This window comes from Curtobacterium sp. NPDC090217, assembly GCF_044746705.1.
Taxonomy (GTDB): Bacteria; Actinomycetota; Actinomycetes; order Actinomycetales; family Microbacteriaceae; genus Curtobacterium.
Genome location: NZ_JBIVCR010000001.1, coordinates 1,398,532 through 1,454,080 on the forward strand (window position 1 = coordinate 1,398,532; position 55,549 = coordinate 1,454,080).

General features: G+C 71.8%; 56 protein-coding genes (2 of these 56 running past the window's edge). 31 read left to right on the forward strand and 25 right to left on the reverse strand.

Going from position 1 to position 55,549, the window contains the following annotated elements:
• Window positions 1-178, forward strand: partial view of a DUF6518 family protein gene (locus tag ACIPJ2_RS06880; protein WP_402728145.1) — the final stretch only. It extends 473 nt beyond the left edge of the window; the window shows 178 of its 651 coding nt (coding positions 474-651); its start codon lies off the left edge, out of view; the stop codon is at window positions 176-178.
• Between the two features lie 66 nt (window positions 179-244).
• Complete coding sequence (locus ACIPJ2_RS06885; RefSeq protein WP_402728146.1) at window positions 245-3,400, forward strand: efflux RND transporter permease subunit; 3,156 nt, start codon at window positions 245-247, stop codon at window positions 3,398-3,400.
• Here ACIPJ2_RS06885 and ACIPJ2_RS06890 read toward each other — a convergent pair.
• Together ACIPJ2_RS06890 and ACIPJ2_RS06895 are read right to left on the reverse strand one after the other, a co-directional pair.
• Window positions 3,397-3,648 carry a hypothetical protein gene (locus ACIPJ2_RS06890; protein WP_402728147.1) on the reverse strand — a complete coding sequence of 84 codons (252 nt, stop codon included), beginning with the start codon at window positions 3,646-3,648 and terminating at the stop codon, window positions 3,397-3,399. The two genes, ACIPJ2_RS06885 and ACIPJ2_RS06890, sit on opposite strands and share 4 nt — an antisense overlap.
• Before the next feature lie 246 nt (window positions 3,649-3,894).
• Window positions 3,895-4,914, reverse strand: a complete 1,020-nt coding sequence (locus tag ACIPJ2_RS06895) for an alpha/beta hydrolase (RefSeq protein ID WP_402728148.1) — start codon at window positions 4,912-4,914, stop codon at window positions 3,895-3,897.
• A gap of 92 nt (window positions 4,915-5,006) precedes the next feature.
• On the opposite strand from ACIPJ2_RS06895, the gene ACIPJ2_RS06900 reads away from it, so the two are divergent.
• Window positions 5,007-5,861, forward strand: coding sequence for a polyphosphate kinase 2 family protein (locus ACIPJ2_RS06900; protein WP_402728149.1), 855 nt, complete (start codon window positions 5,007-5,009; stop codon window positions 5,859-5,861).
• Window positions 5,862-6,125: 264 nt separating this feature from the next.
• A complete protein-coding gene (locus ACIPJ2_RS06905) occupies window positions 6,126-8,207 on the forward strand; it encodes a DEAD/DEAH box helicase (RefSeq protein ID WP_402728150.1) in 2,082 nt (693 codons plus the stop codon).
• A 132-nt stretch (window positions 8,208-8,339) separates the two neighbouring features.
• Here ACIPJ2_RS06905 and ACIPJ2_RS06910 read toward each other — a convergent pair whose 3' ends face one another.
• The 3 genes from ACIPJ2_RS06910 to ACIPJ2_RS06920 are packed head-to-tail and all read right to left on the reverse strand — an operon-like array spanning window position 8,340 to window position 9,950.
• Window positions 8,340-8,849, reverse strand: coding sequence for a DUF664 domain-containing protein (locus tag ACIPJ2_RS06910; RefSeq protein ID WP_281266933.1), 510 nt, complete (start codon window positions 8,847-8,849; stop codon window positions 8,340-8,342).
• A 10-nt stretch (window positions 8,850-8,859) separates the two neighbouring features.
• Window positions 8,860-9,354, reverse strand: a complete 495-nt coding sequence (locus tag ACIPJ2_RS06915; protein WP_402728151.1) for a MarR family winged helix-turn-helix transcriptional regulator — start codon at window positions 9,352-9,354, stop codon at window positions 8,860-8,862.
• Entirely contained in the window at window positions 9,351-9,950 is a 600-nt protein-coding gene (locus ACIPJ2_RS06920) for a MarR family winged helix-turn-helix transcriptional regulator (RefSeq protein WP_402728152.1), read from the reverse strand. Before ACIPJ2_RS06920 ends, ACIPJ2_RS06915 begins: the two co-directional genes overlap by 4 nt.
• A gap of 253 nt (window positions 9,951-10,203) precedes the next feature.
• Between ACIPJ2_RS06920 and ACIPJ2_RS06925 the strand changes: the two genes are divergently transcribed.
• From ACIPJ2_RS06925 to ACIPJ2_RS06940, 4 genes are all read left to right on the forward strand, one after another.
• On the forward strand, window positions 10,204-10,803 hold the full coding sequence (locus tag ACIPJ2_RS06925; protein WP_281266936.1) for a hypothetical protein: 600 nt from the start codon (window positions 10,204-10,206) through the stop codon (window positions 10,801-10,803).
• 122 nt (window positions 10,804-10,925) lie between these two features.
• Entirely contained in the window at window positions 10,926-12,110 is a 1,185-nt protein-coding gene (locus ACIPJ2_RS06930; protein ID WP_402728153.1) for a S24/S26 family peptidase, read from the forward strand.
• A gap of 62 nt (window positions 12,111-12,172) precedes the next feature.
• Entirely contained in the window at window positions 12,173-13,357 is a 1,185-nt protein-coding gene (locus ACIPJ2_RS06935; protein WP_402728154.1) for an exonuclease SbcCD subunit D, read from the forward strand.
• Complete coding sequence (locus ACIPJ2_RS06940; protein ID WP_402728155.1) at window positions 13,357-16,341, forward strand: AAA family ATPase; 2,985 nt, start codon at window positions 13,357-13,359, stop codon at window positions 16,339-16,341. The genes ACIPJ2_RS06935 and ACIPJ2_RS06940 overlap by 1 nt, the downstream gene beginning before the upstream one ends.
• Before the next feature lie 49 nt (window positions 16,342-16,390).
• On the opposite strand, the gene ACIPJ2_RS06945 is transcribed toward ACIPJ2_RS06940, so the two are convergent.
• Both ACIPJ2_RS06945 and ACIPJ2_RS06950 read right to left on the reverse strand, forming a co-directional pair.
• On the reverse strand, window positions 16,391-16,573 hold the full coding sequence (locus ACIPJ2_RS06945) for a hypothetical protein (RefSeq protein ID WP_281266940.1): 183 nt from the start codon (window positions 16,571-16,573) through the stop codon (window positions 16,391-16,393).
• Entirely contained in the window at window positions 16,570-17,373 is an 804-nt protein-coding gene (locus tag ACIPJ2_RS06950) for a class E sortase (RefSeq protein WP_402728156.1), read from the reverse strand. Before ACIPJ2_RS06950 ends, ACIPJ2_RS06945 begins: the two co-directional genes overlap by 4 nt.
• A 112-nt stretch (window positions 17,374-17,485) precedes the next feature.
• On the opposite strand from ACIPJ2_RS06950, the gene ACIPJ2_RS06955 reads away from it, so the two are divergent.
• Window positions 17,486-17,920, forward strand: coding sequence for a GNAT family acetyltransferase (locus tag ACIPJ2_RS06955; protein ID WP_402728157.1), 435 nt, complete (start codon window positions 17,486-17,488; stop codon window positions 17,918-17,920).
• 186 nt (window positions 17,921-18,106) lie between these two features.
• On the opposite strand, the gene ACIPJ2_RS06960 is transcribed toward ACIPJ2_RS06955, so the two are convergent.
• Window positions 18,107-19,099, reverse strand: coding sequence for a hypothetical protein (locus tag ACIPJ2_RS06960; RefSeq protein WP_402728158.1), 993 nt, complete (start codon window positions 19,097-19,099; stop codon window positions 18,107-18,109).
• Between the two features lie 36 nt (window positions 19,100-19,135).
• On the opposite strand from ACIPJ2_RS06960, the gene ACIPJ2_RS06965 reads away from it, so the two are divergent.
• From ACIPJ2_RS06965 to ACIPJ2_RS06990, 6 genes are all read left to right on the forward strand, one after another.
• Window positions 19,136-20,254, forward strand: a complete 1,119-nt coding sequence (locus ACIPJ2_RS06965; protein ID WP_402728159.1) for a lysostaphin resistance A-like protein — start codon at window positions 19,136-19,138, stop codon at window positions 20,252-20,254.
• Between the two features lie 10 nt (window positions 20,255-20,264).
• A complete protein-coding gene (gene recQ, locus ACIPJ2_RS06970; protein WP_402728160.1) occupies window positions 20,265-22,121 on the forward strand; it encodes a DNA helicase RecQ in 1,857 nt (618 codons plus the stop codon).
• 82 nt (window positions 22,122-22,203) lie between these two features.
• Entirely contained in the window at window positions 22,204-22,947 is a 744-nt protein-coding gene (locus tag ACIPJ2_RS06975) for a lysophospholipid acyltransferase family protein (RefSeq protein WP_402728161.1), read from the forward strand.
• Between the two features lie 132 nt (window positions 22,948-23,079).
• Window positions 23,080-23,400 (forward strand): hypothetical protein, encoded by a 321-nt coding sequence (locus tag ACIPJ2_RS06980; protein ID WP_402728162.1) that lies wholly within the window; start codon window positions 23,080-23,082, stop codon window positions 23,398-23,400.
• 20 nt (window positions 23,401-23,420) lie between these two features.
• Window positions 23,421-24,542, forward strand: a complete 1,122-nt coding sequence (locus tag ACIPJ2_RS06985) for a peptidoglycan DD-metalloendopeptidase family protein (RefSeq protein ID WP_402728163.1) — start codon at window positions 23,421-23,423, stop codon at window positions 24,540-24,542.
• Window positions 24,543-24,644: 102 nt separating this feature from the next.
• On the forward strand, window positions 24,645-25,487 hold the full coding sequence (locus ACIPJ2_RS06990) for an NAD(P)-dependent oxidoreductase (RefSeq protein WP_402728164.1): 843 nt from the start codon (window positions 24,645-24,647) through the stop codon (window positions 25,485-25,487).
• Here ACIPJ2_RS06990 and ACIPJ2_RS06995 read toward each other — a convergent pair.
• Window positions 25,484-25,708 carry a hypothetical protein gene (locus tag ACIPJ2_RS06995; RefSeq protein WP_402728165.1) on the reverse strand — a complete coding sequence of 75 codons (225 nt, stop codon included), beginning with the start codon at window positions 25,706-25,708 and terminating at the stop codon, window positions 25,484-25,486. The genes ACIPJ2_RS06990 and ACIPJ2_RS06995 overlap by 4 nt on opposite strands.
• 9 nt (window positions 25,709-25,717) lie before the next feature.
• A complete protein-coding gene (locus tag ACIPJ2_RS07000; RefSeq protein WP_402728166.1) occupies window positions 25,718-26,227 on the reverse strand; it encodes a MarR family winged helix-turn-helix transcriptional regulator in 510 nt (169 codons plus the stop codon).
• 134 nt (window positions 26,228-26,361) lie between these two features.
• On the opposite strand from ACIPJ2_RS07000, the gene ACIPJ2_RS07005 reads away from it, so the two are divergent.
• The gene (locus ACIPJ2_RS07005; protein WP_402728167.1) at window positions 26,362-27,258 is read left to right on the forward strand and encodes an alpha-E domain-containing protein; all 897 of its coding nucleotides are present in this window, start codon (window positions 26,362-26,364) and stop codon (window positions 27,256-27,258) included.
• 70 nt (window positions 27,259-27,328) lie between these two features.
• Here ACIPJ2_RS07005 and ACIPJ2_RS07010 read toward each other — a convergent pair whose 3' ends face one another.
• Together ACIPJ2_RS07010 and ACIPJ2_RS07015 are read right to left on the reverse strand one after the other, a co-directional pair.
• On the reverse strand, window positions 27,329-28,666 hold the full coding sequence (locus ACIPJ2_RS07010) for an MFS transporter (RefSeq protein ID WP_402728168.1): 1,338 nt from the start codon (window positions 28,664-28,666) through the stop codon (window positions 27,329-27,331).
• 5 nt (window positions 28,667-28,671) lie between these two features.
• Window positions 28,672-29,115, reverse strand: a complete 444-nt coding sequence (locus ACIPJ2_RS07015; protein WP_281266953.1) for a MarR family winged helix-turn-helix transcriptional regulator — start codon at window positions 29,113-29,115, stop codon at window positions 28,672-28,674.
• 125 nt (window positions 29,116-29,240) lie between these two features.
• Here ACIPJ2_RS07015 and ACIPJ2_RS07020 point away from each other — a divergent pair, with 125 nt between their 5' ends.
• Complete coding sequence (locus ACIPJ2_RS07020) at window positions 29,241-29,993, forward strand: SDR family NAD(P)-dependent oxidoreductase (protein ID WP_281266954.1); 753 nt, start codon at window positions 29,241-29,243, stop codon at window positions 29,991-29,993.
• 145 nt (window positions 29,994-30,138) lie between these two features.
• Here the strand turns inward: ACIPJ2_RS07020 and ACIPJ2_RS07025 are convergent, their stop codons facing one another.
• The 3 genes from ACIPJ2_RS07025 to ACIPJ2_RS07035 are packed head-to-tail and all read right to left on the reverse strand — an operon-like array spanning window position 30,139 to window position 32,547.
• A complete protein-coding gene (locus ACIPJ2_RS07025) occupies window positions 30,139-31,062 on the reverse strand; it encodes an acetamidase/formamidase family protein (protein ID WP_402728169.1) in 924 nt (307 codons plus the stop codon).
• Between the two features lie 59 nt (window positions 31,063-31,121).
• Window positions 31,122-31,391: a hypothetical protein gene (locus ACIPJ2_RS07030; protein WP_402728170.1), complete on the reverse strand. Its 270-nt coding sequence runs from the start codon at window positions 31,389-31,391 to the stop codon at window positions 31,122-31,124.
• A gap of 13 nt (window positions 31,392-31,404) precedes the next feature.
• Window positions 31,405-32,547: an anion permease gene (locus tag ACIPJ2_RS07035; RefSeq protein WP_402728171.1), complete on the reverse strand. Its 1,143-nt coding sequence runs from the start codon at window positions 32,545-32,547 to the stop codon at window positions 31,405-31,407.
• A gap of 104 nt (window positions 32,548-32,651) precedes the next feature.
• Here ACIPJ2_RS07035 and ACIPJ2_RS07040 point away from each other — a divergent pair, with 104 nt between their 5' ends.
• From ACIPJ2_RS07040 to ACIPJ2_RS07050, 3 genes are all read left to right on the forward strand, one after another.
• Window positions 32,652-33,518 (forward strand): alpha/beta fold hydrolase, encoded by an 867-nt coding sequence (locus tag ACIPJ2_RS07040; protein WP_402728172.1) that lies wholly within the window; start codon window positions 32,652-32,654, stop codon window positions 33,516-33,518.
• A 26-nt stretch (window positions 33,519-33,544) separates the two neighbouring features.
• The gene (locus ACIPJ2_RS07045) at window positions 33,545-34,594 is read left to right on the forward strand and encodes a biotin/lipoate A/B protein ligase family protein (protein WP_402728173.1); all 1,050 of its coding nucleotides are present in this window, start codon (window positions 33,545-33,547) and stop codon (window positions 34,592-34,594) included.
• A gap of 144 nt (window positions 34,595-34,738) precedes the next feature.
• Complete coding sequence (locus tag ACIPJ2_RS07050; RefSeq protein ID WP_281266960.1) at window positions 34,739-35,071, forward strand: hypothetical protein; 333 nt, start codon at window positions 34,739-34,741, stop codon at window positions 35,069-35,071.
• A gap of 54 nt (window positions 35,072-35,125) precedes the next feature.
• Here ACIPJ2_RS07050 and ACIPJ2_RS07055 read toward each other — a convergent pair whose 3' ends face one another.
• Window positions 35,126-35,410 (reverse strand): GNAT family N-acetyltransferase, encoded by a 285-nt coding sequence (locus ACIPJ2_RS07055; protein WP_281266961.1) that lies wholly within the window; start codon window positions 35,408-35,410, stop codon window positions 35,126-35,128.
• Window positions 35,411-35,481: 71 nt separating this feature from the next.
• On the opposite strand from ACIPJ2_RS07055, the gene ACIPJ2_RS07060 reads away from it, so the two are divergent.
• The 3 genes from ACIPJ2_RS07060 (at window position 35,482) to ACIPJ2_RS07070 (ending at window position 39,076) form a co-directional block, all read left to right on the forward strand.
• Complete coding sequence (locus ACIPJ2_RS07060) at window positions 35,482-36,735, forward strand: hypothetical protein (protein ID WP_402728174.1); 1,254 nt, start codon at window positions 35,482-35,484, stop codon at window positions 36,733-36,735.
• Window positions 36,736-36,856: 121 nt separating this feature from the next.
• Window positions 36,857-38,173 carry a hypothetical protein gene (locus tag ACIPJ2_RS07065; RefSeq protein WP_402728175.1) on the forward strand — a complete coding sequence of 439 codons (1,317 nt, stop codon included), beginning with the start codon at window positions 36,857-36,859 and terminating at the stop codon, window positions 38,171-38,173.
• A 24-nt stretch (window positions 38,174-38,197) separates the two neighbouring features.
• Entirely contained in the window at window positions 38,198-39,076 is an 879-nt protein-coding gene (locus tag ACIPJ2_RS07070) for a DNA-methyltransferase (RefSeq protein ID WP_402728176.1), read from the forward strand.
• 223 nt (window positions 39,077-39,299) lie between these two features.
• Here ACIPJ2_RS07070 and ACIPJ2_RS07075 read toward each other — a convergent pair whose 3' ends face one another.
• On the reverse strand, window positions 39,300-41,759 hold the full coding sequence (locus ACIPJ2_RS07075) for an MDR family MFS transporter (RefSeq protein ID WP_402728177.1): 2,460 nt from the start codon (window positions 41,757-41,759) through the stop codon (window positions 39,300-39,302).
• 149 nt (window positions 41,760-41,908) lie between these two features.
• On the opposite strand from ACIPJ2_RS07075, the gene ACIPJ2_RS07080 reads away from it, so the two are divergent.
• The gene (locus ACIPJ2_RS07080; RefSeq protein WP_402728178.1) at window positions 41,909-42,667 is read left to right on the forward strand and encodes an alpha/beta hydrolase; all 759 of its coding nucleotides are present in this window, start codon (window positions 41,909-41,911) and stop codon (window positions 42,665-42,667) included.
• 75 nt (window positions 42,668-42,742) lie between these two features.
• Here the strand turns inward: ACIPJ2_RS07080 and pgm are convergent, their stop codons facing one another.
• The 7 genes from pgm to ACIPJ2_RS07115 all read right to left on the reverse strand — a co-directional run bounded on the left by pgm (window position 42,743) and on the right by ACIPJ2_RS07115 (window position 49,358).
• A complete protein-coding gene (pgm, locus tag ACIPJ2_RS07085) occupies window positions 42,743-44,362 on the reverse strand; it encodes a phosphoglucomutase (alpha-D-glucose-1,6-bisphosphate-dependent) (protein ID WP_402728179.1) in 1,620 nt (539 codons plus the stop codon).
• Between the two features lie 203 nt (window positions 44,363-44,565).
• Entirely contained in the window at window positions 44,566-44,817 is a 252-nt protein-coding gene (locus ACIPJ2_RS07090; protein ID WP_402728180.1) for a hypothetical protein, read from the reverse strand.
• A 122-nt stretch (window positions 44,818-44,939) separates the two neighbouring features.
• Window positions 44,940-45,608, reverse strand: coding sequence for a class I SAM-dependent DNA methyltransferase (locus ACIPJ2_RS07095; RefSeq protein ID WP_402728181.1), 669 nt, complete (start codon window positions 45,606-45,608; stop codon window positions 44,940-44,942).
• Window positions 45,605-46,261, reverse strand: coding sequence for a DUF2064 domain-containing protein (locus ACIPJ2_RS07100; RefSeq protein ID WP_402728182.1), 657 nt, complete (start codon window positions 46,259-46,261; stop codon window positions 45,605-45,607). The genes ACIPJ2_RS07095 and ACIPJ2_RS07100 overlap by 4 nt, the downstream gene beginning before the upstream one ends.
• A complete protein-coding gene (locus tag ACIPJ2_RS07105; protein ID WP_402728183.1) occupies window positions 46,258-47,040 on the reverse strand; it encodes a glycosyltransferase family 2 protein in 783 nt (260 codons plus the stop codon). The genes ACIPJ2_RS07100 and ACIPJ2_RS07105 overlap by 4 nt, the downstream gene beginning before the upstream one ends.
• A 417-nt stretch (window positions 47,041-47,457) precedes the next feature.
• Window positions 47,458-48,528 (reverse strand): NAD-dependent epimerase/dehydratase family protein, encoded by a 1,071-nt coding sequence (locus ACIPJ2_RS07110; RefSeq protein WP_402728184.1) that lies wholly within the window; start codon window positions 48,526-48,528, stop codon window positions 47,458-47,460.
• Complete coding sequence (locus tag ACIPJ2_RS07115) at window positions 48,525-49,358, reverse strand: MTAP family purine nucleoside phosphorylase (RefSeq protein ID WP_402728185.1); 834 nt, start codon at window positions 49,356-49,358, stop codon at window positions 48,525-48,527. The genes ACIPJ2_RS07110 and ACIPJ2_RS07115 overlap by 4 nt, the downstream gene beginning before the upstream one ends.
• Window positions 49,359-49,465: 107 nt before the next feature.
• Between ACIPJ2_RS07115 and glp the strand changes: the two genes are divergently transcribed.
• The 6 genes from glp to ACIPJ2_RS07145 all read left to right on the forward strand — a co-directional run bounded on the left by glp (window position 49,466) and on the right by ACIPJ2_RS07145 (window position 54,748).
• Window positions 49,466-50,683, forward strand: coding sequence for a gephyrin-like molybdotransferase Glp (glp, locus tag ACIPJ2_RS07120; protein WP_402728186.1), 1,218 nt, complete (start codon window positions 49,466-49,468; stop codon window positions 50,681-50,683).
• Window positions 50,680-51,168 (forward strand): cyclic pyranopterin monophosphate synthase MoaC, encoded by a 489-nt coding sequence (gene moaC / locus ACIPJ2_RS07125; RefSeq protein ID WP_402728187.1) that lies wholly within the window; start codon window positions 50,680-50,682, stop codon window positions 51,166-51,168. Before glp ends, moaC begins: the two co-directional genes overlap by 4 nt.
• On the forward strand, window positions 51,165-51,692 hold the full coding sequence (locus tag ACIPJ2_RS07130) for a molybdenum cofactor biosynthesis protein B (RefSeq protein WP_402728188.1): 528 nt from the start codon (window positions 51,165-51,167) through the stop codon (window positions 51,690-51,692). The genes moaC and ACIPJ2_RS07130 overlap by 4 nt, the downstream gene beginning before the upstream one ends.
• Window positions 51,689-52,123, forward strand: coding sequence for a molybdenum cofactor biosynthesis protein MoaE (locus tag ACIPJ2_RS07135; RefSeq protein ID WP_402728189.1), 435 nt, complete (start codon window positions 51,689-51,691; stop codon window positions 52,121-52,123). Before ACIPJ2_RS07130 ends, ACIPJ2_RS07135 begins: the two co-directional genes overlap by 4 nt.
• 45 nt (window positions 52,124-52,168) lie before the next feature.
• On the forward strand, window positions 52,169-52,567 hold the full coding sequence (locus ACIPJ2_RS07140; protein ID WP_402728190.1) for a PLDc N-terminal domain-containing protein: 399 nt from the start codon (window positions 52,169-52,171) through the stop codon (window positions 52,565-52,567).
• A 318-nt stretch (window positions 52,568-52,885) separates the two neighbouring features.
• A complete protein-coding gene (locus ACIPJ2_RS07145; RefSeq protein ID WP_402728191.1) occupies window positions 52,886-54,748 on the forward strand; it encodes an ABC-F family ATP-binding cassette domain-containing protein in 1,863 nt (620 codons plus the stop codon).
• Window positions 54,749-54,755: 7 nt separating this feature from the next.
• Here ACIPJ2_RS07145 and ACIPJ2_RS07150 read toward each other — a convergent pair whose 3' ends face one another.
• Complete coding sequence (locus tag ACIPJ2_RS07150; RefSeq protein WP_402728192.1) at window positions 54,756-55,193, reverse strand: VOC family protein; 438 nt, start codon at window positions 55,191-55,193, stop codon at window positions 54,756-54,758.
• Between the two features lie 86 nt (window positions 55,194-55,279).
• Here ACIPJ2_RS07150 and ACIPJ2_RS07155 point away from each other — a divergent pair, with 86 nt between their 5' ends.
• On the forward strand, window positions 55,280-55,549 hold the 5' end (the start) of the coding sequence (locus tag ACIPJ2_RS07155) for a GNAT family N-acetyltransferase (protein ID WP_402728193.1). Its footprint extends 321 nt past the window's final position; 270 of the gene's 591 nt are visible here — the first part of the coding sequence; the start codon lies at window positions 55,280-55,282; its stop codon lies beyond the right edge, outside the window.

A 55,549-nucleotide genomic window follows, 5' to 3' on the forward strand; every position in this document is an offset into this window, starting at 1 on the left:
GCGGGTCGCGGCGACCACCGGGGTCGTGGCCTGGGTCGTCGAGATCGCGGTCGGCGTCGCCGTGCTGATCGCCGGGGTCGTGGTCGCGCGCTCACCCGCCGGACGGGTGGTCGCACTCGGCGTCGGTGTCGTCGGCACGGTCGGGGTCCTCGGCGCGTACCTGTTGCTCGGCGGGTAGCTGGCCGTTCTCCACCGATCTGTTCCCCCGTGAACCGCGGCAGGGACTTGCTGCGAGGATCGGACCGTGCACCTCCTCTCGGTCTTCAGCCTGCGCAACCGTGCGCTCATCGCGCTCGTGACGATCGTGGTGGCGATCTTCGGCGGGATATCGCTGTCTAGCCTCAAACAGGAGCTCATCCCGAGCGTGCAGTTCCCGCAGATCGCGATCGTCAGCGCGTACCCGGGGGCCACGCCGGAAGTCGTCTCGAACGACGTCTCGACCAAGATCGAGCAGGGCATCCAGGCGGTGCCGGACCTCAAGTCCACCACCGCGACGTCGTCGACCGGCCAGAGCGTCGTCTCCGCCGAGTTCGACTACGGGTCCAACCTGGCGAGCGCCGAGGACAAGATCCAGACCGTGGTGAACGCCCTGTCCCTGCCGGACTCGGTGCAGACCCAGATCGTCACGGGGTCCTTCGACGACCTGCCCGTGATCCAGCTGGCGGTGTCCGGCGGCGGGGACCAGGAACAACTCGTCGACCGACTGAACGCCACGGCGGTGCCCGACCTCGAGAAGCTCGACGGGGTGCGCGAAGCCGATGTGTTCGGCAACCCGGGTCGCCGTGTGCTCATCACACCCGATCGCGACGAGCTGGCGGCGCGTGGGCTGTCCGAGACCGCGATCTCCGATGCGCTCGACGACAACGGCACGCTGATCCCCGGCGGGACGATCACCCAGGACGGCTCGACGCTCTCGGTGCAGACCGGGCAGCGGATCGCCTCGGTCGCGGACATCGAAGCGCTGCCGCTGACCGGGGGTGCTGCGGCGTCCACGATCGGCGACGTCGCCAAGGTCGCCATCACCGAGTCGCCCCGCACGTCGATCAGCCGGGTCGACGGCGAGGAATCGCTGACCATCGCGATCACGAAGACCCAGCAGGCCAACACCGTCGACGTCTCGAAGACCGTCCGTGACGCCCTGCCCGGCATCGAGTCGAAGATCACCGGGGATCCGAAGTTCACGGTCGTGTTCGACCAGGCGCCCTACATCCAGCAGTCGATCGACTCGCTCGCCGAGGAAGGGCTGCTCGGCCTCGGGTTCGCCGTGGTCGTGATCCTGGTGTTCCTGCTGTCCGTCCGGTCGACGATCGTCACGGCGATCTCGATCCCGACCTCGGTGCTGCTCGCCGCGATCGGCATGCGCGCGGCGGACTACACGCTCAACATCATCACGCTCGCTGGACTGACGATCGCGATCGGCCGCGTGGTGGACGACTCGATCGTCGTGATCGAGAACATCAAACGGCACCTGCAACCCGGGGTCGATCGGCGGCAGGCGGTGCTCGACGGGGTGCGCGAGGTCGCCGGCGCGGTGACGGCGTCGACCCTGACGACCGTCGTCGTGTTCCTGCCCGTCGCCTTCGTCGCGGAGCTCGTGGGCGAGCTGTTCCGGCCGTTCGCGCTCACCGTGTCCATGGCGCTCATCGCATCGCTGCTCGTCGCGCTGACGATCGTGCCGGTGCTGGCGTACTGGTTCCTCCGCGCGCCCAAGGGACACAAGCACGCGGGCACGGGGACCGCCGTCAGCGGCTCGGCCACGGACTCCGCGCTCCGCTCCGCCGACGACCTCCACGACGCCGGGGCTCCAGACCGCCTGCGCCGCGGCTACCTGCCGGTCCTGCACTGGGTGCTGCGGTTCCCGCTGCTCGTCGTGCTGCTGGCCGTGCTCGTGCTCGGCGGAACCGCGGCGGCGGTGCCCTTCGTGAAGACGAACTACCTCGGCGACTCCGGGCAGAACACCTTCACGGTCACGCAGGACCTCGATCCAGGTGCCTCGCTCGACGTCCAGTCCGACGCCGCCCGCAAGGTCGAGGCGCAGCTCCGGGCGGTGCGCGGCGTCGACACCGTGCAGACCACCATCGGGTCGAGCGGGCAGTCGATCCAGGCGGCGTTCGGGGGGTCTGGCACGGCGTCGATCCAGTACGCCGTCACCACCGACTCGGACGCCGACCAGACCCGCATCCAGTCGGACACCCGCAAGCGTCTCGACGGGCTGTCGGACGCCGGCACGATCTCGCTGTCGTCGTCCGGCGGCGGCTTCGGCGGCAGCAGCGACATCGAGGTGGACGTCACGGCACCGAGCCAGGCGCAGCTCAGGACCGCCGCGGACAAGGTCCTCGCCACCATGCGCGACGTCGCGCACACCACCGGGGCGTCGAGCAACCTCTCGGCGGCCGAGCCGTACCTGGCGGTGCGGGTCGACCGGTCGAAGGCGGCGGCGCTCGGGCTGACGGAGACCCAGGTCGGCGGGATCGTCGCCGCGGCCGTCTCCCCGCGGGACACCGGCACGGTCGAGATCGGCGACGCCTCGCTCGACGTGTACATCGCCGACCTGGAACCGCCGACCACCGTGCAGGCGCTCCGCGACCTGTCACTGCCGACGTCGACCGGCGTGGTGCCGCTGTCCGACGTCGCGACCGTCGAGCAGGCGGACGGCCCGACGTCCGTCACGACCTCGGACGCCGTCCGCACGGCGACGATCACCGTGACGCCGGACTCCGCGAACCTCGGGGCCGCCGTGCAGTCGGTGACGTCTGCGGTCGACGACCTCGACCTGCCGAAGGGTGCCTCGGCCACGATCGGCGGCGTTGCCTCGAGCCAGTCGTCGGCGTTCAGCCAGCTGCTGCTCGCCGCGCTGGTCGCGATCCTGATCGTCTACGTGGTGATGGTGGCGACCTTCCGGAGCCTGCGGCAGCCGCTGCTGCTCCTGGTCTCGGTGCCGTTCGCGGCGACTGGGGCGATCCTGCTGCAGATCGTCTCGGGCATCCCGATCGGCGTCGCGTCGTTGATCGGGGTGCTCATGCTCGTGGGCATCGTCGTGACGAACGCGATCGTCCTCATCGACCTCGTGAACCAGTACCGGCGCCGGGGACTCCGCGTGCGGGAGGCCATGATCGAGGGCGCGACGAAACGACTCCGGCCGATCCTGATGACGGCGCTCGCGACGATCTTCGCGCTGCTCCCGATGGCCGTCGGGCTCACCGGGCAGGGCGGCTTCATCTCGCAGCCGCTCGCGCTCGTGGTGATCGGCGGACTGGTGTCCTCGACGCTGCTGACGCTCGTCGTGCTGCCGGCGCTGTACTTCCTCGTCGAGCGGGTGTTCGAGCGACGAGCGGACCGTCGGGCGGCGGCGGACGGTGCGGGTGCCGACGGAGCAGGTGCCGGCGGTACAGGCGTCTAGCGGTCGCTCTCAGCGGGGTCGCCCGCGCCGGAGAACCACGACACGAGGACGCAGGTCAGCGTCGTCAGGAACACGATCGCGCTGAGGCCAGCCACGATCGAGGTGTGACCGGTCGCCGCGCCGTACCCACCGAACGCCATCGTCACGAAGAACGACAGCCCGAGGAGCAGTTCCGCGGCGGTGCGGACGGGGGAGTGCTGCTCCCAGGTGGTCGCCGGGCGTGCGGGGCTGGTCGTGGTGTCGGTCACCCCGGAAGTCTCCGCCGACCTGGGCTCGACCGGCAGTCCCGACTCCGGGTGCCACCCACCCGGGGTACGCGCGCCGTCCGCACCCCTGCCGACCGCCCGCGCCGCCGCGACCCTTTCGCCGCTACCCCTCCGCCGCGACCCTTCCGCCAAAGCGACTGTGTCCTCGCAGTGTTCGGCGTGCAAGTGTCGCTTTCGCGGAACCCTCCCCGCGCCACGCCTGCCGACGCCCGCGCCCGCCCCGCCCGCTCAGCCCAGGTGCCGCCGCAAGAACGACACCACGCGCTTGCTCATCGCCTCGTCGAGCTGCGCGATCGAGTGCGCCGTCCCCCGCACCGCGACGAACGTCACCGGGACGTCGTGGGAGCGCAGCGTCGCCGCGAAGTCCTGCGATTCCCACAGCGGGATGAACTCGTGCGTCGAGTGCCCGATGAAGAACGGCGCCGTCTCCGACGTCACGTTGTACGCGGGCGACGCCCGTTGCGCTGCCGGGCACGCGTCGTACGCGCTGCACCCGAGGTACAGGAGCTGCTTGCGCTGGAACGACGCCGACACCCCGTCCGACTCCGTCGACCGCGTCGTCAGGTCCGTCGGGCCGCTCAGGTCGACGACCGCGCGGATGCGATCCCCGGCTGCGTAGGCGGGGGAGGCGTGGTCCTCGACGGCCAGCATCGCGGCGAGGTTCCCACCGGCGCTGCCCCCGAACACGCCGATCCGGTCGACGTCGACGTCGTAGGTCTCGAGCGTCGTGGGCCGGTACACCCAGTCGAGTGCCCGTCGCACGTCGTCGAGCCCGGCCGGGAAGGGGTCCGTCGGCGCCAGCCGGTAGTCGACGTTGAAGGTGACGAACCCCTCGGACGCGAGGTACTGGCAGACCGAGCGGTACGCGGCGGTGGCCTTGTCGCCGTGGGACCAGCTGCCGCCGTGCACCATCAGGACGGCGGGCCGGGCGCCGGCCGATGCCTTCTCGAGCGCCGACGGATCCGGCGTCGCTGACGCCGAGGCCCCGGTCCCGGTCGGCGTCGTGGTCGTCTCCGGTGCGCTGTCCGCGGGCAGGCACACGTCGAGCTGCTGCAACCGGTCCGACCCGTACGGCACGTCGGAGACGACGTCGATGCCGTGGTACCGGAGCGACAGCGGGTAGATGACCGGATCGGCGGTGACGGTGGCGTTCTCGTCGCCCGTCGGATCCGCGCTGCACGACGCGATCGCGCCGAGCGCCACGACCGCGGCGACGAGCGCGAACAGCGTGCGACGGCCTGACCTCATCGCCGACAACGGTAACCCGAGCGAGTGGACGGCGCATGACACCGTTCACCGACGAGTGCCAGGATGAGCGGACACCCACCGCTGGAGGACCCGTGAGTCGACGCAAGGCCTGGAACGCCGATCCGGAACCGCTCCTGCGCGTCGACGAGGGCTTCCGCCTCGCCGACGTCGACCCCGAGTCCACGCCGGGCTTCCCCGGCCGCAAGATCGACGGGCTCGAGGCGCTCGCCGCCGGCGCCGACCGCCTCGCCGCGTTGCAGGAACGACTCTGGGCAGCGGCGACGAGCGGTGACGAACGCCGTGTGCTGCTGGTCCTGCAGGCGATGGACACCGCAGGCAAGGGTGGCATCGTGTCGCACGTGATCGGTGCCGTGGACCCGAACGGTGTGCACTACGCGGGCTTCAAGGCGCCGACGGCCGAGGAGCGCGAGCACGACTTCCTCTGGCGCATCGAGCAGCAGCTCCCGTCCGCCGGGCAGATCGGCGTGTTCGACCGCTCTCACTACGAGGACGTCCTCATCCAGCGTGTCCGCTCCTTCGCCCCGCCGGAGGAGATCGAGCGGCGCTACGGCGCGATCGTCGACTTCGAGAACCGGCTCGCCGACGAGGGCACCACGATCGTCAAGGTGATGCTGCACATCTCGAAGGACGAGCAGCGCGCCCGGCTCGGCGACCGCCTCGACCGCCCCGACAAGCACTGGAAGTTCAACCCGGGCGACATCGACGAGCGCCTGCTCTGGGACGACTACCAGGACGCGTACCAGATCGTGTTCGACCGCACCTCGACCGCCGTCGCGCCCTGGTACGTCGTGCCGGCGAACCGCAAGTGGTACGCCCGCCTCGCCGTGCAGCAGCTCCTGCTCCGCGCGCTCGAGGACATGCACCTCTCGTGGCCCGCCGCCGACTTCGACGTGGCCGAGCAGCGACAGCGGCTCGCCGAGTCCTGATCCGCACCGGCCTGGAGGCCCGGATCACCTCCGCCACGGACCCTCGGACACCGGCGGGGCTGGTTTCCGAGCGCGTGGTCGCGTAGACTCGATCGGTCGGCCTTCGACACCGCGGCCAGTGAGTCGCGGACGTGTTTGGGTGTTGTGTAGTTCGAGGGCTGGAATCACGTCGATCCGACGACGGGATGAACCCCCTCTCCACGAACCGCCCCCGCCGATGTCGCTGCCGGGCTGCGTGGCATGTCCGCACCCCGGAAAGAATCCATGGCCCCGTACGACAAGGGCGCGAACTCGCGCGCCTCCGACCGCCCCCGTCACCCGAACGGCACCCCTGCCGCCCGCAGCAGCAAGCACCGCGGCTTCCGCGCTGCCGAGCCTGCCGCACCGCGCCAGAAGCAGCGCTGGGACGCCGAGGACCGCCGCAACCGCTCGTCGCAGGGCGAGCGCACCGGCCGTCCGAACTGGGAGCCCCGCGACGGCGGGCGTTCCTCCTGGGAGCCCCGCGGCGCCGGCCGTCCGGCACGTGGCGACGACCGTGCTCCCCGTTCGTTCAACCGTGACGACCGCGCGCCCCGTCGTGACCACGACGACCGTGCACCGCGTCGGTTCGACCGGGACGACCGCGCGCCCCGTCGTGGCAACGACGACCGCGCCCCGCGTCGGTTCGATCGTGACGACCGTGCTCCCCGTCGGTTCGACCGTGACGACCGCGCGCCCCGTCGTGACAACGACGACCGCGCCCCGCGTCGGTTCGACCGTGACGACCGCGCTCCCCGTCGCTTCGACCGTGACGACCGCGCGCCCCGTCGTGACCAGGACGACCGTCCGCGTCGTTTCGACCGCGATGACCGTGCACCGCGTTCGTTCAACCGTGACGACCGCGCGCCCCGTCGTGACAACGACGACCGTCCGCGTCGCAACTTCGATCGTGACGACCGCGCTCCGCGTCGCTTCGACCGCGATGACCGCGCGCCCCGTCGTGACAACGGCGACCGCCCGCGCCGTTTCGACCGCGACGACCGTGCGCCGCGGAAGTTCGACCGCGACGACCGCGCCCCGCGCAAGTTCGACCGCGACGACGCCCCGCGCAAGGGCTTCGTCCCCGCAGACGACGTCAAGCTCGAGAAGCTCCAGGCCGAGGCGACCGTCGCGGCCGACGTCGAGGGCGTGACCTTCGCGGACCTCGGCATCGGCGGCAACATCTCCCGTGCGCTCGGTGAGCTGGGCGCGACCAGCCCGTTCCCGATCCAGGCCGCGACGATCCCCGACGTGCTCGCCGGCAAGGACGTCCTCGGCCGCGGCCGCACGGGCTCCGGCAAGACCATCGCGTTCGGAGCGCCCCTCGTCGAGAAGCTCATGGAGCACGGCGGCGGCACGAAGCGCAAGATGGGCCGCGCCCCGCGTGCGCTCATCCTCGCCCCGACCCGCGAGCTCGCGCTGCAGATCGACCGCACCGTGCAGCCGATCGCCCGCTCGGTGGGCCTCTTCACGACGCAGATCTACGGCGGTGTCCCCTACGGCCGCCAGGAGGGCGCGCTCGAGCGCGGCGTCGACATCATCGTCGGCACCCCCGGTCGCGTGCAGGACCTCATGAACAAGGGGAAGCTCGACCTCAGCGAGGTCGTCATCTCGGTGCTCGACGAGGCCGACCACATGTGCGACCTCGGGTTCCTCGAGCCCGTGCAGGAGATCCTCGAGGCGACCGCCCAGGTCACCCCGCAGGGCAACCGCGCGCAGAAGCTGCTGTTCAGCGCGACGCTCGACACCCAGGTCGCGGCGCTCGTCGAGCAGTTCCTGCACGAGCCGAGCGTGCACGAGGTCGCCGGCGAGGACCAGGCGTCCTCGACGATCGACCACCGCGTGCTCGTGGTCGAGCAGCGCCAGAAGGACCAGCTCCTCGAGGAGCTCGTCGCCGGCGACGGCAAGACGATCGTCTTCGCCCGCACCCGCGCGTACGCCGAGCGGCTCGCCGACCAGTTCGAGGACGCCGGCATCCGCGCGACCTCGCTCCACGGCGACCTGAACCAGTCGCGCCGGACCCGCAACCTGCAGCTCCTCACGAGCGGTCGGGTGAACGTGCTCGTGGCCACCGACGTCGCCGCCCGCGGCATCCACGTGGACGACGTCTCGCTCGTCGTGCAGGCCGACGCCCCGGACGACTACAAGGCGTACATGCACCGCTCGGGCCGCACGGGTCGTGCCGGCAAGGAGGGCACCGTCGTGACGATCGTCCCGCGCGGACGTGTCCGCAAGATCGAGGGGATCCTCGAGCGCGCCGAGATCGAGGCCGACCTCGTCCAGGCAGCCCCCGGCGACGGCATCGTGTCGGAGCTCGCCGCGCGCTAGCTCCCGTCGGAGTCGAGACGCCCCAGGCACGACGAAACGCCGCCAGAAATGGCGGCGTTTCGTCGTGGAGGGAGTGTCTCAGGAACGGGACGGCGTACCGGGGAGCCGAGCCGAGCCTCCAGGCCGCACCGCTCAGCGGTTGAAGAAGAGCAGGCCGCGCACGTAGCCGGCCTGGCCCGCGTGCTGCGTGCAGTCGTTCAGGATGCTGACGATCCGCGCGCCGGCGGTGACGGGCGGGTCCCACGCGTCGTCGACCACCGGGTCGAGGTCGTCGGGCCCGAGCGTGCCGAGGTAGGCGACCGTGCGTTCGTGCACCGCATCGAGGTACCCGGTGAGCAGCGAGGCGGACGCGCGCACCTTGCCGACGTCGTCGCGGGACATGCCGTACCCGAGCGCCTCGGCGGGGAACGGCAGCCCGAACCGGTCGTACCAGCCGTCGGCGGTCCAGACCTGCTCGCTGCCGGCGAGGTCGGCGATCTGCGCGTCCTGGCCCCTGGCGATGTGCCATGCGAGCCACGCGAGGGTGTTCGCCCCGGCTGCCGGGCGTGATGCGAGCTGGTCCTCGGAGAGCCCCTCGACGGCACGGGCGACGGTGGACGGGACGCGGGAGAACGCTTCGATGAGGACTTCGGAGGGGGTCATGCCCCCGAACCTACGCCCGGCTGTGGGCGGCCAGTTCGGCGTCGAAGGCCTCGAGCACGTCGGCGAGGAGTCCCATCTGCGCACGCGGCACCGCGGCCGTGAACGCGTCCCGGTAGATCTCCTTGACCTCGTCGACGGCACGGACGCCCTCGTCGAGGATGACGACCTCGACACTGCGTCGGTCGTTCGGGTTCGGGACGCGTCGGACGAACCCACCGCGCTCGAGCCGGTCGACGAGCGACGTCATCGCGCCGGTGGAGAGCCCGAGGTACGCGGTCGCCTCCTTGGGGACGACACTGCCGCCGGGACGTGCGGCGAGGGAGAACAGGAACCGCAGGTCGGTGAGCCCCAGGCCCCTGGCGGATGCTTCGTCGTGGACGAGTCGGGCGTGGTGGACCTGCAGGCGGCGGTAGACCTCGAGCACGCGTTCCAGGTCGGTCGACGGCGCAGCACCGCTGACGGGGGAGAACGGCGCCGTCGGGTCCTCGGGGACGACGGCGGTCACGCGGAGGCTCCCGCGTGCAGTCCGGAGCGGCGTTCGAGCGCGTCGCCGAGCCGGGCGAGCGCGTCGGCCAGGGGCTGCCGTTCCTCTGGCGTGGTCACCTCGCGGAAGGCCGCCGCGTAGCGCGCACCGATCTGCTGCGCGACGGCGGCACCGGAAGCCGTGAGGTGGATCAGGATGCTGCGACGGTCGTCCGGGTTCGGGCGGCGCTCGAGGTGGCCGCGCTTCTCGAGCCGGTCGATCAGCGACGTCATCGCCCCGGTGGACAGCTCGAGGTACTCGCTCGACTGCTTCGGGGTGACACCCTCGCCGTCGGCCGCCGCCAGGAAGAACACGAAGCGGCTGTCCGTCGCGTTGAGGCCGCGCGCGACGCTCTCGTGGTGGAGGACGCGTGCGTGCTGCATCTGCATGAGGCGGAAGGCGGTCAGGAGACGGCCGAGGTCGGTGTCCTCCACCCCGTCGGTGGTGCGGCGCCCGACGGGCACGGGCGACGCGATCACGGGCGACGCGATCACGGGGGAGGTGGGTGCGGCGGAGGTGGGTGCGGCTGGTGCGGTCGGCGCGACTGCGTCGACTTCGAGTGTTCGGGTGTCCGTCATCGGGCGGCTCTTCTCGGGTACGTGTGACGCCGACGGCACGGGTCTGCCGTCGTGCTGCTCATTGAACAAGTATCTCACTCGTCGAACTACCCCCAGCAGTGGGGGGTTGTCTCGGCTTGTGAGTGGCTTGGGTGGCAAGTAGCTTGATCGTCGTAGCAACGGAGCACAGCACCACCACGGCACGTAGCGCGGCCAACCACCGCGGCCCCGGCCGAACCAACCGATCAGATCTCTCGACTTCCGGAGTACCGCCATGTCTCGTGTCACCCCTCGCGCCGCTCGTTTGGCCGCCTGGATCGCCATCCCCGCCGCACTCGTCGCATCGGGTGTCGTCGTCTCCACCGCCTCGTACTCGGCGTTCTCCGCCACGACGGTGAACCCGACCAGCAACTGGACCGCAGGCAGCGTGGCCCTCACCGACGACGACAACAACACCGCGCTGTTCACCGCGACCGGTCTGAAGCCCGGCTCGACCGGCTCCAACTGCATCACCGTCACGTCGACCGGCTCGCTGGCCTCCACGGTCAAGCTCTACGGCACGAACGCCGCCACCACGAACGCCCTCGCGTCGAACATCACCATCTCGATCGACCAGGGCACCGGCGGGGGCTTCGGTTCCTGCACCGGCTTCACCCCGGCGAGCACGAGCGGCAACCTCTACTCGGGCACGCTCGCCGCGTTCGGCACCGCGTCCACCAACTTCGCGACCGGCGTCGGCACCTGGGCCCCGACCGGGTCCGCGTCCGAGTCGCGTGTCTACCGCGTGACCTACACCGTCCCCACCTCGGCCCCGAACTCGATCCAGGGCGGCACCGCCTCCCTCGGTCTCACGTGGGAGGCCCAGAACAGCTGAGGCTCGGAACCGACGCCGGGCGCGTGATCAGCACGCCCGACCGGCTCCACCGGTGACGTCCGGGACCGGACCCGATGCGGGCCCGTCCGTCACCCCCAGCACGCCCCCAGTCGAAGGCAGTCATGGTCAGCATCGAAGTCAGCGGTGGACGCACACCGCACGATGCGCTCCGTGACGTCCTCGACTGGGGGCGTGTCGTCGTCGCCACCCTCGCCCGCGGCATCGTCGCGACGCTCCTCGGCCTCGCCCTCTGGGCCGCCGCGCCCGCCGTGATCGGCTGGCACCCCACCACCGTCATGACCGGCTCGATGGAGCCGCGGCTCGCTCCCGGCGACGTGGTCGTCTCCCGTCCTGTCGCCCAGGCGGAGATCCGGCTCGGGCAGATCCTGCTCGCCGACGACCCCGACCAGCCGGGGCACCTCCGCATGCACCGCTTCGTGCAGGCCGGACCGGACGGCACGCTCGTCACCAAGGGCGACGCCAACCCGCAGCGCGACTCCACCGCGATCGACCGAGCTGCCGTGCACGGCGTCGCCTTCCTCCGCATCCCGTCCATCGGTGCCCCCATCGTCTGGCTCCGTGACGGCGAGTGGCACAGGGTGGTCCTCCTCGCACTCGCGGTCACCGGCGCCCTGTTCCTCTGCACGATCGACGGCTCGCTGCGTCGGCTGGCGTCCTCGTCCTCGTCCTCGTCCTCCGATGGTGACGACGGTGACGGTCCGGCTGCTGACGACGGCCTGGAGGCTCGTCCCACCTCCGCCCCGTCCGGCGCCGCCGACGTCCGGTCCGGTCGTCCTGCGCAGTCCGGTCGTCACGCGCAGTCCGGTCGGCACCTCCTGTTGCGTCGCGCGCTCCGCCGTCGTGTCCGGCGGGTGCGGCGCCTCCGTCGTGCCGGTGGCGCCGCCGCGGTGGTGCTCGTCGCGGGCGGACTCGGGGTGCTCCTGCCCGCGCAGGCCGTCGCGGCACCGTTCGCCAAGACGACGGTGAACCCGACGTCGTCGTTCGCGACCCTCACGGTCCCGCAGGCGACGACGCTCGCGTGCACCGCCAACGGCGACGGTTCCGTGAACATCGGGTTCGCGTACGGCGGTCCGACCGCGACGTCGTTCTCGGTCATGAACGGCACGACGGTGCTCGCGACGGGCACGACCAGCCCGGTGAAGCTCGTCGGCTCCGGGATCCTGAGCCTCGGCCAGGTCTACACGGTCACCGTGCGGGTCAACTTCGTCGGCAACTGGACGTCGACCAGCACCGCGACCGCCCGGATCCAGACGGCGCTCGTCGGCACGAACCTCAGCTGCGCCTGAGTTGTCCACAGCCGGTGGCGCGGTGCCCCGGGATGTCCGAGGACGGCGCTACCGTGACGGGCATGCGCATCCTGCACACCGGCGACTGGCACCTGGGCCGCACCCTGCTCGGCGCCGATCTGCTCGAGCACCAGGCGGCGTTCCTCGACCACCTCGTCGGGGTCGTCGTGCAGCGGTCGGTCGACCTGGTGGTCATCGCCGGGGACGTGTACGACCGCGCGATCCCGCCGGTCGACGCCGTGCGCATGCTGTCCTCGACGCTCGAACGACTCGCAGCGGTCGCGACCGTCGTGGTGACACCCGGCAACCACGACTCCGCCGCCCGGTTGGGGTTCGGTTCCGGAGTGATGAACGCCCGCGTGCGGATCCTCGCCGAGCCGGCACGTATCGCCGAACCGGTCCTCGTGGACGACGCCGACGGGCAGGTCGCGGTCTACGGCATCCCGTACCTCCAGCCCGACATGGTGCGGTACGCCCTCGCCGACGTTCCGGACGAACCCCTCGCCCGATCGCACCAGGCAGTGGTCGGCGCCGCGATGGACCGGGTCCGTGGCGACCTCGCACAGCGGCCCGGCACCAGGAGCGTCGTCGTCGCGCACGCCTTCGTCGGCGGTGCCGAACCGAGTGACAGCGAGCAGGACATCCGCGTCGGGGGCGTCGACCGCGTGGCCGAATCCGCGTTCGACGGCGTGGACTACGTCGCCCTCGGCCACCTGCACGGACCCCAGCGCGTCGGGGCCTCCGACCGGATCCGCTACGCCGGGTCGCCCTTGGCGTTCTCGTTCGGTGAGCGGCACCACACCAAGTCGGTGACCCTCGTCGACCTCGACGCAGCCGGCACGGTGACCGTCGAAGTCGTCCCGACACCCGTGCCCCGCCGACTCGTGGACGTCCGTGGCTCGCTCGACGACATCGAGTCCGGGGTGTTCGCCGAGCACGCCGATGCCTGGGTCCGCGTCGCCGTCACCGACACCGTCCACCCGGAGCGGATGTACGCCAGGGTGAAGGACCGGTTCCCCCACGCACTCGCGATCACCCACGAACCCGCCGACGCTCCGGCGCGCTCGGCGTCCAGAGCGGTGACCGCGACGTCCGACCCGGTCGAGGTCGCTGCCGACTTCGTGACGTTCGCGACCGGCGAGGCCCCGACGGCCGAAGAACTCGTCGTGCTGCGCGAAGCGTACGAATCCGCTGCCGCCGCCCTGTCGCAGCAGGACGGGATCGTGCACGAGGGGACCGTGCGCTGATGTACCTGCACCACCTCGAACTCCGTGCCATCGGCCCGTACCCGGACCTGGTCTCGATCGACTTCGCCGCGCTCGCCGCGTCGGGTGTCTTCCTGCTCGAGGGACCGACCGGATCCGGCAAGTCGACCATCATCGACGCCGTCGTCTTCGCGCTGTACGGCGGACTCGCCGGCTCGGACGCCAGCTCCGACCGGCTGCACAGCCAGCACGCCGACCCCGCGGTCGAGCCGTTCGTGGAGCTCGTGTTCGAGACCGGTGCCGGCGTGTTCCGTGTCCGGCGCACGCCGCAGTACGACCGCCCGAAGCAGCGCGGCACCGGCACGGTCAGACAGCAATCCTCGGCGCAGCTCGTCCGGCTCGCGCACCCGACGGACCCGGCGGGAGAGCCGATCTCCGCCCGCGCGCAAGAGGTCGGCGCCGAGATCGCCCGGATCGTCGGACTCGACCGCGCGCAGTTCCTGCAGACGGTGGTGCTGCCGCAGGGCGAGTTCGCCCGCTTCCTGAAGTCACCCGGTGAAGAGCGCAGGAAGCTCCTGCAGTCGCTGTTCGGCACCGAGATCTACGACCGCACCGCCGACGAGCTCGCGGCACGGCGGCGGGCAGCGGCAGCCGAAGTGGAGTCAGCCGACGCACGCGTGCGAGACGCCCTCGCGCGCTTCGCCGAAGCCTCCGGTCGGACCACGCTCGATCTCCCCGGGGTCGACGAGTCCGAGGTCCCGGCGATCGTCCTCGAGCTCCGGCGGATCGCCGATGCCGCGGTCACGGACCGGACCGCGGCGGCAGCGGCGGCCCGCGCAGCCGTCGAGCACGAGCGGTCGGTCGTCCAGCGCCGCACCGCACTCGATCGCCGCAGTGCCCTGCTCGCCCGGTCCGCGGCACTCGACGAACGAGCGGACGCCGTCGCCGAGTCCCGGGCCCGCCTGTCCCTCGCCGAGCGGGCAGCGCGGGTGGTGGCGGTCGCGGACGGCCTCGATGCCGCTCGTGCACGTGCCGACACCGTCGCCGAGGAGCTCGCGGCGCTCCGACTCCGGCACGACGTCACCGCCGACGACACCGCGGGGGAGCGTGACCGCCTCTCGGAGCTCGTCGGAGCCGTCCGACACCTCGTCCCCGTCGCGCTCGCCCTCCCCGAACGGCGACGGGCCGTCGACGACGCCCGCGCGCAGGCCGAGCGACTCGGCACTCGGCTCGCCGAACTCGACGCGGAGCTCGAAGCCCGTCCGGCGGAACGTGCGCGCATCGTGGAGGCGTCTCGCGCTGCTGCCGAGACGGCCGCTGACGCCGAATCCGCCCGTCACGAAGTCGACGCCGTGCGCGACCTCCGTCGGCTGGTCGTCGACCTCGCAGCGGCGCGTACACGCGTCCAGGCAGCGGAGACATCGGTGGCGTCGGCGCGATCGGCGGCGCAGGACGCCCTCGTCGCCGAGCAGCACCTGCGCGAGCGGCGCATCGCGGGGCTCGCCGGAGAGCTCGGTCAGGCACTCCAGCCAGGCGACGCCTGTCCCGTGTGCGGCTCGGTGGAGCACCCGGCGGTCGCCACGCCGCAGGACGACCACCCGACGCCGGCGCAGATCGCCGAGGCAGCGGCGACCGCGCGACGGGCGGACGATGCCCTCGCCACCGCGGCGACCACCCTCGCCGTCGAGCGCGCGGAGCAGGAACGGCTCACCGCCGCGGTCGGCAGCATCGAGCCGGAAGAACTCGATCGCCGCGCGGCCGTCGCGGACGAGCGGGTCCGGGCGGCGCGGACGGCGGCCACGACGGTCGCCCAACGCGAGCGGGACCGGGCCGCGCACGACGACGCCACCCGGGCCCTCGAACAAGACCGCAACGACGTCGACGCCCGTCGGCAGGTGCTCCTCGCGACGACCGCGAACGACTCGGATCGCGTGGAGCAGGACACCACTGCCGTCGTCGACGCCCTCGCCACCCTCGCCGGACACCTCGATGTCGAGCCGAAGGGACTGCCGGAGGCGGTGTCCGCCGTCGACGACCGGATCCAGGCACTCCGCGCGGTCGCCGAGGCGGTCGAGCGGGTCCGGATCGCCACCGCGGCCGTCGCGGAGCGTGCGACCGAGGTCACCGCGGCCGTCCGTGCCCAGGACTTCGCGGATGTCGCCGCTGCTCGTGCAGCGGTGCTCGGAGCGGACGACGCCGAGCGGCTCCGGACGATCGTCGACGATGCGGATCGCGAGCGCGCGGTCGTCGATGCCGGGCTGGCGGAGCCCGCCGTCGTCCAGGCTGCGGATGACGATCCGGCCACGATCGACCTCGACGCCGCCGGTGCCGAGACGTCCCGCACCGCGCAGGTCCTCGACGAAGCGACCAGGACGGCGGCGACGACTGGTGAGCGGGCGGACGCGAGCGAGCGGTGCGCCGGGGATCTCGAGCGTGCCGTGTCCGCGCGGGAGTCCACCTCGGCACGCAGCCGAGCGGTGGTGCGGCTCGCCGACATCGCTGCCGGGGTGCCCGGGCAGAACCCCAGCGGGATCACCCTCGGCACGTACGTGCTCATGCGCCGCTTCGAGGACGTCGTCGCCGCCGCGAACGACCGTCTCCGGACGATGCTCGGCGGCCGCTTCACGCTCGAGACCTCGGACGAACGAGAATCCGGTGCCCGAGCTCGACGGACCGGTCTCGCGCTCGCCGTCCGCGACCACACGACCGACACGACGCGCGATCCACGGAGCCTGTCCGGGGGCGAGACCTTCACGTTCTCGCTCTGCCTGGCGCTCGGGCTCGCCGACGTCGTCCAGGCCGAAGCCGGTGGTGTCGCACTCGGCACGCTGTTCGTCGACGAGGGGTTCGGCACGCTCGACCCCGAGACGCTCGACGGCGTCATCGGTCAGCTGTCCAAGCTCACCGCCGGCGGCCGGCAGGTCGGCATCGTCAGCCACGTGGAAGAGCTCAAGCAGCGCATCCCGGAGCGGATCGCCGTCCGCCGTGCTCCGGGTGGTGGCTCACATGTCAGCACCACGGTCTGACCCGAACACGAAGGCCCGGACACGAAGGTCCGGACACGAAGGTCCGGACTCAGGGCGTCGGCGTCGCCGAGGTGTCGACGGTGCCGTCGGGTGGGGGCAGGATGTCGGCTGCGACCCAGGGGAACACCCAGGTGAACAGGACGAACACGAGTGCGGTGAGCAGCACGATCAGTTCGAGGACCTTGAGGGCGGTCGGGCCGGGCAGGAGTCGCCACACGAGCGGGAAGATCACTTGGGCGTCTCCGAGAGTTCCTTCGGCGTCCCCTCGGACGCGGGCATCCAGTAGTCGAGCTTGGCGTGGGTGATGTAGCGCTCCTTGGCGGACCACATCGGGTGGCAGGCGGTGAGGGTCAGCCAGCGGTCGTCGGCGGTGGGCTGGACGCCGGGCTTGTTCGGGACGGGTGCGATCGTCTCGATGTGGTCGGGTGTGACGATCTGGCTGTCGGTGACCTTGTAGACGTACCAGACGTCGAAGTTCGTGGCCTTGTCGGTGACGCGGACGACGATCGCGTCGTCGGTCGTGAGTTCGGCGATCTGGTTGAGCGGCTTGCCGTAGGTCACGCGGTGGCCGGCGACGGCGAAGTTGCCTTCGGCGCCGGGCATCGCGGTGTCCTGGTAATGGCCGAGTCCGATGGTGTTGAGGACCTTCTCGCGGTCGGTTCCTTCACCGATCGGCTGGTCGTACCCGGCTCCGAAGCGCGGGATCTGCATGGTGCCGAAGACGTCCGTGACGTTCGGCGGCTCCGCCAACACCGGTGCGGTGCCGCGGTGCTCGGTCCCGACGGTCGGCTTCGCCTTGGTCTGCCCGAGGTCCTTCACCAGGGAGGTCTGGTGCTGGTTCGCCACGACGTCGGTCCACCACGCGGTCCACACCACGTACAGCCCGGTGACGGCGCCCGCGATGATGAGCAGCTCGGCGATGAGCGACACGATCGCGCCGCCGACGGTCTGCCGAGGACGAGGTCCCCGCTTCGTCCGGGCACGCTCGTCCCGCGCGCTGCGGCGCGAGGGAAGGGTCTCGTGTGCGGTCACGTGGCTCCCGATCCGGAGGGGACAGTCGTCGCGGTCCGACGACGCTCAGGTCTATCAGACCACGAGGACGCCACGCTGACGGAGTTCTGCACACCCCAGTTAGCGTGGTGTCGTGCAGTACGTCATCCGGCAGTTCACCCCTGACGACACCGAGGCCGTGGTCGCCCTCTGGGAGACCTGCGGCCTGGTTCGACCCTGGAACGACCCGCGGAAGGACATCGCGCGCAAGCTCTCGGTGCAGCCGGAGCTCTTCCTCGTCGCGACCGACGCGGAGGGCGCCGACCGGCTCGTCGCCGCCGGCATGGCCGGGTTCGACGGGCACCGCGGCTGGGTCAACTACCTCGCCGTGCAGCCCGACCTGCAGGGATCGGGGCTCGGGCGGACGTTCATGGCAGAGTTCGAACGGCTGCTCGCCGACATGGGCTGCCCGAAGCTGAACCTGCAGGTGCGCGCCGGCAACGAGCAGGTCATCGGCTTCTACGAGGCCCTCGGCTACGCGGACGACCACACGGTGTCGATGGGCAAGCGCCTCATCCCCGACGCCTGACGGACCCCGCCCCCGCCCCCCGCCCGCCTCCTGCCCCCGCCCCGTGCCCCGCCCCGTCCTCCGCGAAAGCGACAGATCCCGGCCGAAGTCCGGCGGCAGGCAGTCGCTTTCGCGGGGTGCACGGGAGCGTGTGGGCGGAGACCGTCGCTTCGGCGGGGACGAGACCCCCGCCGGGGACGAAGCCGGTCAGGACAGGGCGAGCGCGACCGACGCCGCCAGCGCCAACCCGATGCCGAGCCCTTGCAGTACGGTGAGCCGCTCCCGGAGCACCAGGCCCGCGAGCACCACCGTGCCGATCGGGTAGAGCGCATTGAGGACGCTGATCACCGGCAGCGTCGCCGGGTCCGTACTCGAGTGCAGTCCGGCCTGGATGAACACGTTCGCCATCGCGTCGAACACCCCGCACGCCACGATCACCAGCGCGAGCCGGCGAACCGAGCCGCCGCGGGCCGTGGACCCGGCCACCCCGTCGGCCGCGGCCGACGACGCGACGACCACCGAGCCTCCAGACCGAGCCGGACGAGCGGACCGAGCCGCCCGAGCCGCCCGAGCGGACCGAGCCGCCCCCGCCGGCCGAGCCGGCCGCGCCGCCCCCGCCGACAGCACCGCCGCCGCACCCAGCAGGAGCGCCTGCAGCACCCGCGCGACCAGCAGCGGCGCGACCCCCGAGTCCCCAGGGGTCTCGTTGAACGCGAGCACGATCCCGCCGAACCCGCACCCCGCGACCGCCGCCGCGAGCACGCCGCGCGCGGTGAGCCGAGCGCCCCCGGTGTCCCGCACCGACGCGACCAGCACGACCGCGACCACCGCGACCACCAGCGCGCCGATCGCCACCGGCGACAGCACCGTTCCCCTGATCAACGCGACCACCACGGGGACGACGGCGGAGAACACGGCGGTCAGCGGTGAGAGCACGCTCATCGGCCCGATCGCGAGGGCGGCGTACAGCAGCAGCACCCCGACGCCGCCGGACACACCGCCGACCGCTCCCCACAGCGTCGCCTGCCACGAGAACCGTGCCCCGACGACGACCAGCCCGACCAGGAGCGGCGCGATGCCCACGGCAGCCGCGATCGCGGCGACCGTCACGGGTCGGACTCGGCGCGACGCGAGCCCGCCGAGGAAGTCCGCGAACCCGTACACGAGCGCGCCGCTGAGGCCGAGCATCACGGTGAGCACGGGTCCCATCCTGCCCCGCCCGGTAGCCTGCCCAGCGTGAGTGTTCCCTACCAGCGCATGTTCCGGGTCGACGGCCGTTGGCGCTGGTGGCGGCCGCTCGTGGCGTTGGCCGTCTTCCTCGGGTTCTACCTGGCGACGCAGGTCCTCATCGCGGTCGCGTACCTCGTGCCGATCGGCGTGCAGCGCGGTCCGGACGGGCTCAGGGCGTTCCAGGACCAGCTGTCGTCCGGGGCGCTCGACCCGACCGACCCGGTCGTCCTCTCGATGACGATCGTGTCGCTGGTGGTGCTGCTGCCGTCGATCATGATCGCGGTGCGGATCGCCCGACTCGGACCGATCGGACAGCTGTCGAGCGTGCGGATGCGGGTCCGCTGGGGGTGGATGGCACGCTGCCTGCTGCCGCTCCTCGTCCTGGCGCTCATCATGGTCGGCATCCAGACCGCCGGCACGTACACGATCGACGGATCCGGGGTGCACTGGAACACCGACGCGATCGGTCAGTCCACCGTGACGCTCGGGACGCTGACGCTCACGATCGTCCTCGTGGTGCTGCTCGTGCCGTTCCAGGCCGCAGCAGAGGAGTACGTCTTCCGCGGCTTCCTCATGCAGACGATCGGCGCGTGGATCCCGCTGCGGAAGGCCGGCGCCGTCATCGCCGTGCTGGTCTCGACGGTGGTGTTCGCGATCCTGCACGTCCCGAACGGCTACAACATCTGGGGCATCCTCGACGTCGGGTCGTTCGGGCTCATCGCGGCGATCATCGTGCTCCGCACCGGAGGCCTCGAAGCCACGATCCTGCAGCACGCGCTCAACAACGTCACGATCTTCGTGCTGCAGGCGCCCGGGTGGTCGAAGATCGACCTCGACTCGTCGAACGGTTCCGCCGTCGGTTGGCTCATCACGCTCGGCACCTCGCTCCTCTACTGGGGGATGATCGAGTTCATGGCCTGGCGTTCCGGCCTCGACCGCCGGTTCCCGGGGTCCGAGGCGCCGCGGTTCCGCGGCCCGGTGCCTGCCTGGGCAGACGGGTCGCGCTGGGTCCGGCCGGGAGGCACGGGCTGGTCGGGCGCGCCCGCTCGCTCCGAGGGCGTGGCCGGCTCCACCGCCGTGGCCGACCCTGTGGACAACGCACTGGGTGTCGCCGGTCGCCCGTAGGCTCGTGGGCATGAGCACCACCTCGGCCGCTGCAGCGTCCCCCGCGGTGTCACCGTCGCGCGCCGCCGCACTCGACGTCCTGCACCGGGTGTGGGGCTACGACGACTTCCGCGGCGAGCAGGCGGCGATCATCGACCGCGTCGTCACCGGTGGGGACGCCCTCGTCCTGATGCCGACCGGTGGCGGCAAGTCGCTCTGCTACCAGGTGCCCGCGCTCGTCCGCGACGGCGTGGGTGTCGTCGTGTCGCCGCTCATCGCGCTCATGCAGGACCAGGTCGACGCCCTCGCGGCGAACGGCGTCAAGGCCGCGTTCCTCAACTCCACGCAGGGGCCGGACGAGCGCGCCAGGGTCGAGCGCGCCGTCGTCCAGGGCGAGGTGGACATGCTCTACCTCGCGCCGGAACGGCTGCGGCTCGAGTCCACCCGTGCGCTGCTCGACCGTGCGCAGATCGCGCTCTTCGCCATCGACGAGGCGCACTGCGTCGCGCAGTGGGGCCACGACTTCCGTCCGGACTACCTCGAACTGAGCGTCCTGCACGAGCGCTGGCCGACCGTGCCGCGCGTCGCCCTGACCGCCACCGCCACGCCGCAGACCCACCGCGAGATCTCCGCCCGCCTCGGGTTGGACGACGCGGCGCACTTCGTCGCGGACTTCGACCGGCCGAACATCCAGTACCGCATCGAGCCGAAGACCGGGGCGCTGCAGCAGCTCCTCACGTTCATCCGGACGGAGCACAAGGGTGACGCCGGCATCGTCTACTGCCTGTCGCGCAACTCCGTCGAGCGCACGGCCGCGGCGCTCGTCGACCAGGGCATCCCGGCGCTGCCGTACCACGCGGGCCTCGACGTGCGGGTGCGGGAGCGCAACCAGTCGCAGTTCCTCCGCGAAGAGGGCATCGTGATGGTCGCCACGATCGCGTTCGGGATGGGCATCGACAAGCCCGACGTCCGGTTCGTGGCGCACCTCGACCTGCCGAAGTCGGTGGAGGGCTACTACCAGGAGACCGGTCGTGCCGGTCGTGACGGGCAGCCGTCGACGGCGTGGCTCGCCTACGGGCTGAACGACGTCGTGCAGCAGCGCCGGATGATCGACCAGTCCGAGGGGGACGCGGCGCACCGTCGGCAGCTCAGTGCCCACCTCGACGCCATGCTCGCATTGTGCGAGACGATCGAGTGCCGCCGGGTGCGGTTGCTCGCGTACTTCGGGCAGGAGTCCACGGCGTGCGGCAACTGCGACACGTGCATCGCCCCGCCGGAGTCCTGGGACGGCACGGTCCCCGCACAGAAGCTCCTGTCGACGATCGTCCGCCTGGACCGAGAGCGCGGGCAGCGGTACGGCGTCGCGCACCTCGTGGACATCCTCGTCGGCAAGCCGTCGCCCCGCGTGCAGGAGCTCCAGCACGAGTCCCTGGCGACCTTCGGCATCGGATCGGACCTGTCCGAGGGCGAATGGCGCACAGTGGCGCGGCAGGTCCTCGCGCAGGGGTACGCCGCGGTGTCCGGTGACGGCTACGGCACGCTCGTACTCAGCCAGAGCAGCGCCGAGGTGCTCGGTGGTCGCGTGCAGGTGCTCATGCGTCGTGACCCGGTCAGGGCGCCCCGTGCCAGCCGATCGCGCCGCCAGGTGGTCTCCGACATGCCGCAGGAAGCGCTCGGCCTGTTCGAGGCGCTCCGTTCCTGGCGTGCGGCACAGGCCCGCGAGCAGGGCGTCCCGGCGTACGTGGTCTTCAACGACGCGACCCTCAGGGGCATCGCGGCCGTTCGACCGTCCGACGTCGACCAGCTCGCCGAGATCTCTGGTGTCGGTGCCGCGAAGCTCGAGTCGTACGGACGTGCCGTGCTCGACGTGGTGGCCGCCGCCGAGTGACCCGCCGTTCCATGCCCCGCGCGGCATGGAACCCGTGGATGCCTGACTACACTCGGAACCTCCCGCCACGAGGAGGCAGCAGGTGCCCGGTTCGACGATGTTCACCACCGCGCTCGCACGTGCCGTGGTGGCGCCGCTCGCCCGCGTGGTCTGGCGCCCGAAGATCATCGGCCGCAAGAACGTCCCGAAGCGTGGCGCGGTGATCCTCGCGAGCAACCACCGGTCGTTCATCGACTCTCCGGCGATCACGATCATGGCGCCGCGCAAGGTCTCGTTCCTCGCGAAGCAGGAGTACTTCACGGGCAAGGGGCTCCGCGGTGCGCTGTCCCGCGCGTTCTTCGGCGGCATCGGTGCCATCGGGGTCGAGCGGGGAGCCGGAGCAGCGGCGCAGCACGCCCTCGACCTCGGCCTCGCACGGTTGCACGAGGGCGAGGCCTTCGCGATCTACCCCGAGGGCACACGCTCCCTGGACGGCCGGATCTACCGCGGTCGGACCGGCGTGGCTTGGCTGGCGCTGACGAGTGGTGCGCCCGTCGTGCCCGTCGCGCTCACCGGCACCGAGGACGTCCAGCCCGTCGGCTCTCGGATCCCGAAGCTCGCCCGCGTGACGATCGAGTTCGGCAAGCCGATCGACCTGTCCACCTTCGGTGAGGCATCGTCCGGTCGGGCGAGGCGTCACGCCACCGACGCGGTGATGGCGGCCATCCAGGAGATGAGCGGGCAGGAGCCGGCGAACGCGTACAACAACCCGCCGGCGACGATCGTCGAGCGGGTGCGCCGCGTGTTGCACCGCGACGACCCGAGCGAGGCCGTCGAACCAGACTGATCGACACGTCCTCGATGACTCCTATTGCACATACGAAATATCAGTGATTGAATAGGGCTGTGCCGATCGGCACCGCCTGACCGCCCGAACCGGACCAGGCGCATCGCAGACCTGACCCGGAAGGCACGCAGCATGTCGACCACGCCCCTTTTCGACTCGATCGCCCGCCACCGAGAGCGCCCCGTCGCCGTCCGCGCCACGGTCACCCCGGCGCCGACCTCGCCGACGACGGCCCCGGTCGACGCGCCGTCTGCGCTCGTCCCGGCCGCCCTCGTCGCCGCCATCGACGACATCCCTGCCCGCATCGGTGCCGCGCTCCCGAAGGGGCACGCCGTCGGCACCGACCAGCTCGCCCTCGTCGAAGCCGTCGCCGACGCCATCACCCGCGCCGTCGTCGACGCCGTCGTGACCGAGCTCGACCGGATCGTCGCCGACGGCGTCGTTCGCTCCTGAGATCCGCCACGGCACCCGACATGACGATCGACGGCCTCCCGATGCGTCCGCGCGGCCCAGCTCGCGACGCGGTGAACGCAGCCGTCGCGTCCTCGATGTCCGGAGCGGCGGTGCCGACTCCCGCCGTTCCGGAACCCACGCCCGCAGCACGCCTCCGCGGGCGCGACACCGCGCGTGCTGCTGCGCCGACGATGCGGGTGACGCACGGATCCGGGGCGGAGTGGATCCGAGCCTCCCGTCCGGCCACCGTCGCGACGTCACTCGCCCGTCCCGACACCGTCCTGCCGAGCCGTCGTGACTTGCGTCCGGCGGGTCCCGCCCCCACCGTCCTGCCGAGCCGTCGTGTCCTGCGTCCGGCGGGTCCCGCGCCCACCGTCCTGCCGAGCCGTCGTGACCTGCGTCCGGTCAGGCCCGCACCTGCCGCCCTCGCACTGCGGACGGCCAGACAGGCGCTCACGATCCCGCTGCGCAGCATCAGCAGCGCCATCGGCACCCCCAGGACCGTTCCGATCACCGCGACCGCGGTCGCTGCGTGCCTGTTCGTGACGGTCGCCTCACCGCAGTCCGCGATGGCGGCGCCGCCCGAAGACCGGGCGATGGCGGTGATGGACACGCAGGAGTACGTCGCCCCAGACGGCGTCGCCCTCTCCGTCGACCGCGACGGCTTCTCGATTGCTCGTGCTCCGCAGGCCGCCCGGGGTCTGGTCGGGGCTGCCGGCGTGCCTGCTCCTGGCGTCTCGGCGGTGCGACCGGTCGCCGGGACGATCCCGGCGGCTGGCGGTTTCGGCGGGCGCTGGGTGCAGGGCTGTACAGCGTGCTCGACCAACCACCAGGGGCTCGACTTCGCAGCACCGACCGGGACCACCGTCGTCGCGGCGATGCCCGGCACGGTCGTCTCGGCCGGGGTGTTCGGCGGGTACGGCAACCAGATCCTCCTGCAGCACGCCGACGGCACCCAGACGCGCTACGGGCACCTGTCCCAGATCGGCGTCCGCGTCGGCCAGGTCGTCGCTGCCGGTGAGCGGATCGGCGCCGTCGGCAGCACCGGGGTGTCGACCGGGTCGCACCTGCACTTCGAGGTCATCGTCGGAGGCGTCCCGCGCGACCCCGCCGCCTGGCTCGGAGCCCGCGGCTTGCTCTGACCCGCGGCTTGCTCTGACCCGCGGCTTGCTCTGACCCGCGGCGCGTAGCGTGCGATGCGTCGACGACAGGGTGTCGCGACGGAACGGAGGACGCACGTGCGCGTGACGGTACTGGGAACCGGGGCCATGGGAGCCGGCGTGGCGGGGTCGCTGCTCCGCGAAGGACACGAGGTCACCGTGTGGAACCGCAGCCGCGAACGTGCGCTGCCGCTCGGCGACCAGGGAGCGACGGTCGCCGACGACCCGGGCGCTGCCGTCGCGGACGCCGAGGTCGTCCTGCTGACCCTGTTCGACACCGACGCGGTGGTCGACGTCCTCGAGCAGTCCGCCGGCGAGGCACCGGCGACCGCGGTCTGGGTGCAGTGCTCGACCGTCGGGGTCGACGGCACCGAGACCATCGTGCAGATCGCCGCGAAGTACGGCATCACCCTCGTCGAGGCGATGATGCTCGGCACGAAGGCACCCGCGGAACAGGGCAAGCTCACGATGCTCGCGGCCGGTCCCGCCGAGGTGCTCGATCGCATCGATCCCGTGCTCGACGCGATCGGCGCGAAGACCGTCCACGCCGGCGACCGGGTCGGCGAAGGGACCGCGCTGAAGCTCGCCGCCAACGCGTGGATCGCCTCGATCACGGCCGCGACCGGGCAGTCCCTGGCGATCGCGAAGGGGCTCGGCATCGACCCGGAGCTCTTCCTCCAGGCGATCGAGGGATCGGCGAGCGACTCCGCCTACGCCCACACCAAGGGGAAGTCGATGCTGTCGGGGGAGTACCCGGCGCAGTTCGCGCTGGACGGCCTCCGGAAGGACATCGGCCTCATCACCGAAGCGGCACGGTCTGCCGGCGTTTCCACGACGCTCCTCGACGCACTCGGCCGGGTCTACGCGGACGCGAGTGCCGCCGGGCACGGAGGCGACGACATCGCGGCGGTCGGGACGGCCTTCTAGCGGGAGCGGCGGAACCAGCCCCTGACACGGGCCCCGAGTCGCCCGACGGCCTCGTCGTTCATGGTGTTCGCGAGGTCGAACGCCTCTCGGGTCGGGTCGCTGCCGTCCCGGATGCGGCGGAGTGCGGCCTCGGCCCGCGCCCGGTTGTCGAGTTCGGCGAAGGGCATGTCGTCCTCGGGCTCGTGCGTCCGTGGGTGATCGGTGTCCCGCGCCTCGCTCATGCGATCAGGCTACGCGCGGGATCCGGAGTCGACAGCGTCGACCATCGCGGTCATCTCGTCGAGGAACCCGACGATCACCGCGGCATCCTCGGCAGAGAGCCGATCAGCGACCCCGAGGGTCCTGGACTCGAGGTCGTCGATGACGAGCAGTGCCCGGCGCATCGCGGGTCCGGACGCGCTGAGGATGACGCCGCGTCGGTCGGTCGGGTCCGGGTGGCGTTCGACGTGACCGGTGCGGACGAGTCGGTCCACGAGCGCTGAGGTCGACGCGGCGGTGATCCCGAGCCGCTCCGCGAGTTGCTTGGCGTTCACCGTCCGGCCGGCGGCGTCGGCGTCGACGAGGACCCGCAGCGCGGCCATCGCGTTCTCGCCGATGCCGAGGGCCTCGCGCGCCCGGCGCTGGGACGCGCTCTCGGCGGTGCGGTACCGCCGGAGGGCGTTCAGCACGTCGACCGCGTCGATCCGGGATCCGTCGTCGTACCAGAACCCGGTGGCGCGTGTCGTCACCTCCGTCGTCATGGCGACAATGCTAGACGATCTAGTTAGAGCGTCTAGTGATGACGGGCACGGGTTTCGGGCGCAACACCCGTGACGCGGCCCGGAAACACCGTTGCAACGCGGGGTCAGTAGGTTCGCGACATGCAGGAGCCGCGGTGCTGAGCCGACTCGCCGGGAGTGTGTTCCGCGTCGGAGCCGCGATCGAACGAGCCGATGTGCTCGCACGGCTGCTCGACGTGTACCTGGCGCGGTCCGACGCGGCCTCCGGTTCGGGGGAGCGGATCGTCAGCCGTGAGCTCTGCGTGGTCGCCGGTGCCACCGTCCGCCCCGCCACGGCCCTCGATCGGCACGCGACCCTCGAGTCCCTGGCCCTCGACCGGCACCAACCCGCCTCGATCGCGGCAGCGGTGGCCGTGGCACGGGACGATGCTCGACGGGCCCGTGACGTCGTCTCCACCGAGCTGTGGGACTGCCTCAACGTCACGAGGTCCCGGATGCCGCGCAAGATCGCCGCCGGCCGGGAGCACGAGTTCCTGGGGTGGGTCCGCGAGCGCAGTGCCCTGGCGATCGGTGTCGTCGAGGGTGACGCCAGCCGTGACGAGGTGTGGGAGTTCTTCACGCTCGGCCGTTCCCTCGCACGGTGCGCCGCGACCGCGAGGCTCCTGGCCTCCGACCTGCTCGACCCCGAGTCGGCGGCGTCCTGGGGGACCGCGCTCCGGGCATGCGGGGCGGGCGAGGCGTTCCAGCGGGCGACCGGGTCGGGTGCCCCCGCATCCGAGGCGGCCGCGTTCCTGCTGCTCGACGACCGCAGCCCCCGCTCGATGCTCTTCCTCACGCTCCGCGCCGAGGAGTGCCTCGCCGACGTCGCGCCCGCCGCCGTGACCGAGGAGCTCGACGACCTCCGTGGTGCCCGCCGGGCGCTCCAGGCGCTGGCGCCGGCCGAGGCGATCGACGCGGCCCGCGCAGCGGGACAGCGGCTCGCGGCGGTCGCCGACCGCGTCGCCGGAGCGCTCGACGCACGCGTCTTCGCGGCGGCGGAACCGACGCACTGAGCGCAGGCCGCGCCGGACGGGAGGCTCGTGGCGGCCCCGCCCCGAGCCTCCCGTCCGGTTCCGGGCCGGGTCAGACGGCGCTGGAGCGGTCGGCGACCGCCTCGTCGCGCTCGAGGTCCTGCCGGATCTCGGCGCGCGACGCGCGCGTCCCGACCACGGGGATCGAGTGGGTGACGGCCATGTGCAGGCGGTTGTCGGCGTCGTAGCGCACGCGGTAGTGCTGGAACCGGACGAGCCAGACCAGGGCGATGGCGAGCGCGACGAACCCGGAGGCGGCGCCGACGCCGATCGCCCACCTGGGGCCCCACGCGTCCGCGACCGCGCCGACGATCGGGGCGCCGATGGGGGTGCCGCCCGCGAAGATCGCCATGTACAGCGCCATCACCCGGCCACGCATCGCGGGTGCCGTGGTGGTCTGGACGAGGGCGTTGGCGGTCGTCATGAAGGTCAGTGACGCGAGCCCGACGAACACCAGCACGATCGCGAACGTCCAGTACGTCGGGGCGAAGGCAGCGGCCGTGCACGCCAGGCCGAACCCGGCGCTGGCGAACACGAGCAGCCGCATCCGTGGACGGTCCCGTCGTGCCGACAGCAGCGCGCCGAGCACCGAACCGATCGCCATCACGGAGTTGAGCAGACCGAACTCGCCTGCGCCCTTGTGGAACTCCACCCGCGCCATCGTCGAGGTGAAGATCGGGAAGTTCACGCCGAAGGTGCCGACGACGAAGATCATGCAGAGCACCACGATGATGTCGGGGCGTGTGCGGACGTACCTGAAGCCGGCGGTGATCTGCCCCTTGCCACGCTTCGCACGGACCCGGTCCGCGAGCTGTTCGGGGTCGACGAAGCGCAGGGCGCCGAGGACCGCGGCGAACGAGGCCGCGTTGATGATGAACACCCAGCCGGAGCCGATCGCGGCGATGAGCACGCCGGCGACCGCGGGTCCGATGAGCCGGGCGGCGTTGAAGGACGCGGAGTTCAGCGCAACGGCGTTCGCGACGTGCTCGCCGGTGACGACGTCGGAGACGAAGGCCTGGCGTACCGGGGTGTCGAACGCGGCCACGATGCCGAGTGCCAGGGCGAAGGCGTAGAGCCACAGCAGCGTGGCGGTGTTCGTCACGACCATGATGCCGAGCCCGAGGCCGAGCATCCCCATCAGGGCCTGGGTCACCATGAGCGTGCGGCGGCGGTCGAAGCAGTCGGCGACGAGTCCGGTCCAGGGCAGCAGGAGGAGTTGCGGCCCGAACTGCAGTGCCATGGTGACGCCGACCGCGATGGCGTTGTCGTGCGTGAGCTGCGTCAGGACGATCCAGTCCTGCGCGGTCCGCTGCATCCAGGTGCCGACGTTCGACACCAGGGCACCTGCGAACCAGATGCGGTAGTTGCGTCCCGAGAGGGACCGGAACATGGCCGTCACTGGTGGGCCAGCCTCCTCATGATCTCGGTGGCCTCGGCGAGGACGCGCCGTTCGGCCGGGGTGAGTGCGGCGATGCGCGGTGAGAGCCAGCCGTCGCGGCGGCGGCGGGTCTCGACGACGAAGTCGGCACCGGCCGGGGTGGCGCCGATGAGGACCTTGCGGCGGTCGTCGCCGTGCCCGCCCTTGGACAGCAGCCCGCGGTCGACGAGCGCGGCGACGGTCTTCGTCATCGACGGGGGTGTGACGCCCTCGTTCCGGCTGAGTTCCGCGAGGGTCATCGGGCCGTCGCGGTGCAGCCGGGCGAGTGCCGAGAACATCGCGTCGCTGACCGTCGTGTCGGCCTTCTGCGCGCGGAGGGTCCGCGACAGCCGGTTCACCGCGATGCGGAAGTCCGTGCTCAGCGACGCGTGCGGCGCGGAGCGCTTGGTGGTCTCGGGCATGGTCACGATCGTTAGCCTAGCAAATTAGTTCAGCGAACGAACTTGTTGCCATCGGGAATCATCCATGCAGGTGTATCGTTCTGGACCGTAGACAACAGGTGTTGTCGAGGAGATCGGAGCAGTTCATGTCCGAGTTCGAGGGCAAGGTCGCCATCGTCACCGGTGGTGGCAGCGGTATCGGCGAATCCATCGCGAAGGAGCTCGCCACCGCGGGCGCGAAGGTCGTCGTCACCGACATCAAGCTCGACGCTGCGCAGCGGGTCGTCGGGGAGATCGAGCAGGCCGGTGGGACCGCCACCGCGTTCGAGGCGAACTCGGCCGTCGCCGCCGACAACGAGCGCGCGGTCCAGTTCGCGGTCGACACGTACGGCGCGCTGCACCTCGCCGTGAACAACGCCGGCATCGGCGCCGCCCCGCAGAAGATCGGCGAGTACGACATCGCCGCGTGGGACCGCGTCCGTGCCGTGGACCTGGACGGTGTCTTCTACGGGCTCCGCTACGAGATCCCGGCGATGCTGGCCTCCGGCGGCGGCTCGATCGTCAACATGGCGTCCGTGCTCGGCACCGTCGGCATCGCGCAGAACGCGGCCTACGTCGCGTCGAAGCACGCGCTCGCCGGGCTCACCAAGGTCGCCGCGCTCGAGTACTCGGCCCAGGGTGTCCGCACGAACGCGGTCGGCCCCGGCTTCATCGACACCCCGCTGCTGCGGAACGCGATGACCCCGGAGGCGATCAGCGCACTCGAGGAGGAGCACGCCACGAAGCGCCTCGGCACCGACGCCGAGGTCGCGGCGCTGGTCCTGTTCCTGCTGAGCGACAAGGCCTCGTTCATCACCGGCAGCTACCACCTGGTCGACGGCGGCTACTCCGCCCACTGACCGTTCGCGCGCAGGGCTCCTTCGCGCGTGGGAAGCCGAATCGCGCGTAGGAAGCCGAATCGCGCGTAGGAGGTCGGAAGTTCCGACCTCCGACGCGCGATTCCGCTTTCCAAGTCGGGCGACATGGGCAGGAACGCGCGTGGTTTCAGGCCGTGATCGCGTCGTGGGGGAGCAGGGCGTGCACACCCCACGTCCGGTTCGCGACCTGGGTGACGCGCATGCTCACCGCGACGCTGGCCATCGCGAGCGCCTCGGAGCGGGTGATGGCGTGCAGGCCGGCGATCCAGTCGACCATGCGGTCGAGGGCGGTCGTCGTCGCGGCGTTCAGGTCGGCGTCGAAGCCGAACGTGATGCGCCCGGCAGGGGTGTCGGCGTGGATGCCGTCGACCGGAGCCTCGTCGAGGAGCGACAGCGTCACCGTCGTCGTCATGCCACACTCGATCGCCGTGCCGGAGACCTCGCCGTCGCCCTGGGCCGCGTGTCCGTCGCCGACGAAGAGCAGCGCGTCCGGCACCGTGACCGGGAGGTGGAGGGTCGACCCGACGACGAGTTCGCGGCAGTCGATGTTCCCGCCGCCCAGCGGTCGCGGTGGGATGGTCGAGTGCTCGCCCGTCGGTTCCGGTGGGACGCCGACGACCCCGAGGAACGGTGCCGTCCGGACGCCGAGGCCGAGCTGGTTGCGGGCGACACCCGTGCCGGCGTCGATGTCCCAGAGGAGTGGGCCGCGCTCCTGGGTCAGACCGAGCGCCCGGTTGACGGGCGTGTCCACGCCGCCGGAGCCCGTGTAGCCCCAGTCGTCCGGGACGAGGTCGTCGAACCGCACGGCGAGGACCTGTCCCGGCCGGGCACCCTCGACGGCGATCGGGCCGACGAGGCAGTGCCCTCGCCGTCCGTCGATGAGCGTCGGCGGGTGGTCGCCCGCGTGCTGTTGGCGCTCCGTGTAGCCCGCCGCGCTCAGCGTGCGGATCGTCACGGTGTCCCCGGGTGCGACGCGGAGCACCGGATCCCGCTCGGCGGTGAAGACGTCGATGGCGGTGTCGAGCGAGGCGTCGATGCGATGGGCGGTCACGGTCCGATCATCGCAGGCGTGCGTGCCGCCGGCTCGACTGGCGTTCCGCTGCGTCTCCGTCATTGGAACTGGGGGATCGTCATCCAGATGCCGTACAGGACGGCGGCGATGCAGACGGCGAAGCACAGGCCGGCGCCGGCGAGGGCGATCGGGGGCGTGTGCCCGGACCGCGGGGTCTCCTCGCCGTACTGCGTCCGCTCGCCGCCCGTGTCGACCGGCTGCCCCGTCCCGAGCAGCCGCAGACCGAGTGTGTAGACCAGCACGACGCCGACCGCCGCCACGAACCCGACGCCCGCGACGATCGCGATGCTCCCGAAGTCGATGTCCATCGTCGTCTCCCGTTCAGCCCTTGACCGCGACCGGCTCGCGCTCGGTCTCGTCCGTCGTGATGTCCTCGTGCGAGACCGGCCGGCGCTTCGCCAAGGCGTAGAAGGTGAGCCCGGCCGCGAGTGCCAGGACGGCGACGGCGATCAGCCCGATCACCGACGTGGACGCGAGCCAGGTCGCCAGCGCCCCGACGACCGCTGCAGCCGGGAGCGTGATCACCCACGCGACGACGATCCGGCTCACCACGTTCCAGTGCACGTCCGCGAGCTTCTTGCCGAGCCCGGAGCCGATCACCGAGCCGCTCGTGACGTGCGTGGTGGAGAGCGCGAACCCGAGGTGGGAGGACACCAGGATGGTCGCGGCCGAGCTGGTCTCCGCGGCGAAGCCCTGCGGGGACTGCACGTCGGAGATCTTCTTGCCGACCGTCTGCATGATGCGCCACCCGCCCATGTAGGTGCCCAGGCCGATCGCGAGGCCGCACGCCAGGATCACCCAGAGCGCTGGTCCGGTGCCGGCGTCCTGGTAGTTCGCGGCGATGAGGGTCAGCGTGATGACGCCCATCGTCTTCTGCGCATCGTTCGTGCCGTGCGCCAGGGACACCAGCGAGGCCGAGATCGTCTGGCCGTGTCGGAACCCCGTCGCAGCGCCGTGCGTCGTGGCGTTCTTCGTGAGGGCGTACGCCAAGTAGGTCGCGACCAGGGCGATGACGCCGGCGATCACGGGGGAGAGCAGCGCGGGCAGCACGACCTTCGACACGACGGTCGCCCAGTCCACCGAGTTCAGGCCGGCGCCGATGATCGACGCCCCGATGAGCCCGCCGAACAGGGCGTGCGTCGACGACGACGGCAGCCCGAAGTACCAGGTGGCGAGGTTCCAGAGGACGGCGCCGACCAGCCCGGCGAAGATCATCGTCGGCGAGATGTGGATGCCGTCCTGTCCCTCGCGGATGATGCCCTGCGAGACGGTCTTGGCGACCTCGGTGGACAGGAACGCGCCGACGATGTTGAGCACGGCGGAGATGAGCACGGCGGTCCGGGGCTTGAGCGCACCCGTGGCGACCGACGTGGCCATGGCGTTTGCGGTGTCGTGGAACCCGTTCGTGAAGTCGAACACGAGCGCGACCACGATCACGAGCACGACGATGACGAGGACGTCCATGGCGGCGACGGTAGGCCCGCGGCGACGCGCTCGGGTGAACGCCCGGTGAACACGTCAGGCCGTCTGGCCGTCCGGTCGGTCCGGTCGTCTGCGAGGATGCTCACGTGCCCACGTTCTCTGCCGCCCGCGGCGACTCCTCGTTCGTCGACGCGCACGGTGTCGAGATCGTCTACTCGACCTGGCGCGCCGGGCGGCCGAAGGGGATCGTGCAGATCGCCCACGGCGTCGGTGAGCACTCGCTCCGGTACGAGCGGCTCGCGCAGGAGCTCGTCCGTGCCGGCTGGACGGTCGTCGCGAACGACCACCGCGGTCACGGTCGGACCGGGCTCGGGCAGTGGGACGGCGACCACGCGAAGCTCGGCAGGCTCGGCGTCGGCGGGCTCCGGGCCGCGATCGACGTCGTCGAGCAGATGACCGCCGTGGCGCGGCAGGAGACCCCCGGTGTCCCGCTCGTGCTGTTCGGGCAGTCGTGGGGGTCGCTGATGGCGCAGCGCATCCTGAACACCTCGAGCGAGTCGTACGACGGCGTCGTGCTGTCGGCCACCGCGTACCGCCTGCCCGGATGGATGAACGGCGGCGACCTCAACAAGCGGCACGCCGCGCTCGGTCCGACCCGGTTCGAGTGGCTCAGCCGGGACCGGGCGGTGGTCGACGCGTTCGACGCGGACCCGCTCACGGTCGATGCCGACGTGATGGGGCTGTTCGGACTGCCGGACACGCTGCGTCTGCTCGGGGTGCCGCGCCGGGGGATCCCGCACGACGTCCCCGTGTTGCTGCAGGTCGGGTCCGACGACAGCCTCGGTGGTCCGCGCTCCGTCGAGAAGTTGGCAGCCGCGTACCGCCGTCGCGGCGGGCTGACCGACGTGGTGGTGCGGGTCTACGAGGGCGCTCGGCACGAGATCTACAACGAGACGAACCGGGACGAGGTCGTCGCGGACCTGGTCGCGTGGCTGGGGCGCGTCGCTCGCTGACCGGCCGCTGCGCGTAGGGTCGAACCGTGCACGGTGAGTACAAGGTCCCAGGCGGAAAGCTCGTCGTCGTCGACCTCGACGTGGTCGACGACACCATCCAGGAGTTCCGGCTGGCGGGTGACTTCTTCCTCGAACCGGACGACGCGCTCCCGCTGATCGACGCCGCCGTGAACGGGCTGCCTGCCACCACGGACGCCGCCGGCATCGCCGCAGCCGTCCGCGCTGCCCTGCCTGATGATGCGGTGCTGCTCGGCTTCACGCCGGAGTCCGTCGGCGTCGCCGTCCGCCGGGCACTCTCCCGGGCGTCGACGTGGCGCGACTACGACTGGCAGATCATCCACGAGGGGCCGATCAGCCCGAACGAGCACCTCGCCCTCGACCAGGTCCTCACCGAGGAGGTGGGTGCCGGCCGACGCGGGCCGACCCTCCGCATCTGGGAGTGGGACCAGCCCGCGGTGGTCATCGGCTCCTTCCAGTCGCTGAAGAACGAGGTCGATCCCGAGGGTGCCGCGAAGTACGGCGTCGAGGTGGTCCGGCGGATCTCCGGCGGCGGCGCGATGTTCATGGACGCCGGCGCGATCATCTCGTACTCGCTGTACGTCCCGAGCGACCTCGTGCAGGGCATGACGTTCGCTGACTCGTACGCGTACCTCGACGAGTGGGTGATCGAGGCGCTGAAGTCCCTCGGCATCGACGCGTACTACCAGCCGCTCAACGACATCACCTCGACCAAGGGCAAGATCGGCGGCGCCGCTCAGAAGCGGCTCGGCACCGGGGCGCTGCTGCACCACGCCACCATGAGCTACGACATGGACGGCGAGAAAATGGTCCAGGTGCTCCGCATCGGTCGCGAGAAGATGAGCGACAAGGGCACGACCTCGGCCGCCAAGCGAGTCGACCCGTTGCGGTCGCAGACGGGGTTGTCGCGGGCGGCGATCATCGAGTCCTTGATCGGGACCTTCACGACGCTCTACGGCGCGACGCCGGGAGCGGTCACGGACGCCGAACGACAGCGGGCGCAGGAGCTCGTCGAGTCGAAGTTCGCGACGAAGGAATGGCTCCAGCGCGTCCCGTGAGTGTTGGTCGGCGGCCGGGAGAGGGGGGATCCCGGCCGCCGCACTTCGAGTGTGGACGTCATCCCCAAGAACGAGACGTGTGGATCATGAGAATCCTCCGCGCGGCTGATCCGCCGACCAGAGCCGCCACGTAGCCTCGCTTGCGTGAACTGGTTGATCCTGTTGGGGGCGGTGGCCGCTGCGGTCGTCGTGACGTGGATCGCCGATCGTCTGGGGTGGATCGACCTGTCGAACAAGTCGACCAGCAGCGGGGGATCCGGTGGAGTCGTCTCGATGATGGACGAGGTCTTCGCGCCGACGCGCCACGAGACCCAGGCGGAGTACGAACGGCAGGCCCGCCTGCCCCGTGAAGCACCGACGCCCGCCGATGACGACCACGACCTGCTGAGCGGGACGGTGCTCATCAAGGTGCCGACGGTCAGGGGGACCGGCGGCCGACACGAGGCACGCGCCGGGACCCACGACCGGCAGTACTGACGGCCCACCCAACTGACGGCCCACCCAACTGACGGCGGACCCTGACCGACGACGTCAGCGGGTGGTGAGCTCCTGGTAGTCGGGGTGCCGCTCGATCCACGCCGCGACGTAGCTGCACTGCGGCACGACACGGCGCGAGGAGCCCGAGCGGACGTCGTCGAGCGCGTGCTGCACGAGGACCGAGGCGTGGCCCCCTCCCCGGTGCGCGGGGTCGACCTCGGTGTGCACGAAGCGGATCTCGTCGTCGGCGATCTCGTAGGCGGCGAACCCGATCACGGTGTCGTCCTCCACCAGGGAGTACTGCTGCTGATCGGTGTCGTTCCGGACGTCCAGTGCCATGTCGACGACGCTACGCCGCGGCCCCGAAGAGGGGCCTGTGCGCCCGCTGTGTGCCTCGCTAGCGTCAGCGGGTGACCGACCACCGCCCGCCATTCCACTTCCGGACGCCTCCGGGGTGGCCGACGCCGTCCACCGAGTGGGTCGCGGCGCACCAGCTCGCCGAACCCGGTCCGGGGTTCTCCCCTGGCCCCGGGATCCCGCCTGCGCCGTCCGGGTGGCGCTTCTGGCGTGCCGACCGTCGGGCGTTCCGGGCGGCGATGCCCACCCGGCGGCGGCGGATCGAGCTGCTCGGCGTGGCGGGACTCGTGCTGCTGGTCCTCGGGATCGTCGGCGTCGTCGTGCTGACGGCGGCGGACGTGCCGGCGGTGTTCGCCGTCGCCCCGATCGCGGCCGGGGGAGCGCTGTACGTCGTGTCCTGCGTGCGGTGGTGGGACCTCGCCACGGAGACGGCGCGATCGATCGCCGCGACGGCCGGGGCGTGGGGATCGACCTCCGTCTCGGCCCCGGCGGCACGGGCCGGCTTCGGGAGGTCGGCCCGCGTGGCCACCGGCATCACGGCCGCCATCGCCGCGGCCGCACTCGTGGTCGGCGCATCGGCCGGCGTCGCCCCGGTCGTGACGGACGCCGGGCAGTCCCTGGCCGGCGCCGTCGGGAGCGTTCGTGGCGACCTCCCCGAGGACGAGGAGCTCGCGGCTCCCTACACCTCGGACGACGGGCAGATCGACATCACCCAGGTCAGCGACGACGCGTGGGACGCCACCTGCGCGGCGACACCCGGTGACTCGAACTGCTGGAGCTGGGAGGTCGACGCGCTGACGGACTGCGACCTCTCCGTGACGATCGGGTTCGCCGACACCGCGCTCGGGGACGACACCAGGACCGTGACCCGTGCCGTGCACGTCTCCGCGGGCCGACCCCTGTACATCGCGGAACTCGGGGACGAGGACTACAGCGGCATCGACACCGCCTCGTGTCTCGGGGACGTCCCGCACCGGGTGGACGTCGACCAGACACCGGCCGACGACTTCGCCTACGAGGAGCAGCCCGACGGGTGCGACCTCACCGGGTGCATCGGCTGGACGCTCCGTCCGGGCGAGGACTGCGCGGACGCTTCGATCCAGTTCCTGGTCACGGACGAGTGGCGCGACGTGCCCGATCCCCACGACCTGGTGATCGGTGCGCCGTTGCAGAGCGGCGTCCCCGTGACCGTCTTCGCCGGCGGGGTGGAGTCCTTCGCCGGCGACGCGACGATCACGCAGATCACGTGCTCGTCGTCGGACGCCCCCGATGCGGACGCCCAGCCGGGGGCAGCGGCACACGCCTGACCAGCGGACGCCCTGCCCTGCGAGCCCGAAGCCCTGCGAGCCCGAAGCCCTGCGAGCCCGAAGCCCTGCGAGCCCGAAGAGGGGCCTGTGCGCCTGCCGTGACGACCGCTACCCTCGGCGCGTGACCGAGCAGCACCCCGTCGACGTCGAGCCCCGATTCCGCACCCCACCCGGGTGGCCGACGCCGTCGGCCGCATGGGTCGAACGTCACCACCTGGCGGAGCCGGCACACGGCTGGGTCCCGGCCCCGAGCCTCCCGGCTGCCCCGCAGGGCTGGCGCTTCTGGGAGGCGGACCGGCGCGCGTTCTGGCGCGACCGAAGGAGCCTGGTCGGACTCGCCCTCGTCCTGGTGGGCATCGCCGTCGTCGTCACCGTGTCCGTCCTCGGCGGAGAACTCCGCGGGCTCGCCGCACTCGGTCTGGTGCCGGTCGTCGGCGGAGCCGCCGTCGCGATCACGAGCAGCGTCCGTCGTGCCGCCCTGGCCGACCGCCTCGTCGCCGTGGCCCGCGAGCGTCGCGCAGCGGACCCGATCGACCCCGAGGCCGCTTGGGGCGTCCCGGGAGCCCTCCCCTTCGTCGAGGCGTCCGGGGACGAGCGCCGCTCGCCCGTGCGACGTCGGAACCGGATCGCGGTCGCCGTGACGGCGACGGCCATGGCGGTCGTGACCATCGTGGGTGCCTCCGTGGCCGTCGTCCCGCTCGTGCAGGAGACGGTCGGCGGGGTCGGCCAGACGCTCGCCCTCGGGCTGCAGGACGACGCCCCGGCGCCGTCGACCGCATCGGCGTCGCCGGATCCGGACACCGACCCGGCCCCGGACACCGATCCGACACCGGCGCCCGCCCCGTCGACGGTGGCGGTCGACGCCGTCCTCGAGGACGGGACGGCGCTGCAGGCCGACTGCGCGGTCGCGATGGCGGGCCGGACGGACCCGGCGCACTGCTGGGCCTGGTCGCTCACCGCGCCGGCCGCGTGCGAGGCGAAGGTCACGGCCCGGTTCGGCCCGGATGCGAACGCACCGGCGACCCGGACCGAGGAGCGGTTCGTCTCGCTGTCACCTGGTGTGCCGCTGTCCCTCGTGCTCCGCGGCGGGGAGACCATCGTCGGGCTCGACCACCCGACCTGCGTCAGCGCGGGGTCCGCGCCGTACCCGATCGGCACCTACGACGCCGGGGTGGAGCTGCCCGACTCGGACTTCCCGGCCGCCTGTGACGACTGGGGGTGCGACGGGTTCATCTTCGACGCCGAGTCCGCGTGCGACGCCGCGACGATCGAGGTGCACGTCTTCGACGACGTCGCGGACCAGCACTCGCGGGACTACGTGGTCGTGCAGCCGCTCGCCGACGGGACGAGCACGACCCACAACGAGGTCTTCGTGCCGTACGACCACGGCCGGCAGCCGGCCGACGCCGAGGTGTCGTCGGTGACGTGCGAGAGCTGAGCCCGTGTGCGCGACAATGATCGGGTGAACAGGGGAGACGAGGCACCGGACCGGGTCGTCCTCGGCGACAACCTCGACGCCCTCGCCACCCTGTCCGACGGCGTGTTCACGGTCGTCTACCTCGACCCGCCGTTCAACACCGGCCGGTACCAGCGCCGGCACGCCAGCTCCGCGGTCCCGAGGGCCGACGGTCCCGTGATGGGCTTCCACGGCCGGAACTACGAACGCGTCCGCGGTGACCTGATGCGCTTCGACGACCGCTTCGAGGACTACTGGTCGTTCCTCGAGCCCCGCCTGCTCGAGGCGTGGCGGGTCCTCGCGCAGGACGGCACGCTGTACCTGCACCTGGACTACCGCGAGTCGCACTACGCGAAGGTCCTCCTCGACGCGCTGTTCGGCCGTGACGCCTTCCTCAACGAGATCATCTGGGCGTACGACTACGGCGCGAAGTCCCGCTCCCGCTGGCCGACGAAGCACGACACGATCCTGGTGTACGTGAAGGACCCGGCCCGGTACCACTTCGACTCGACGGCGGTCGACCGCGAGCCCTACATGGCACCGGGGCTCGTCACGCCGGAGAAGCGGGAGCGCGGCAAGCTCCCGACGGACGTCTGGTGGCACACGATCGTGTCGCCGACCGGCCGCGAGAAGACCGGGTACCCGACGCAGAAGCCCGAGGGGATCCTCCGGCGCATCGTGCAGGCGTCGTCGCGTGAGGGCGACTGGGTCCTCGACTTCTTCGCGGGCAGCGGCACGACGGGCGCGGTCGCCGGGGCGCTCGGCCGCCGCTACGTGCTCGTCGACGACAGCCCGACGGCGTTCGAGGTGATGCGGAAACGCCTGCCCGGCGCGACCTTCGAGGTGCTGCCCCCGGCGACGATCGCCGCGGATCCCGCCGTGTGAGGTTCTGGGGCGCGTTGGGGCCGACTCGGAACGACAGGGTCGCTGTCGTACGACAACGGTTCTGTCGCTGCCGAGCGCGCGCAAGTGTTGCAGACGCGTGGAAACGACGAAGTCGCTGTCGTACGACAGCGACTTCGTCGTTCGGGGTCGGCACGCGGGGCGGCGCGGCACGCGGGGCGGCGGCACGCGGCGCGGCGGCGCAGCACGCGGGGCGGCGGCGCGGCTACTCGGCCGAGTGCCGGCCGTGCGCGTGGTCGCCGTCGGCCGGACGGGAGGCCCGGCTCGCGTCGTGCGCGTCCGTTCCGTCCGTCGCGGGGTCGGCCTCCACGGTGGCAGCGTGCGCGGCACGACGGGTGCGGATGGCGCCGGTGGTCGTGGCAGGCTCGTCCACCGGCGCAGCGGCCGAGTGCGCACCGTGCGTCGGCGCGTCCGGCAGCGGGGCGCGGGTGCCGTCGCTCGACACGTCGTCCGGCAGCACCGACACGTCGGACGTCCCGGTGGACCGGGCCGAGCGCGGCTGCGCCGGGACGTCGGGTGAGGTGGGGACGATCCCCATCCGCCCGGAGTCGGGGGACACGAGCGATCCGGTGTTCGTCGCGGCGCCCTGCGCGTCGACGGCGTGGCGATCGGGGTCGTTGCCGGCAGCTGCGGCCCGGGCGGTGTCCGCCTGCTCCTGCAGCGCCGACGTCTTCCGGAGCGGCGGCACCCGGAAGAACCACGTCAGGACGAACGCGATGAGGATCACACCGAGGCCGACGTAGTACACCGTGACGGCCGAGCTGCTGAACCCGACGAGGAACGGCCGGGTCAGCCGCTTGTCGGCACCGTTGAGGAACGAGGTGTCGCTCGTCGCGGAGCTCGTCGAGGAGTCGGCCTTCGAGTTGCCGCTCTTGAGCTGCTTGATGAGCGTCGGGGCGACCTCGTCGACGACGTTCTTCCGCTGCGACGCGTTCGAGTAGTCGACCTGCAGCGTGCCGTCGACGACGTCGGCCTGGGCCTTCGACGCAGCGGTCTCGAGCGCCTGCTGTTCGGCGTCCGGCTTCGCGGCCGCGACCTGCTCGTCGATGACCGACTGTGCCTGTGCGGCGGGGAGCGCACCGGCGGCGACCTGCTGTTGGACGCCCGCGGTGACCTGCTTCGTGACGGCGGCGTCTGCGGCTTCCTTCGCCTGCACGGCGCCCTTGTTCAGGCCGTCCTGCACGTTCTGCTTCACCGGGTCGGTGATCGGCGTCCAGATCTGGTCCATCACGCCCTTGTTGTCCTTCGCGTTCGCCACGGACGGGGTGAGGGCGGCGTTCAGGGCGCTCGTGAGGTCGGACTTGTCCTGCATCGCCGTCGTGATGTTCGTCGGCATCAGGGTGAACAGCACGGAGAGGAGCACTGCGGTGCCCATCGTGCCGCCGATCTGGCGGAAGAAGGTCGCGGCGCTGGTGGCGACACCGATGTCCCGAGGTGACACCGAGTTCTGCGCGGCCAGGGTCAGCGTCTGCATGAGCTGCCCGAGCCCGAGGCCGATGCCGAACATGCCGAGCATCAGGAACCACAGCGGGCGGTCGGCGGTGAGGAACGTCAGGACGGTGAACCCGATCGCGGTGAACGCCGTCCCGGTGATCGGGAAGACCTGGTAGTTGCCGGTCCTGGAGATGATCTGACCCGAGGCGATCGACGCGATCATCAGGCCGAGGACCATCGGCAGCATCGCGAAGCCGGACTCGGTCGGGGTGACGCCCTTCACGATCTGCAGGTACAGCGGGATCGTCAGCATCGCGCCGAACATCCCGAAGCCGACGAGCACGGACAGGATCGCGGACATCGAGAACACCCGCGAGCCGAAGAGCTTGAGCGGCAGGATCGCGTCGTCGTTCATGGCGCGCTCGACCAGGATGAACGCGATGAGTCCGACGGCGCCGGTCACGTAGCACGCGATCGAACCGGCCGAGCTCCAGCCCCAGGTACGGCCCTGCTCGGCGACGAGCAGCAGCGGCACGAGCGTCACGATGACGAGCGCGGCACCCCACCAGTCGATGCGCGGCTTGGCCTTCCGCTCGCCGACCTTCGGCAGGTGCAGGAACGTCAGCACCATGATCAGCGCGATGATGCCGATCGGCACGTTGATCAGGAACACCCAGCGCCAGCCGGCGATGAACACGATCTCGCTCGCGCCGGCGAAGAGGCCACCGACGAGCGGCCCGATGACGCTCGAGATGCCGAACACCGCGAGGAAGTAGCCCTGGTACTTGGCGCGCTCGCGGGGGGCGAGCATGTCGCCCATGATCGCGAGCGGCAGGGACATCAGACCACCGGCGCCGAGGCCCTGCAGCGCGCGGAACCCGGCGAGCATGAGCATCGAGGTCGAGAACGACGCGGCGAAGGACCCGACGATGAAGATGCCGATCGCGGTGAGGAACAGCGGACGCCGCCCGAAGATGTCGGAGAGCTTGCCGTAGATCGGCGTCGTGATCGTCGAGGCGATCAGGTACCCCGTCGTGACCCAGGCCTGCTGGTCGAGCCCGTGCAGGTCGTCGCCGATGGTCCGGATGGCGGTGCCGACGATCGTCTGGTCGAGGGCGCCGAGGAACATACCGGCCATCAGGCCGTAGATCACCAGCAGGATCTGCCGGTGGTTCATCACGACGTTGGATGCCGTGGTGGGTCCCGCTGGAGCGGTCGCCGTCTGGGTCATGTGCAGGGTCTCCCGGGTACCGAAGCGCTGATGACAAGAATTTTGCGCTGTCTGCAAAGTTACAACTGCCGCAAGCGGTGCGGTCACGCAGGTGCGGCTTCCTGTGTGGATCGGCAGCGTTCCGCGGGACGAACAGTAAGGTCGCCCCCATGAGCACGCCCGACGGCATCACGGTACGCCCGACCTCCGTCGGCGGTTCCCGTCCGTCCGTGATCGTCCTCCCGGGTGGCGGCTACGAGGAACACGGGCGGGCGAGTTCCGAACCGATGGCGGACTGGTACGCCGGCATCGGCCTGCACGCGTTCCTGTTCCGCTACCCGCTCCGCACGCCGGAGACCGTCGGCCCGTTGCACCCGGCGCCGATCGACGCGACCCGCGCGGTGTTCACGTGGCTCCGGTCGGGACGGGCCGGCGCGGACACCGGACTCGACATCGACACGGAGCGCATCGGCGTCGTCGGGTCGAGCGCCGGCGGGCACCTGGCGGCCTCGCTCGCGAACGGCATCGACGACCCCGCTGCCGACCGGCCGGCGTTCTGCGTCCTGAACTACCCGGTGATCTCGATGGAACACCCGACGCGGCCGCGTCCGATGGTCGGGCTCCTCGGCGACGACCCGCCGTGGCGGACGCGCCGGGAGCTCTCGATGGAGACGCGGGTCGACGAGCGCACGCCGCCGACGTTCGTCTGGACGACGGCGGACGACCGGATCGTCCGAGCGTCGAACGCGCTGTCCTACGCGGACGCGCTGGTCCGGAGTGAGGTGGACGTCGAGGTGCACGTCTTCCCGCACGGCCGGCACGGACTCGGCACCGCCGTGCGCGAACCGCACACGTCCCAGTGGACCCGGCTCTGCGAGGACTGGCTGCGGTACCAGCGCGTGCTGACCGACACGCCCCCGAACTGCTGAGGCGCCCCCGAACCGCCGAGACGCCGCCGGATCCGGCGGCGTCTCGGGGAGCGTGCGGCGTCTCGAGCGCTACCGCTACGCGCCGAGGGCGGCGTCGACGATCTCCTTCGCCTCGCGCTGCACCTGCTCGAGATGCTCCTGGGAGACGAAGCTCTCGGCGTAGATCTTGTAGACGTCCTCGGTTCCGGACGGACGCGCGGCGAACCACGCCTTGTCCGTGACGACCTTGACGCCACCGACCGCCGCGTCGTTCCCCGGCGCCTTCGAGAGCTTCGCGGTGATCGGGTCGCCCGCCAGGGTCTCGGCGGTGATGGCGTCGCCGTCGAGCTTCGACAGCCGTGCCTTCTGCTCCTTGCTGGCTGCCGCGTCGACCCGCTGGTAGACCGGTGCGCCGAAGCGGTCGGTCAGCTCGGCGTAGAGCTGCGAGGGGGTCTTGCCCGTGACCGCGACGATCTCCGACGCCAGGAGCGCCAGGATGATGCCGTCCTTGTCCGTCGTCCACGCGGTGCCGTCGGTGCGGAGGAACGACGCGCCGGCCGACTCCTCGCCACCGAAGGCCACCGAGCCGTCGATCAGGCCGGGGACGAACCACTTGAAGCCGACCGGGACCTCCCACAGGCGACGGCCGAGAGACTCCGCGACGCGGTCGATGATGCTCGACGAGACCAGGGTCTTGCCGATCGCCGCGTCCTCGCGCCAGGCCGGACGGTGCGCGTAGAGGTACTCGATCGCGACGGCGAGGTAGTGGTTCGGGTTCATCAGGCCGCCGTCGGGCGTGACGATGCCGTGCCGGTCGGAGTCCGCGTCGTTGCCGGTCAGCACGTCGAACTCGTCCTTGTGCGCGAGGACCGATGCCATCGCGGACGGGCTCGACGGGTCCATCCGGATCTTGCCGTCCCAGTCGAGCGTCATGAACGACCAGGTCGGGTCGACGTCGGGGTTCACGACGGTGAGGTCGAGGCCGTAGTGGTCGCGGATCGCGTTCCAGTACGGCAGGGATGCCCCGCCGAGCGGGTCGGCGCCGATCTTCACGCCGGCTCGCTTGATCGCCGGGATGTCGATGATGTTCTCGAGGTCCGCGACGTAGGTGTGCAGGAAGTCGTAGCGGTCGGGCGTGGCGTGCTCGGTGCGCTTGACCTCGGCGTTGCCGCCCTCGATGATCGCGTTCGCACGGTTCGCGATCCACGACGTGGCGTCGCTGTCCGCGGGACCGCCGTGCGGGGGGTTGTACTTGAAGCCGCCGTCGCGGGGCGGGTTGTGGCTCGGCGTGATGACGATGCCGTCAGCGGTGTCCGGGTTGCCCGCGCGGTTGTAGCGGATGATCGCGTGGCTGAGCGCCGGCGTCGGCACGTAGCCGTTCTCGCTGTCCGCGAGGACGTGCACGTCGTTCGCGGCGAGGACCTCGAGCGCGGTGCGTTCGGCCGGGCCGGAGAGCGCGTGGGTGTCGCGGCCGATGAACAGCGGGCCGTCGGTGCCCTGCGACTGCCGGTACTCGACGATCGCCTGCGTGATGGCGGCGATGTGGGTGTCGTTGAACGCGGTGTCGAGTGAGGAGCCGCGGTGCCCCGAGGTGCCGAACACCACCTTCTGCTCGGCGATCGAGACGTCCGGGACGCGCTCGTAGTACGCGGCGATGAGGGCGTCGAGGTCGACGAGGTCGTCTGCGGTCGCTGGGGTACCGGCGCGGTCGTTCATGCCCCCATCCTGGCATCGCCGCGAGCGGCGCGCTCAGGTGCGGCGCGCGGTGCGCGCCGGACAGGCGGACGGGAGGCTCGTGGCGGGCCCGCCACGAGCCTCCTGTCCGCCACGACGTGAGCGAGCGGCCGCCCCGGCCCGGGTGAAAGGGGGGAAACCCGGGAGAGGGGCGACCGCTCGCGGTCAGTGTGCGCCGTGCGCGCTCATGCCGTCCGGAACGAACCCGTCGCGGTGCGGAACGAACCGGTGACGGTGCGGTTCGACGACGTCGACGTGCCGGGACGTGCGGACTGCGTGTCCACGAAGCGCCCGAGCCGGCTGCCGGTGGGCAGGCCCGTGTAGGTGCCCACCGTCTGGTGGGTGCGGGCGGTCGTGCCCGTGTAGCTGCCGAGCTCGTCGCGCTCGCCGAGTCCGGACACGAAGGTGCCGCCGAACGGGAAGGTGCTGTTCGTCATGGTGGTCTCCTCGATGTGTGATTGGCAGCATCGGGAACGCCGCTGCCGACGAACCTGACGCCGTCGGCTTGAGGGAATGACACTACGCCCTTGTCTTGCAGAATGCAAAAGAAGAGTGGACCTCAGGCGACGAGCTCGCAGAAGCTCCGACCGGCGACCGTCCAGCTCTGACGGGCGACGAGCCCGGCGTCAGCGGCGTGCCGGTGCAGGGCGTCGAGGCCGACCTCGGCCCACGGGAACTCGGCGCTCTCGTGGCCGTCGGTGTCCACCACGCGGGCCCGGTAGGTGCGGTCGGCGGTCGGGTCCGTGTGCGTCTCGACGACGACGCGACCGCCTGCCCTGACGATGTCGCGGCAGCGCGCGAGGAGTGCGGCGGGGTCGCCCCCGATGCCGATGTTGCCGTCGAGGACGAGCGCGGTGTCCCAGCGTCCCTCGTCGGGGACGGGGTCGAACACGGAGCCCTGGATCGCCCGGCCGCCGGAGCGCCGCGCGATCGCGACGGCCTCGGCGGAGACGTCGACCCCGAGTGCGGGGATGCCGAGCGTGCGCGCCGCGACGAGCATCCGCCCGGGGCCGCAGCCGATGTCGATCACGGGGCCGTCGACGTCGTCCAGCAGGGAGCGGTCGACCCGGTCGGCGGCAGCACTCCACCGTCCGACGTCCATCGTGATGGCGACGCCGGGGCGGTCGGGGTCGGTGAGACGGAGGCGGCCGTCGCTCCGGAGTGCCCGTGCGTAGGGTTCGTCGCCGCCGGTGCCGAAGGTGACAGCGGTCTGGGTGATGTCGCTCATCGGGCGCCTCCGGCGGTGAGTGCGCCGTCCTCGGCGCGCAGGGCAGCAGCGAACCCGGAGTCCGGCGCGAGTCCGGCCACGACACCGGCATCGTCGATCGTGTCCACGTCGAGCAGCTCGGTGAGCACGCCGACGTCGAGCCCGGCGGCCGTCAGACGTGCTAGCTGCACGGCACCCGTGTCGTCCTGGGACATCGGGACCCCGCGCAGCAGGTCCCCCGTCGGCTCGCGGAGGTACAGGGACCAGAAGCCGCCGTCCTCGGCCGGACCGAACCAGGCGTCCCGGTCGGGGGCGTCGAGCACGGGTGCGACGTCGTCGACCGAGACCTGCGGGGTGTCCATGCCGACCAGCAGCGTGGGGCCGGTCATCGTGTCGAACAGGAAGCCGAGGCGCTCGTCGAGGCCGCCGCCCGGCTGGTGCAGGACGTCGAAACCGGCAGCCGCTCCCGGGACGACCGAGCCGTCGAAGAACAGCACGCGCCGCTCGACGGGAAGCGCGGCGACGGTGCGGAGCGTGTCGTCGAGGCTCGCGCTCGCGACCCGGGCGGCCGCCTCGGGGGAGAGCGCCGGGGTCAGCCGGGTCTTCACCCGGCCGGGCAGGCACTCCTTGGCGATCACGACGACCGTGATCGGGGTGGTCGCGGTGACGCTCATGAGCGCACCTCCTCGACGTCGGAGGCGGAGGCGGAGGTGGAGGTGGAGGCGGAGGCGGAGGGGGCGGTGGAGCCGGCCGTGCGGCGGACCGGACCCGGCGCGACGGAGCGGGTCCGGGCCTCCTGGCGGTACTCCCGCAACAGGCGCGTCATGTCCCGCACCGCGTTGATCGTGCCGCGGAGCGTTCCGGTGACCTTGCTGTCGCCGACGCGCTGGGCGTAGCCGATGTCGGACTCGTCGACGCGCCATCCGGCGGCGTGGGCGGCGAGGACCATCTCGAGCGGGTAGCCGCTCCGGCGGTCCTGCAGGTCGAGCGCGACGAGGTCCTCGCGACGCATCACGCGCATCGGGCCGAGGTCGCGCAGGCGGTACCCGGTCGCCCGGTGCATGAGCACGGCGAGGACGCGGTTCGCGAAGCGAGCGTGTGGGGCCCAGGCGCCAGGGGTGGTCGGGACGCGGCGGCCGAGCGCCAGGTCGGTGCGGCCCTCCGCGACGCGGCGGACCAGCGGCGGGAGCTCCGCCGGGTCCATCGAGGCGTCGGCGTCGCAGAAGGCGACGTACTCGGCGGTGGCGGCCTCGACGCCGGCGGCGCATGCGCTGCCGAAGCCGCGGCGGGACTCCGTGACCACGAGGGCTCCGAGCGCGCGTGCGATGTCCGCGGAGCCGTCGGTCGAGCCGTTGTCCACCACGATGGCGCGGTAGCCGTCCGGCAGACGACCGATGACCGTCGGCAGGGCATCGGCCTCGTCGAGACAGGGGAGGATGACGTCGACCTTCATGTCCACCATTCGGTGCGGTCGGCCGTTGCGACTGGAGGACGTTGCCATGCGCACCACTCAACCGGCGAGTCGCTGGGGATGTGCAGGTCCTTCGTACCCCGTGTCCGGTGCGCGCACAGGAACGGCGTGGCGCGGGCGCGCCGGGCCGGGCGGGCGGGCCCCCGGGCCGGGCGGGCCGCCGGGGCGGGCGGGCCGCCGGGCCGGGCGGGCCGTCGTCGAGTGGTCACGACTCCCCGCTCAGTTCCGTCGGGCGGTCACGACCTGTCGATTCCGGGCCTCGCGGGCGACGGCTTGTGACCAGTCAGCGTCACGCGGACGGGGTGTCGTGACCACTCGGCGAGTGGGCGCGTACCGGACGGGAGGCTCGTGGCGGGGCCGTCACGAGCCTCCCGTCCGGTACGTGGCCGGGACGGCGCGTCAGCGCACGGCTGCGCGGAGCGGCGCGTCCGCGAACGCGCGCATGCCGCGCTCGAAGTCGACCTCGGCGCGCCAGCCGAGCTCGTCCGCGATCCGCGCGGACGACGCCGTGACGTGCCGGACGTCACCGAGCCGGTACTCGCCGGTGACGACGGGTGTGAGCCCGGCCGTCCCCGCGATCGCCGCGGCCATGTCGCCGATCGTGTGCACGGTGCCCGACCCGACGTTGTACGCGCGGAACGAGTCCGGGTCCATGGAGTCGGTCGCCCCGATCGACGCGAGGTTCGCTCCGGCGACGTCGTCCACGTGCACGAAGTCACGACGCTGGGCGCCGTCCTCGAAGACGCGAGGGGCCTCGCCGCGAGCGATGGCACTCCGGAACAGCGAGGCAACACCGGCGTAGGGGGTGTTCGCGGGCATGCCCGGTCCGTACACGTTGTGGTACCGGAGCGCGACCGCGCGGCCGCCGGTGGCGCGGGCCCACGACGACGCGAGGTGCTCCTGCGCGACCTTCGTCTGCGCGTACACGTTGCGGGGGTCGAGCGCCGCGGACTCGTCGATGAGCCCGGGGACGAGCGGCTCGCCGTCCGGTCCGATCGGGTCGAAGCGGCCGGCGTCGAGGTCCTCGCGGCGACGAGCAGGCGGACGCATCGGCGTGCCGTCGGAGGTCGTGTACGCGCCCTCGCCGTAGACGACCATCGAGCTCGCGACGACGAGCCGGCCGATGCCGGACCGGTCCATGCCGGCGAGCACGTGGGCGGTGCCGGCGTCGTTGCTCGAGACGTAGTCAGGGGCGTCCTGGAAGTCGACGCCGAGACCGACCTTCGCGGCCTGGTGGCACACCACGTCGACGCCGTCGAGTGCGGCTTCGAGGGTCACCCGATCGCGGACGTCGCCGTGCACGAACGCGATGCCGCGCCGCTCGTGGTCGGCGACGACGTCGGCGGGGTCCCCGTGCACGTCGGCGCGGAGGGAGTCGAGCACCCGCACCTCGTGGCCGTCGGCCAGGGCGCGGCGGACGATCGCGGAGCCGATGAAGCCCGCGCCGCCGGTGACGAGCAGGCGGGTCATGCCGTCCTCGCGATGATCGTGGCGCTCGCCGCTGCCGGGACGAGTTCCCGCGGCGTGAAGTCGTCCGGGATCGAACCGACGATGCTCCCGATCGCGCCGACGATGACCTCGTTCGCGCGGGCGAGGCGTTCCATCACGAGGGCGTGGGTCACGGGGGCCTCGGTGCTCCTCGCTGCGTCGGCTTCGCTCGGCGCCAGCCCCGCGTCGGCGTCCGTCACGAACGACAGGTTCACCGTGCCGATCCCGAGCTCGGCGGCCAGGGGGACCTCCGGCGTCATCGTCATGTTGATCGTGTGCCCGCCGGCCTCGCGCATCCACACCGACTCGGCTCGGGTCGAGAACCGCGGCCCCTGGATGACGACACAGGTGCCGGTCGGTCGGAACGGGACGTCCAGTGCAGCGACCGCGTCGACGGCGACCCGACGGAGGACGGGGTCGAACGGGTCGGCGAACGACAAGTGCTGCACCTGGTCCTCGAAGAACGTGTCGGCGCGGCCCCAGGTCCGGTCGATGAGCTGGTCCGTCACCACGAAGGTCCCGGGGGCGTAGTCGGGGTGCAGGCCGCCGACGGCGCTCGACGACACGATCGCGCGGACGCCGAGGGACCGCAGCGCCCAGACGTTCGCGCGGTGGTTGATCAGGTGCGGTGCCACCGAGTGCTCGCGGCCGTGCCGGGTGAGGAACGCGACGCGCTTGCCCGCCATCGTCCCCACGGTGACGGGGGAGGAGGTCGGCCCGAAGGGCGTCTCCACGTCCATCTCGTCGGCAGTGCCCGGTGCGAACAGCTCGTACAGGCCGGAGCCGCCGATCACACCGATGGTCGCGGTCACGTCGTTCTCCACAGGTCCTCCGAATCGTCCAAGGCGCGCGATGCGCGCTCGTTACGCTACTGACACGCGCCCGTCCGGGCCCGCATCGAACTCATTCGGAGGCCCCCGTGCGAACGATCGGTCAGCACCGCGACGACGTGGAAGCGTTGGTCGCGCCGGTCCTGTCGCTCGGACAGGAGGCACGGCTCGTCGACGCCCTCGCCGCCGACACCGGCGCAGGGCACGGGTACCGCGTGCTCGGTCGTGCCGTCGTCGCACCTGGTCCGCTGCCGGCGTTCGACAACAGCCAGATGGACGGGTTCGCGGTGCGGTCCGGAGATGCCGGGACGACGCTGCGCGTCGTGTCGCCGATCGCCGCCGGGGTCGTCCCGGTGCCGTTGCTCGCCGGGGAAGCCGCCCCGATCATGACCGGGGCGCGGATCCCGGACGGTGCCGACGCGGTGTTCCCGGTCGAAGCCACGCCGCCCGGGTCCTTCCCCGCGGCACTGGCGCTCACCGAGGTCGAGGTCCCCGCCGACCTCACCGCCGGCACCTTCGTCCGGACCGTCGGCTCCGACCTCGCCGCGGGTGGGGTCGTCGTCGACGCCGGAGCGCCGCTCACGCCGGCGGTGCTCGGGGCGCTCGCCGCTGCCGGTGTCGACCAGGTCGAACTCGTCAGACGCCCCAGGGTGCTCGTCGTGTCCACGGGATCCGAACTCGGTGGCGACGGCGGGGCCGCGATCAACGACGCGAACGGCATCGCGCTGCGGGCCGCGCTCGCCGAAGTCGGGGCCGAGTCACGCGTGGTGCGCGTCCCCGACGACGAAGCCCGGTTCCTCGCCGCGCTCGACGACGCTGTGGGGAACTGGGCCGACCTCGTCCTGACGACGGGCGGGATCAGCGCCGGTGCGTACGAGGTCGTCCGGCAGGCACTCGAGCCCCGGGGCCTCGCCGTGACCCCGGTCGCGATGCAGCCCGGTGGTCCGCAGGCCTTCGGCACCGTCACGATCGCCGGGCGTCCGGTTCCGGTCGTCTCCTTCCCGGGGAACCCGGTGTCGGCGCTCGTCTCGTTCGAGGTCTTCCTGCGCCCCGTCCTCGCCCGTGCCGCACGGATGCCCGACACCCGCCCGACACAGGTGCTCCCCGCGGCGTCGTCAGCGGTCTCGCCGGACGGCAAGCACCAGGTCCGCCGCGGCACCGTGGTCGACGGGGCCGTGCACTTCGTCGGCGGCCCGAGCTCGCACCTCCTCGCCCACTACGCCGACGCCACCCACCTGGTCCACGTGCCCGTCGGCACGGCAGCCGTCGAACCCGGCGACCCCCTCACCGTCTGGAGCATCCGATGACCGACCCGTCCGACTCGTCCGACCTCTCCCACGTCCGGGCAGACGGCAGCGCGCACATGGTCGACGTCTCCGCGAAGGACGTCACCGACCGCTCGGCCACCGCGACCGCGACCCTCGTCACCCGGCCCGACGTCGTGACCAGGATCCTCGACGGGTCGCTGCCCAAGGGCGAGGTCATCGGCACCGCCCGGATCGCGGCGATCATGGCCGTGAAGAAGACCTCCGACGTGATCCCGCTCTGCCACCCGCTGCCCATCGCCGGCGTCCAGGTCGACATCACCGGGGCGGACGACCGCGTGGTGGTCGAGGTGTCGGTGCGCACCACCTCGCGGACGGGCGTCGAGATGGAAGCCCTGACCGGGGCGAGCGTCGGCGCGCTGACCGTGTACGACATGGTGAAGGCCGTCGACCGGGCGGCAACCATCACGGACGTCCGGGTGCTCGAGAAGCACGGCGGACGATCAGGGGACTGGAGCGCACGATGACCGCAGCGCCGAATCGAGCGGAACCGACGAGGGGCCGCGCGGTCGTGGTCGTCGTGTCGACACAGGCCGCCGCCGATCCCGCCCTCGACCGCACGGGTCCCGTCATCGCCGGGTGGCTCCGCGAGCGCGAGTTCACCGTCCCGGAGCCGGTCATCGTCGCGGACGGCGGCCCCGTCGCCGAGACCGTGACCAGTGAGCTCCTCGCCGATGCGCGCGTCGTCATCACCACCGGCGGCACCGGGGTCACCCCGACCGACCGCACCCCGGAAGCCGTCGCACCGCTCCTCGACCTCGAGCTCCCGGGCGTCATCGAGGAGATCCGCCGCCGAGGACTGGCGGGGGCCGGGCCGACGGCGCTCCTCAGCCGCGGGGTCGCCGGCATCGCCTCCGGGGGAGCGTTCGTCGTCACGCTCCCCGGGTCGCGCGGCGGTGTCGCTGACGGGCTCGCCGTGCTCGACGGGTTGCTCGACCACGTCCTGGCACAGGTGCACGGCGAGGGACACGCGCCGCGGGGCACCTCGTGACCGGCGGCACGGATCGTGTGGTGCTCGCGGACGTCGTCGGACGGCCGATCTCCATCGACGAGGTGTCTGCCGTCGTCGCCACCGACCAGGACGGCGCCGTGGTGACCTTCGCGGGCGTCGTGCGGGACCACGACGACGGCAAGGGCGTCACCGCGCTGCACTACGAACGGCACCCGAGCGCCGGTGACGTCATCGCCGAGGTCGCGGCCACGATCGCCACCGAGCACCCCGAGGTCCGGATCGCCGTCCTGCACCGGGTCGGGTCCCTCGGCGTCGGGGACGTCGCACTCGCCGCGGCCGTGTCCTCCGCACATCGCGGGCATGCGTTCGCCGCGTGCGGGGCGCTCATCGACCTCGTCAAGGAACGGGTGCCGATCTGGAAGCACCAGCGCTTCACGGACGGCTCCGACGAGTGGGTGGCGTCCCTCTGACGCGGGCGTAGCGCTGGCTCCAAGGCGTTCCATAGAATCCGGGGCATGAGCGTGCTGTTGCCCGGGCTGACGATCGTCCTGCTGGTGTTCGCCCTGATCGACATCCTGACGAAGACCGACGACCAGATCCGCGGGCTGCCGAAGATCGCGTGGGTGATCCTCGTCGTGCTGGTCCCCGTCGTCGGCAGCATCGTGTGGTTCGCGATCGGGCACGACTGGGCGCCGGGCGACCGGAACCACGGCCGGTACATCGAGCCCACCCGCCACGAGGACCAGTACGCCTCCCTCGGGCATGCCCGGGCAGCGCACGGCGACCGGCGGGTGACCACCACCGAGCAGGAACTCGCGGACCTCGATCGCGAGATCGAGTACTGGGAGGCGAAGGCGCGCCTGAAGCGTGCCAAGGAGGCCGCCGGCGAGGGCGAGCCGACCCCGGGGAGCTGACCCGAGCCTCCTGTCCGGTGCGCGCGCCGCCCGCGCCGCCCGCCCGCGCCGCCACTCGCGGACTGACCCTGAACGACAAAGTCGCTGTCGTACGACAACGATCCTGTCGCTCCCACGCGCGTGCAACAGTTGCGGGCGCGCGGTTGCGACAACGTCGATGTCGTACGACAGCGATCCTGTCGTTCCGAGTCGGCACCCGCACCAGTCGCTCGGCACCCGCACCCGCACCCGTCGCTCGGCACCCGCACCCGCACCCGCACCCGCACCCGCACCCGTCGCTCGGCGCCCGCACCCACCCGCGCCACCTACCCTTGACGCGTGGCACATCTCCTCGGCGCCGAGAACCTGCATCTCGAGTTCCCCACCCGCACCGTCTTCGACAGCGTCACCATCGGCATCGACGAGGGTGACCGCATCGGCGTCGTCGGCCGGAACGGCGACGGCAAGTCGACGCTCCTCAGCCTGCTCGCGAAGCGCCTCGAACCCGACACCGGCCGCGTGACGCACCGCGGCGGCGTGACGGTCGGCGTGCTCGACCAGCGCGACGCCCTGCCCGAGGGCCAGACCGTCGGCGCCGTCGTCGTCGGCGACCGCGAGGAGCACGAGTGGGCCGGCGACCCGAAGATCCGCGACGTCATCGGCGGACTCGTCTCCGACATCCCGTGGGACATCCCCGTCGACGACCTCAGCGGTGGACAGCGGCGCCGTGTCGCCCTCGCGCGTCTGCTCGTCGGTGACTGGGACGTGCTGTTCCTCGACGAGCCCACGAACCACCTCGACGTCGAGGGCATCCAGTGGCTCGCCGAGCACATCAACCGGCGCTGGTCGCCGAGCCAGGGCGGACTCGTCGTCGTGACGCACGACCGGTGGTTCCTCGACGCCGTGTCGACCGACACGTGGGAGGTCCACGACGGCATCGTCGAACCCTTCGAGGGCGGCTACGCGGCCTACATCCTGCAGCGCGTCGAGCGTGACCGGCAGGCCGCCGCGAGCGAGCAGCGCCGCCAGAACCTGGCCCGCAAGGAGCTCGCATGGCTCCGCCGCGGTGCCCCCGCCCGCACCAGCAAGCCCAAGTTCCGCATCGACGCGGCGAACGCCCTCATCGACGACGTCCCGCCGATCCGCGACACCGTCGCCCTGTCGCAGATGGCCACGGCGCGCCTCGGCAAGGACGTCGTCGACCTGATCGACGCCGGCGTGACCTTCCCCGGCACGCCGGAGCCCACGATCCGGAGCATCGAGTGGCGCATCGCACCGGGGGAGCGGACCGGCATCCTCGGACCGAACGGCGCCGGCAAGTCGACGCTCCTCGGCCTGGTCTCGGGGCGCATCCAGCCCACCAGCGGGCGGGTGAAGACGGGCAAGACCGTGCAGGTCGCGGTCCTCGACCAGCAGCTCGCGGACCTGCAGCAGTACGCCGACGACCGCGTCCGCGAGGTCGTCGCCCGCAAGAAGACCAGCTACGTCGCCGACGGCAAGGAGATGACGCCGTCACAGCTCCTGGAGCGCCTGGGCTTCACGTCCGAGCAGCTCTCCACACCCGTCCGCGACCTCAGCGGTGGGCAGAAGCGTCGCCTGCAGCTCATGCTCATCCTGCTCGACGAGCCGAACGTGCTCATCCTCGACGAGCCGACGAACGACCTCGACACCGACATGCTCGCCGCGATGGAGGACCTCCTCGACACCTGGCCCGGCACCCTGCTCGTCGTCTCGCACGACCGGTACCTGCTCGAGCGGGTCACCGACCAGCAGTACGCCGTGCTCGGTGGTCACCTCCGGCACCTGCCGGGCGGCGTCGACGAGTACATGCGGCTCCGGGCGTCCGGCACCGGCGGGTCCACGGCTTCAGCGGCTGCCGCCGCGACAGCCGGGAGGCCCGACACGGCCGGGGCGGGCTCGTCGCCTGCTCCTGGGGCCGGGGCCAGTGCGTCGGGTGCGGCGGGTGCGTCCGGCTTGTCCGGCGCCGATCGTCGCGCCGCGGAGAAGGAGATGTCGGCGCTCGATCGCCGCATCGCCCGCGTGGGTGCCGATCGGCAGACGGTGCTCGACCTGTTCGCCGCGCACGACCAGTCCGACTACGCCGGGCTGGGGGAGCTGCAGACGAAGCTCGCGTCGCTCGAGGCCGAGATCGAGCAGCTCGAGGAGCGCTGGCTCGAGGTCGCCGAGCAGCTCGGGGTGTAGCGCTCCGTTACTCGGGCGTGGCATCGGACGGCGCGCCCATGCCCGGGTTCGCGACGACCTCCCAGAGGTGCCCGTCCGGGTCCTGGAAGAAGCCGGAGTACATGCCCCACGGGCGTGTGTACGGCGGCTCGAGCATCGTCGCGCCAGCCGCCCGTGCCCGCTCGAGGAACGCGTCCGCGTCGGCTCGAGACTCGACGAAGTGCCCGATCGTGGTGCTCGGGTCGGTCCCGAGTTCCACGCTCGAGTCCTTCCGCATGTCGTCCCGGCCGTAGACGGACACGATCAGCCCGTCGTCGAGTGTGAACATCGCCGTCGCACCACCCGCGACGGTGTCGGACGGGGCGTACTCGGTGCCGATGATGCCGCTGCCCTCGGCGCCGAAGAGCGCGGTGTAGAACGCGGCCGAGCGCTCGAGGTCGGTGACGGCGAGGGTGATGGCGTGCATGCGCCGGAGCGTAGTCGCGGCGCCGATTGGTCGTGACGCCGGCGCTCGCCGGTCCAGGCGATCGTCCGCTCTGGCAGAGTCGAGGGATGACGTGGAACGGGGCCGACGCGCAACGGTACGGAGGGACGCTGCTCGAGGGGGACCGTGTCCGGCTCCGCGCGCTCGAGGACGACGACCTGCCCGACCTGGTGCGCTGGTGGCAGGACCCGGAGTGGGCCGTGCTGCAGCAGGTCATCGTGCGACCCCGGCCGGCCGAACCGATCGCCGAGCAGTTCCGCAGCTGGAGCGGCAACGGCAGCGGCGGATCCGTCGGCTTCAGCGTCGTCGACCGCTCGTCCGGGATCCTCGTCGGCCAC

Excerpts from the sequence above, each read along its gene's own strand:
- ACIPJ2_RS06895 (WP_402728148.1), bottom strand. The coding sequence starts at position 4,914 with ATGAGGTCAGGCCGTCGCACGCTGTTCGCGCTCGTCGCCGCGGTCGTG.
- ACIPJ2_RS06905 (WP_402728150.1), top strand. The coding sequence starts at position 6,126 with ATGGCCCCGTACGACAAGGGCGCGAACTCGCGCGCCTCCGACCGCCCC.
- ACIPJ2_RS06910 (WP_281266933.1), bottom strand. The coding sequence starts at position 8,849 with ATGACCCCCTCCGAAGTCCTCATCGAAGCGTTCTCCCGCGTCCCGTCC.
- ACIPJ2_RS06920 (WP_402728152.1), bottom strand. The coding sequence starts at position 9,950 with ATGACGGACACCCGAACACTCGAAGTCGACGCAGTCGCGCCGACCGCA.
- ACIPJ2_RS06925 (WP_281266936.1), top strand. The coding sequence starts at position 10,204 with ATGTCTCGTGTCACCCCTCGCGCCGCTCGTTTGGCCGCCTGGATCGCC.
- ACIPJ2_RS06930 (WP_402728153.1), top strand. The coding sequence starts at position 10,926 with ATGGTCAGCATCGAAGTCAGCGGTGGACGCACACCGCACGATGCGCTC.
- ACIPJ2_RS06935 (WP_402728154.1), top strand. The coding sequence starts at position 12,173 with ATGCGCATCCTGCACACCGGCGACTGGCACCTGGGCCGCACCCTGCTC.
- ACIPJ2_RS06940 (WP_402728155.1), top strand. The coding sequence starts at position 13,357 with ATGTACCTGCACCACCTCGAACTCCGTGCCATCGGCCCGTACCCGGAC.
- recQ (WP_402728160.1), top strand. The coding sequence starts at position 20,265 with ATGAGCACCACCTCGGCCGCTGCAGCGTCCCCCGCGGTGTCACCGTCG.
- ACIPJ2_RS06980 (WP_402728162.1), top strand. The coding sequence starts at position 23,080 with ATGTCGACCACGCCCCTTTTCGACTCGATCGCCCGCCACCGAGAGCGC.
- ACIPJ2_RS06985 (WP_402728163.1), top strand. The coding sequence starts at position 23,421 with ATGACGATCGACGGCCTCCCGATGCGTCCGCGCGGCCCAGCTCGCGAC.
- ACIPJ2_RS06995 (WP_402728165.1), bottom strand. The coding sequence starts at position 25,708 with ATGAGCGAGGCGCGGGACACCGATCACCCACGGACGCACGAGCCCGAG.
- ACIPJ2_RS07000 (WP_402728166.1), bottom strand. The coding sequence starts at position 26,227 with ATGACGACGGAGGTGACGACACGCGCCACCGGGTTCTGGTACGACGAC.
- ACIPJ2_RS07010 (WP_402728168.1), bottom strand. The coding sequence starts at position 28,666 with ATGTTCCGGTCCCTCTCGGGACGCAACTACCGCATCTGGTTCGCAGGT.
- ACIPJ2_RS07015 (WP_281266953.1), bottom strand. The coding sequence starts at position 29,115 with ATGCCCGAGACCACCAAGCGCTCCGCGCCGCACGCGTCGCTGAGCACG.
- ACIPJ2_RS07020 (WP_281266954.1), top strand. The coding sequence starts at position 29,241 with ATGTCCGAGTTCGAGGGCAAGGTCGCCATCGTCACCGGTGGTGGCAGC.
- ACIPJ2_RS07030 (WP_402728170.1), bottom strand. The coding sequence starts at position 31,391 with ATGGACATCGACTTCGGGAGCATCGCGATCGTCGCGGGCGTCGGGTTC.
- ACIPJ2_RS07035 (WP_402728171.1), bottom strand. The coding sequence starts at position 32,547 with ATGGACGTCCTCGTCATCGTCGTGCTCGTGATCGTGGTCGCGCTCGTG.
- ACIPJ2_RS07055 (WP_281266961.1), bottom strand. The coding sequence starts at position 35,410 with ATGGCACTGGACGTCCGGAACGACACCGATCAGCAGCAGTACTCCCTG.
- ACIPJ2_RS07075 (WP_402728177.1), bottom strand. The coding sequence starts at position 41,759 with ATGACCCAGACGGCGACCGCTCCAGCGGGACCCACCACGGCATCCAAC.
- ACIPJ2_RS07080 (WP_402728178.1), top strand. The coding sequence starts at position 41,909 with ATGAGCACGCCCGACGGCATCACGGTACGCCCGACCTCCGTCGGCGGT.
- pgm (WP_402728179.1), bottom strand. The coding sequence starts at position 44,362 with ATGAACGACCGCGCCGGTACCCCAGCGACCGCAGACGACCTCGTCGAC.
- ACIPJ2_RS07090 (WP_402728180.1), bottom strand. The coding sequence starts at position 44,817 with ATGACGAACAGCACCTTCCCGTTCGGCGGCACCTTCGTGTCCGGACTC.
- ACIPJ2_RS07095 (WP_402728181.1), bottom strand. The coding sequence starts at position 45,608 with ATGAGCGACATCACCCAGACCGCTGTCACCTTCGGCACCGGCGGCGAC.
- ACIPJ2_RS07100 (WP_402728182.1), bottom strand. The coding sequence starts at position 46,261 with ATGAGCGTCACCGCGACCACCCCGATCACGGTCGTCGTGATCGCCAAG.
- ACIPJ2_RS07105 (WP_402728183.1), bottom strand. The coding sequence starts at position 47,040 with ATGAAGGTCGACGTCATCCTCCCCTGTCTCGACGAGGCCGATGCCCTG.
- ACIPJ2_RS07110 (WP_402728184.1), bottom strand. The coding sequence starts at position 48,528 with ATGACCCGCCTGCTCGTCACCGGCGGCGCGGGCTTCATCGGCTCCGCG.
- moaC (WP_402728187.1), top strand. The coding sequence starts at position 50,680 with ATGACCGACCCGTCCGACTCGTCCGACCTCTCCCACGTCCGGGCAGAC.
- ACIPJ2_RS07130 (WP_402728188.1), top strand. The coding sequence starts at position 51,165 with ATGACCGCAGCGCCGAATCGAGCGGAACCGACGAGGGGCCGCGCGGTC.
- ACIPJ2_RS07140 (WP_402728190.1), top strand. The coding sequence starts at position 52,169 with ATGAGCGTGCTGTTGCCCGGGCTGACGATCGTCCTGCTGGTGTTCGCC.
- ACIPJ2_RS07150 (WP_402728192.1), bottom strand. The coding sequence starts at position 55,193 with ATGCACGCCATCACCCTCGCCGTCACCGACCTCGAGCGCTCGGCCGCG.